Annotated in this window: 59 protein-coding genes (2 of these 59 cut by a window edge); 38 read left to right on the top strand and 21 right to left on the bottom strand. The window is 56.5% G+C overall.

The features are described 5' to 3' along the window. The 6 genes from H1D41_RS03335 to H1D41_RS03310 form a co-directional block, all read left to right on the top strand. Positions 1-847, top strand: the 3' portion of a protein-coding gene (locus H1D41_RS03335) for a hypothetical protein (protein WP_228847577.1). Its footprint begins 509 nt before the window's first position; only the last 847 of its 1,356 coding nucleotides appear in the window; the start codon falls outside the window, past its left edge; its stop codon occupies positions 845-847. Positions 848-959: 112 nt separating this feature from the next. Beyond that, positions 960-2,249, top strand: coding sequence for an ABC transporter substrate-binding protein (locus H1D41_RS03330; protein ID WP_228847576.1), 1,290 nt, complete (start codon positions 960-962; stop codon positions 2,247-2,249). A 60-nt stretch (positions 2,250-2,309) separates the two neighbouring features. Then, positions 2,310-3,236, top strand: a complete 927-nt coding sequence (locus tag H1D41_RS03325) for a branched-chain amino acid ABC transporter permease (protein WP_228847575.1) — start codon at positions 2,310-2,312, stop codon at positions 3,234-3,236. Then, entirely contained in the window at positions 3,236-4,168 is a 933-nt protein-coding gene (locus H1D41_RS03320) for a branched-chain amino acid ABC transporter permease (protein WP_394355380.1), read from the top strand. Before H1D41_RS03325 ends, H1D41_RS03320 begins: the two co-directional genes overlap by 1 nt. Beyond that, positions 4,165-4,878 (top strand): ABC transporter ATP-binding protein, encoded by a 714-nt coding sequence (locus H1D41_RS03315; RefSeq protein ID WP_228847770.1) that lies wholly within the window; start codon positions 4,165-4,167, stop codon positions 4,876-4,878. Before H1D41_RS03320 ends, H1D41_RS03315 begins: the two co-directional genes overlap by 4 nt. After that, positions 4,878-5,585 carry an ABC transporter ATP-binding protein gene (locus H1D41_RS03310; protein WP_228847574.1) on the top strand — a complete coding sequence of 236 codons (708 nt, stop codon included), beginning with the start codon at positions 4,878-4,880 and terminating at the stop codon, positions 5,583-5,585. The genes H1D41_RS03315 and H1D41_RS03310 overlap by 1 nt, the downstream gene beginning before the upstream one ends. On the opposite strand, the gene H1D41_RS03305 is transcribed toward H1D41_RS03310, so the two are convergent. Next, positions 5,586-6,320, bottom strand: a complete 735-nt coding sequence (locus H1D41_RS03305; RefSeq protein ID WP_228847573.1) for a VOC family protein — start codon at positions 6,318-6,320, stop codon at positions 5,586-5,588. A 130-nt stretch (positions 6,321-6,450) separates the two neighbouring features. Beyond that, positions 6,451-7,248, bottom strand: a complete 798-nt coding sequence (gene truA, locus H1D41_RS03300; RefSeq protein WP_228847572.1) for a tRNA pseudouridine(38-40) synthase TruA — start codon at positions 7,246-7,248, stop codon at positions 6,451-6,453. A gap of 110 nt (positions 7,249-7,358) precedes the next feature. On the opposite strand from truA, the gene H1D41_RS03295 reads away from it, so the two are divergent. Genes H1D41_RS03295 through H1D41_RS03285 form a run of 3 tightly spaced genes read left to right on the top strand, consistent with a single transcriptional unit; the run spans position 7,359 to position 10,266 of the window. Next, entirely contained in the window at positions 7,359-8,774 is a 1,416-nt protein-coding gene (locus tag H1D41_RS03295; RefSeq protein ID WP_228847571.1) for a YcjX family GTP-binding protein, read from the top strand. Next, positions 8,774-9,241, top strand: a complete 468-nt coding sequence (locus tag H1D41_RS03290) for a GNAT family N-acetyltransferase (protein ID WP_228847570.1) — start codon at positions 8,774-8,776, stop codon at positions 9,239-9,241. The genes H1D41_RS03295 and H1D41_RS03290 overlap by 1 nt, the downstream gene beginning before the upstream one ends. Then, the gene (locus H1D41_RS03285) at positions 9,238-10,266 is read left to right on the top strand and encodes a YcjF family protein (protein ID WP_228847569.1); all 1,029 of its coding nucleotides are present in this window, start codon (positions 9,238-9,240) and stop codon (positions 10,264-10,266) included. Before H1D41_RS03290 ends, H1D41_RS03285 begins: the two co-directional genes overlap by 4 nt. On the opposite strand, the gene H1D41_RS03280 is transcribed toward H1D41_RS03285, so the two are convergent. Continuing rightward, positions 10,251-10,673, bottom strand: a complete 423-nt coding sequence (locus tag H1D41_RS03280) for a group III truncated hemoglobin (protein ID WP_228847568.1) — start codon at positions 10,671-10,673, stop codon at positions 10,251-10,253. The genes H1D41_RS03285 and H1D41_RS03280 overlap by 16 nt on opposite strands. A 98-nt stretch (positions 10,674-10,771) precedes the next feature. Between H1D41_RS03280 and H1D41_RS03275 the strand changes: the two genes are divergently transcribed. After that, positions 10,772-11,083, top strand: coding sequence for a hypothetical protein (locus H1D41_RS03275; protein WP_228847567.1), 312 nt, complete (start codon positions 10,772-10,774; stop codon positions 11,081-11,083). Positions 11,084-11,175: 92 nt separating this feature from the next. On the opposite strand, the gene H1D41_RS03270 is transcribed toward H1D41_RS03275, so the two are convergent. Beyond that, positions 11,176-12,108, bottom strand: a complete 933-nt coding sequence (locus H1D41_RS03270; protein ID WP_228847566.1) for an alpha/beta hydrolase — start codon at positions 12,106-12,108, stop codon at positions 11,176-11,178. Between the two features lie 290 nt (positions 12,109-12,398). On the opposite strand from H1D41_RS03270, the gene ileS reads away from it, so the two are divergent. From ileS to H1D41_RS03245, 5 genes are all read left to right on the top strand, one after another. Next, entirely contained in the window at positions 12,399-15,368 is a 2,970-nt protein-coding gene (gene ileS / locus H1D41_RS03265) for an isoleucine--tRNA ligase (protein ID WP_228847565.1), read from the top strand. A gap of 53 nt (positions 15,369-15,421) precedes the next feature. Then, the gene (locus H1D41_RS03260) at positions 15,422-16,192 is read left to right on the top strand and encodes an AAA family ATPase (protein WP_228847564.1); all 771 of its coding nucleotides are present in this window, start codon (positions 15,422-15,424) and stop codon (positions 16,190-16,192) included. 237 nt (positions 16,193-16,429) lie between these two features. After that, positions 16,430-16,897, top strand: coding sequence for a methylated-DNA--[protein]-cysteine S-methyltransferase (locus tag H1D41_RS03255; RefSeq protein WP_228847563.1), 468 nt, complete (start codon positions 16,430-16,432; stop codon positions 16,895-16,897). Between the two features lie 9 nt (positions 16,898-16,906). Beyond that, entirely contained in the window at positions 16,907-17,500 is a 594-nt protein-coding gene (locus H1D41_RS03250) for a hypothetical protein (RefSeq protein WP_228847562.1), read from the top strand. Between the two features lie 157 nt (positions 17,501-17,657). Continuing rightward, positions 17,658-18,494: an EamA family transporter gene (locus tag H1D41_RS03245; RefSeq protein WP_228847561.1), complete on the top strand. Its 837-nt coding sequence runs from the start codon at positions 17,658-17,660 to the stop codon at positions 18,492-18,494. On the opposite strand, the gene H1D41_RS03240 is transcribed toward H1D41_RS03245, so the two are convergent. Genes H1D41_RS03240 through H1D41_RS03230 form a run of 3 tightly spaced genes read right to left on the bottom strand, consistent with a single transcriptional unit; the run spans position 18,491 to position 20,877 of the window. Continuing rightward, positions 18,491-19,186 (bottom strand): CDP-alcohol phosphatidyltransferase family protein, encoded by a 696-nt coding sequence (locus H1D41_RS03240; RefSeq protein WP_228847560.1) that lies wholly within the window; start codon positions 19,184-19,186, stop codon positions 18,491-18,493. The genes H1D41_RS03245 and H1D41_RS03240 overlap by 4 nt on opposite strands. Positions 19,187-19,240: 54 nt before the next feature. Further along, positions 19,241-20,173 (bottom strand): tyrosine recombinase XerC, encoded by a 933-nt coding sequence (locus tag H1D41_RS03235; RefSeq protein WP_228847559.1) that lies wholly within the window; start codon positions 20,171-20,173, stop codon positions 19,241-19,243. After that, positions 20,170-20,877 carry a DUF484 family protein gene (locus H1D41_RS03230; protein ID WP_228847558.1) on the bottom strand — a complete coding sequence of 236 codons (708 nt, stop codon included), beginning with the start codon at positions 20,875-20,877 and terminating at the stop codon, positions 20,170-20,172. The genes H1D41_RS03235 and H1D41_RS03230 overlap by 4 nt, the downstream gene beginning before the upstream one ends. Positions 20,878-20,994: 117 nt before the next feature. Between H1D41_RS03230 and H1D41_RS03225 the strand changes: the two genes are divergently transcribed. Further along, positions 20,995-23,196: a primosomal protein N' gene (locus H1D41_RS03225; RefSeq protein WP_228847557.1), complete on the top strand. Its 2,202-nt coding sequence runs from the start codon at positions 20,995-20,997 to the stop codon at positions 23,194-23,196. 9 nt (positions 23,197-23,205) lie between these two features. Here the strand turns inward: H1D41_RS03225 and H1D41_RS03220 are convergent, their stop codons facing one another. From H1D41_RS03220 to H1D41_RS03205, 4 genes are read right to left on the bottom strand one after another with little or no spacing between them, the layout of a single operon-like run. After that, complete coding sequence (locus H1D41_RS03220) at positions 23,206-23,844, bottom strand: CDP-alcohol phosphatidyltransferase family protein (RefSeq protein ID WP_228847556.1); 639 nt, start codon at positions 23,842-23,844, stop codon at positions 23,206-23,208. Between the two features lies 1 nt (position 23,845). Further along, positions 23,846-24,205, bottom strand: a complete 360-nt coding sequence (locus H1D41_RS03215) for a hypothetical protein (RefSeq protein ID WP_228847555.1) — start codon at positions 24,203-24,205, stop codon at positions 23,846-23,848. Then, complete coding sequence (locus H1D41_RS03210) at positions 24,202-25,140, bottom strand: phosphatidate cytidylyltransferase (protein WP_228847554.1); 939 nt, start codon at positions 25,138-25,140, stop codon at positions 24,202-24,204. Before H1D41_RS03210 ends, H1D41_RS03215 begins: the two co-directional genes overlap by 4 nt. Next, positions 25,137-25,784 carry a lysophospholipid acyltransferase family protein gene (locus tag H1D41_RS03205; RefSeq protein WP_228847553.1) on the bottom strand — a complete coding sequence of 216 codons (648 nt, stop codon included), beginning with the start codon at positions 25,782-25,784 and terminating at the stop codon, positions 25,137-25,139. The genes H1D41_RS03210 and H1D41_RS03205 overlap by 4 nt, the downstream gene beginning before the upstream one ends. A 438-nt stretch (positions 25,785-26,222) precedes the next feature. Between H1D41_RS03205 and H1D41_RS03200 the strand changes: the two genes are divergently transcribed. From H1D41_RS03200 to H1D41_RS03190, 3 genes are all read left to right on the top strand, one after another. Further along, the gene (locus H1D41_RS03200; protein ID WP_228847552.1) at positions 26,223-27,452 is read left to right on the top strand and encodes an MFS transporter; all 1,230 of its coding nucleotides are present in this window, start codon (positions 26,223-26,225) and stop codon (positions 27,450-27,452) included. 11 nt (positions 27,453-27,463) lie between these two features. Continuing rightward, the gene (locus H1D41_RS03195) at positions 27,464-28,336 is read left to right on the top strand and encodes a 50S ribosomal protein L11 methyltransferase (RefSeq protein ID WP_228847551.1); all 873 of its coding nucleotides are present in this window, start codon (positions 27,464-27,466) and stop codon (positions 28,334-28,336) included. 124 nt (positions 28,337-28,460) lie between these two features. Next, on the top strand, positions 28,461-28,853 hold the full coding sequence (locus tag H1D41_RS03190) for a hypothetical protein (protein ID WP_228847550.1): 393 nt from the start codon (positions 28,461-28,463) through the stop codon (positions 28,851-28,853). Between the two features lie 125 nt (positions 28,854-28,978). Here H1D41_RS03190 and H1D41_RS03185 read toward each other — a convergent pair whose 3' ends face one another. Beyond that, positions 28,979-29,191 carry a DUF1127 domain-containing protein gene (locus H1D41_RS03185; protein ID WP_228847549.1) on the bottom strand — a complete coding sequence of 71 codons (213 nt, stop codon included), beginning with the start codon at positions 29,189-29,191 and terminating at the stop codon, positions 28,979-28,981. Between the two features lie 334 nt (positions 29,192-29,525). On the opposite strand from H1D41_RS03185, the gene ruvC reads away from it, so the two are divergent. The 13 genes from ruvC (at position 29,526) to ftsH (ending at position 41,605) form a co-directional block, all read left to right on the top strand. Then, complete coding sequence (gene ruvC / locus H1D41_RS03180) at positions 29,526-30,032, top strand: crossover junction endodeoxyribonuclease RuvC (protein WP_228847548.1); 507 nt, start codon at positions 29,526-29,528, stop codon at positions 30,030-30,032. Then, positions 30,029-30,718, top strand: a complete 690-nt coding sequence (ruvA, locus tag H1D41_RS03175) for a Holliday junction branch migration protein RuvA (RefSeq protein ID WP_228847547.1) — start codon at positions 30,029-30,031, stop codon at positions 30,716-30,718. The genes ruvC and ruvA overlap by 4 nt, the downstream gene beginning before the upstream one ends. Positions 30,719-30,721: 3 nt before the next feature. Next, entirely contained in the window at positions 30,722-31,774 is a 1,053-nt protein-coding gene (ruvB, locus tag H1D41_RS03170; RefSeq protein WP_107496312.1) for a Holliday junction branch migration DNA helicase RuvB, read from the top strand. Positions 31,775-31,967: 193 nt separating this feature from the next. Further along, complete coding sequence (locus H1D41_RS03165) at positions 31,968-32,606, top strand: hypothetical protein (RefSeq protein WP_228847546.1); 639 nt, start codon at positions 31,968-31,970, stop codon at positions 32,604-32,606. Positions 32,607-32,608: 2 nt separating this feature from the next. Continuing rightward, positions 32,609-32,986, top strand: a complete 378-nt coding sequence (gene ybgC, locus H1D41_RS03160; protein WP_228847545.1) for a tol-pal system-associated acyl-CoA thioesterase — start codon at positions 32,609-32,611, stop codon at positions 32,984-32,986. 135 nt (positions 32,987-33,121) lie between these two features. Further along, on the top strand, positions 33,122-33,817 hold the full coding sequence (gene tolQ, locus H1D41_RS03155) for a protein TolQ (RefSeq protein WP_107496309.1): 696 nt from the start codon (positions 33,122-33,124) through the stop codon (positions 33,815-33,817). Between the two features lies 1 nt (position 33,818). Beyond that, positions 33,819-34,301, top strand: coding sequence for a protein TolR (tolR, locus tag H1D41_RS03150; RefSeq protein ID WP_228847544.1), 483 nt, complete (start codon positions 33,819-33,821; stop codon positions 34,299-34,301). A 6-nt stretch (positions 34,302-34,307) separates the two neighbouring features. Continuing rightward, a complete protein-coding gene (locus H1D41_RS03145) occupies positions 34,308-35,360 on the top strand; it encodes a hypothetical protein (protein WP_228847543.1) in 1,053 nt (350 codons plus the stop codon). 109 nt (positions 35,361-35,469) lie between these two features. Then, positions 35,470-36,804: a Tol-Pal system beta propeller repeat protein TolB gene (gene tolB, locus H1D41_RS03140; protein ID WP_394355379.1), complete on the top strand. Its 1,335-nt coding sequence runs from the start codon at positions 35,470-35,472 to the stop codon at positions 36,802-36,804. 109 nt (positions 36,805-36,913) lie between these two features. Beyond that, positions 36,914-37,432, top strand: a complete 519-nt coding sequence (pal, locus tag H1D41_RS03135; RefSeq protein ID WP_228847768.1) for a peptidoglycan-associated lipoprotein Pal — start codon at positions 36,914-36,916, stop codon at positions 37,430-37,432. 20 nt (positions 37,433-37,452) lie between these two features. Next, the gene (gene ybgF / locus H1D41_RS03130; protein WP_228847542.1) at positions 37,453-38,280 is read left to right on the top strand and encodes a tol-pal system protein YbgF; all 828 of its coding nucleotides are present in this window, start codon (positions 37,453-37,455) and stop codon (positions 38,278-38,280) included. 48 nt (positions 38,281-38,328) lie between these two features. After that, a complete protein-coding gene (gene tilS / locus H1D41_RS03125) occupies positions 38,329-39,588 on the top strand; it encodes a tRNA lysidine(34) synthetase TilS (protein ID WP_228847541.1) in 1,260 nt (419 codons plus the stop codon). A gap of 79 nt (positions 39,589-39,667) precedes the next feature. Then, positions 39,668-41,605, top strand: coding sequence for an ATP-dependent zinc metalloprotease FtsH (gene ftsH / locus H1D41_RS03120; protein WP_324250254.1), 1,938 nt, complete (start codon positions 39,668-39,670; stop codon positions 41,603-41,605). Positions 41,606-41,659: 54 nt separating this feature from the next. On the opposite strand, the gene H1D41_RS03115 is transcribed toward ftsH, so the two are convergent. Next, positions 41,660-42,013 carry a hypothetical protein gene (locus tag H1D41_RS03115; RefSeq protein WP_228847540.1) on the bottom strand — a complete coding sequence of 118 codons (354 nt, stop codon included), beginning with the start codon at positions 42,011-42,013 and terminating at the stop codon, positions 41,660-41,662. Positions 42,014-42,289: 276 nt separating this feature from the next. On the opposite strand from H1D41_RS03115, the gene H1D41_RS03110 reads away from it, so the two are divergent. Next, positions 42,290-43,096 (top strand): mechanosensitive ion channel family protein, encoded by an 807-nt coding sequence (locus H1D41_RS03110; RefSeq protein ID WP_228847539.1) that lies wholly within the window; start codon positions 42,290-42,292, stop codon positions 43,094-43,096. A 344-nt stretch (positions 43,097-43,440) separates the two neighbouring features. On the opposite strand, the gene H1D41_RS03105 is transcribed toward H1D41_RS03110, so the two are convergent. Beyond that, positions 43,441-43,662: a putative hemolysin gene (locus H1D41_RS03105; protein ID WP_228847538.1), complete on the bottom strand. Its 222-nt coding sequence runs from the start codon at positions 43,660-43,662 to the stop codon at positions 43,441-43,443. 102 nt (positions 43,663-43,764) lie between these two features. Here H1D41_RS03105 and H1D41_RS03100 point away from each other — a divergent pair, with 102 nt between their 5' ends. The 3 genes from H1D41_RS03100 to folD all read left to right on the top strand — a co-directional run bounded on the left by H1D41_RS03100 (position 43,765) and on the right by folD (position 47,107). Next, entirely contained in the window at positions 43,765-44,343 is a 579-nt protein-coding gene (locus H1D41_RS03100) for an MOSC domain-containing protein (RefSeq protein WP_228847537.1), read from the top strand. Between the two features lie 116 nt (positions 44,344-44,459). Continuing rightward, positions 44,460-46,136, top strand: a complete 1,677-nt coding sequence (locus H1D41_RS03095) for a formate--tetrahydrofolate ligase (RefSeq protein ID WP_228847536.1) — start codon at positions 44,460-44,462, stop codon at positions 46,134-46,136. A gap of 68 nt (positions 46,137-46,204) precedes the next feature. Beyond that, a complete protein-coding gene (folD, locus tag H1D41_RS03090; RefSeq protein WP_228847535.1) occupies positions 46,205-47,107 on the top strand; it encodes a bifunctional methylenetetrahydrofolate dehydrogenase/methenyltetrahydrofolate cyclohydrolase FolD in 903 nt (300 codons plus the stop codon). A gap of 244 nt (positions 47,108-47,351) precedes the next feature. Here the strand turns inward: folD and H1D41_RS03085 are convergent, their stop codons facing one another. The 3 genes from H1D41_RS03085 to H1D41_RS03075 all read right to left on the bottom strand — a co-directional run bounded on the left by H1D41_RS03085 (position 47,352) and on the right by H1D41_RS03075 (position 49,153). Beyond that, a complete protein-coding gene (locus H1D41_RS03085) occupies positions 47,352-47,663 on the bottom strand; it encodes a hypothetical protein (protein WP_228847534.1) in 312 nt (103 codons plus the stop codon). Positions 47,664-47,906: 243 nt separating this feature from the next. Beyond that, positions 47,907-48,707 (bottom strand): crotonase/enoyl-CoA hydratase family protein, encoded by an 801-nt coding sequence (locus H1D41_RS03080; RefSeq protein WP_228847533.1) that lies wholly within the window; start codon positions 48,705-48,707, stop codon positions 47,907-47,909. Continuing rightward, positions 48,707-49,153: a PaaI family thioesterase gene (locus tag H1D41_RS03075; RefSeq protein ID WP_228847532.1), complete on the bottom strand. Its 447-nt coding sequence runs from the start codon at positions 49,151-49,153 to the stop codon at positions 48,707-48,709. The genes H1D41_RS03080 and H1D41_RS03075 overlap by 1 nt, the downstream gene beginning before the upstream one ends. Positions 49,154-49,312: 159 nt before the next feature. Between H1D41_RS03075 and H1D41_RS03070 the strand changes: the two genes are divergently transcribed. Continuing rightward, entirely contained in the window at positions 49,313-50,119 is an 807-nt protein-coding gene (locus H1D41_RS03070; protein ID WP_228847531.1) for a LytTR family DNA-binding domain-containing protein, read from the top strand. Here the strand turns inward: H1D41_RS03070 and H1D41_RS03065 are convergent, their stop codons facing one another. Continuing rightward, a complete protein-coding gene (locus H1D41_RS03065; protein ID WP_228847530.1) occupies positions 50,120-50,929 on the bottom strand; it encodes an NAD(P)-dependent oxidoreductase in 810 nt (269 codons plus the stop codon). Continuing rightward, positions 50,929-52,239, bottom strand: coding sequence for an ATPase (locus H1D41_RS03060; protein WP_228847529.1), 1,311 nt, complete (start codon positions 52,237-52,239; stop codon positions 50,929-50,931). Before H1D41_RS03060 ends, H1D41_RS03065 begins: the two co-directional genes overlap by 1 nt. Before the next feature lie 173 nt (positions 52,240-52,412). Here H1D41_RS03060 and H1D41_RS03055 point away from each other — a divergent pair, with 173 nt between their 5' ends. Then, positions 52,413-54,053 (top strand): hypothetical protein, encoded by a 1,641-nt coding sequence (locus H1D41_RS03055; protein WP_228847528.1) that lies wholly within the window; start codon positions 52,413-52,415, stop codon positions 54,051-54,053. Here the strand turns inward: H1D41_RS03055 and H1D41_RS03050 are convergent, their stop codons facing one another. After that, positions 54,054-54,545: an A24 family peptidase gene (locus H1D41_RS03050; protein WP_228847527.1), complete on the bottom strand. Its 492-nt coding sequence runs from the start codon at positions 54,543-54,545 to the stop codon at positions 54,054-54,056. It lies immediately after the preceding gene. 13 nt (positions 54,546-54,558) lie between these two features. Next, positions 54,559-55,105, bottom strand: the 3' portion of a protein-coding gene (locus tag H1D41_RS03045; protein WP_228847526.1) for a tetratricopeptide repeat protein. The gene runs 311 nt beyond the window's last position; 547 of the gene's 858 nt are visible here — the last part of the coding sequence; its start codon lies off the right edge, out of view — the gene reads right to left on this strand; it ends in the stop codon at positions 54,559-54,561.

Below are 55,105 nucleotides of genomic sequence, written 5' to 3'. Positions count from 1 at the left end.
CATGGTGGATATCGCACCCGATGCGCCGGCCCGTCTGGCGATGATTGCGGCGGGATACTGGCTGTTTCATATGGCGATGATTTTCTGGAAGGGCAGTGGCTGGCTGGGGCGTGGAGAGGGCTTCTCAGTGCTTTTTACGCTTCTGGCTCACCTGTCCCCTTTCGCAGCTGGGCGCATCGGAATGCCGGGTCACCGGGTGCACAGCATGGCCTCACCGCGCTTGTCGCTGGCGATCTTTGCAATCGCGATGTTGGCGGCGGGCAGCTACGATGGGATCAATGAAACCTTCTGGTGGCTGGCGCAGATCGGGGTGAATCCTCTGGCTTTTCCGGGGCGCTCGCAGGTTGTCACGCCGATGGTCCTGGGATTTGTGGCGGCGCAATGCGCACTTCTGCTTAGTTTTTCAGCGACCTGTTATCTGGGCTGGCGACTGGCCGGGTCCGCCGGTTCATACCGTGGTTTTTTCTCACTCATGGCGCTTGCGCTTTTGCCGATTGCGGCGGGTTATCACATCGCGCATTACCTGACGGCGTTCATGGTCAACGGGCAATATCTGAAAATCGCGCTGCTTGATCTGATCCGTGAGACGGACAGCAGCCTGCAGTTTCGTCCCTTTATTACAACGGGTTTCTTTAACCGCCCCGCATCTGTGCAGGTGATTTACACGGTGCAGGCCAGCGCCATTGTCATTGGGCATATTCTTGCGATTTTACTGTCGCATAGCTTTGCCTTGCGCCTGTCAGGCACCCGCCGTCAGGCCCTGATCAGCCAGCTTCCCCTGATCGTTTTTATGATCGCTTACACCTTCCTGGGGCTCTGGCTGTTGGCCAGTCCGCGTGGGGTGTGATGGTGTTTTTTGAACAAAACTCTAGACAGATCGTTTGCATACATACAAACTGAGCCGCAACAAAAGGACGCAGAAGCCAGAGATCTAATCCAGCTTATGGGGGAATTACACGATGACTTCCACAAAGAAAACAGCGATTTCGCGTCGCAGTACATTGGGCCTGCTTGGGGGTGCCGCACTGGCACCTGCTGTATTGCCCGGCCTGTCTGGTTTCGCCCAGGCGCAGAGTTCCGCGCCGATTAAGATTGGTTTTCAGCTGCATCGCACCGGCATCGGGGCCGCTTATGGGCGTTGGTATGAACGTACATCAAACGCCGCCGTCGCCCGCATCAATGAAATGGGGGGCATCAATGGCCGTCCGGTTGAACTGGTGATTGAGGACGATGGCACCGATCCCAAACGTGGTGCCGAGGTGGTTGAGAAATTCGCAACCCAGCATGAATGTGACATCGGGTTCGGTACGTTGTTTTCCCATGTGGTCTACGGTTCTGCCCCGCGTGCGGGCGAACTGAAACTGCCTTATTTTGTGTGTTCCGAAGGCCATCACGTCGCGTCAGGCGCGCTGAACCGTTATGTTTTACAGCCCGGCATCACCGATGTGAAAAGCCAGGTTCAAGCGATGGCACCTTTTGTGGCGGATAACCTGGGCAAGAAAGTCACCATGATCTTCCCGGATTTCGCGTTCGGCCATGATCACCGCGATTTCTTCTCGGAAGCCATCGAAGCCCAAGGCGGCGAAGTCGTCGCCAAAATCGCGATCCCGCCGACAGAAACCAGTTTTACCAAATATTTCCCCCAGATCCCCCGCGAAACTGAGGTGATCTATCACGTTATGGTTGGCCCGGCAGTTCTGACCTTTGTGAAGGAAATGGGTGAATTCTTCGGTCCGTCCCGTCCGGAAATCTTCGGCTTTATCGACAGCCTTGAGGCGGTTGATCTGTCCTCCCCCGGCCTCGAATTTCTCGAAGGCACCTATTTCTGGGAAGGCAACCCGCGGTACGCCCAGGCCGATCAGTCGGACCATGACAAAGCCTACCGCGCCGCCATCGGTATTGATGATAACGGGGCCAGCCTTACCGACAGCGCCGATGTGTCGACCTACGCGCATATGTTCTCTTGCTGGGAAACGCTGAACGTCATCAAACGCGGCATGGAAACCGCCGGATATCAGGGCCCCGCAGATCGTGTGAAACTGATCGAGGCGATTGAGGATATGACAGACATGGCCCATTCCGATGACCACCCACAGGGGGCAAAGCTGTTCAACGGCAAAACCCACCAGGTCTTTGGTCATCAGTATATTTCGCAAGTCGAAGAAGGCCGCCTGAACGTAAAGCACACCACCGCGATCGAAGACGGCTTCTACGAGGATGAAGTCGACTACACCGCACAAAGCTTCTGATGTTTTTCCGCAGGCCTGGCATCTCGGGCCTGCATATTCCCCTGATAATCTGAGAACACGATGGAATTTGGTCCTCATCTGATGCTGGCCGCGCTGGAAGGTGCGATAACGGCAGCAATCCTTGCGCTGACGGCGGTGGGCCTGTCCCTGACATTCGGCGTCATGCGGGTGGTTAACGTTGCTCATGGCGAGTTCTTCATGTTGGGCGCGGTGGCGGCCTGGTTTATATCTACCACCATCGGTGGCCATCCGGCGTGGGGGTTCATCGCCGCCGTGGTGCTTGCGCCGCTGATCATTGGCTTGCTTGCGGCCAGTGCTGACTGGCTGGTGCTAAAACGCCTGGATTATGATCCGGAACGCACCATCGTGGCCACCATCGGTCTGCTATACATCATCCAGCAGGGGGCGCTCATCGGCTTTGGCCCCAATGCCCAGCCGGTCGAACCGCCTTTCAGTCACCGCATCGCTTTGCCCTGGTTTGAATGGACCGAGGCCGGGTTTGAAATGTATTACCCCTGGGGCCTGTCGACCAATTCCTACAAGCTGTTCATCATCTTTGCAGCTGCCATGTTGCTGCTGGGCCTCTGGCTGATCATGACGCGCACCAAAGTCGGCCTTGTGATGCGCGCCACCCAGCAGGATCGCGACATGGCCACAGCTTTTGGCATCCCGGTGGAACGCATTTATGCGCTGACATTTGGATTGGGCGCAGCCCTTGCCGCCCTTGGTGCTGTGCTGATCGTGCCTGTGCAACAGGCCTATTACCTGATGGGGCATGACCCGCTGCTTCTGTCGTTTATTGTCGTGATTATCGGTGGTCTTGGCAGCCTGCGCGGAACCGTGCTTGCCGCCCTTCTGATCGGGATGAGCGACGGGATTATCTCTGTCTTCTTCTCGCCAACACTGGCCAAAATCATCGCAACCCTTCTGGTCGCCATGGTGCTGGTCTTCCGCCCGCAGGGGCTGTTTGGAAAAGGGGTGCACTGATGTCCGATATTTCCCGCATCCACCTTCTGCACGCCGCCATGGTTGTGGCGCTTGTGATCTGCTGGTTCGTGCTGCCTGTCTATCACGCGGGCAACCTTGCCCGGATCATGGTCTTTGCGATCTATGCCATGGGATATAACCTGCTGTTTGGATACACTGGGCTTTTGTCCCTTGGGCATGCGCTGTTCTTTGGCGCGGGCATGTATGGGCTTGGTCTTGCGATGCATCTGGGTGGTGTATTCGCCGGGCCGGGTATTCTGGCGGGGCTGATCACAGCCCTGGTTGTCTCTGGCGTGGTCGGCTTTCTTGCCCTGCGTACAAGCGGCGTTGCCTTTATGATCGTCACCCTGATGTTTGCCCAGGCGGGCTATCTGACCGTGCTGCTGTTCGGCACATACACACGGGGGGATGAAGGTTTTGTCCTGCCCCAGGCCACACGCGCCCTGATGGGGATCGACCTGTCAGATGCGCAGAACCGCTATTTCGCCGCGCTCATCCTGTTCGGCATTGTGCTGTTCTTCATCGGCTGGCTTGTGCGCACGCCCTTTGGCCGCTGCCTTGTGGCGATCCGTGAGAATGAAGAACGCGCGCGCATGCTGGGCTATGACATCACCCGGCACAAGCTGATCGCAGTGATCCTCTCGGGCACAATCTCGGGCCTGTCCGGTGCGGCTTATTGCCTGCTGTTCGGGTCGGCCCAGGCGGCTTTCGCAGCCGTGCCTTATTCCATCTTCCCGCTGCTTTACGTGTTGCTGGGCGGCATGGGCACAACGATCGGCCCCTTCGTCGGCACCCTGTTTATGTTCTACCTGATCGACTGGTCCGGCGGAAACATGATGGTCGCGGGCGTGGTTCTGGTCGCCCTGGCCCTGTTCGCCCCCACAGGTATTCTTGGCGAAATCCGCCGGAGGTTCACCCCATGGCTGCCGTGAATATTCTGGAAACAAAAGGCCTGACCAAAACCTATGGTGGGCTGAACGCAAATTATAACATTGATTTCACACTGCCCCGGGGTGAAATCCACGCGCTGATTGGGCCGAATGGGGCGGGCAAGTCCACCTTTGTGGGCATGCTATCTGGCCGCATTCCCGCCACGCGCGGCAAGGTCTGGTTTGACGGGGCCGAAGTCACCCGCCTCCCCGCCCATAAACGCATCAGCCTGGGTATCGCCTATACGTTCCAGATCACATCGGTCTTTGGTAAGCTGCCCGTGCGCGAAAACGTGGCCCTTGCCGTGCGCCGTATTCTTGGCCGCGATCGCGAAGCGGTGCGCGCGAAAGTTGATGGCGTGATGGAACGTGTGGGTTTGACGGAACAGGCGGATCAGCTGGCGGGCGATCTGTCCTATGGTCACCAACGCGTGCTTGAAATCGCCATGGGGCTTGCGCAGAACCCCGAACTTTTCATCCTCGATGAACCGACGCAAGGCCTGGCCCTGCCAGAGGTCGAAGCCTTTATGCAGCTTGTGAAAGACCTGCGCGGCGAGACCACCATTCTGTTGATCGAACACAATATGAATGTGGTGATGGAGGTCTCTGACAGCCTGACGGTTCTGAACAATGGCGAAGTTCTGGCCCGCGGCACACCCGAGGAAATTCGCGCAAATGCCGATGTTCAGGCTGCTTATCTGGGGGGCGCGTGATGCTGGAAATCAACGCTGTTTCCGCCCATTACGGCAAGGTGCAGGTGCTGTATGACCTGTCTCTGACGGCGCAGGCGGGCGAAATCACCTGTATCCTGGGACGTAACGGTGCAGGTAAAACCACATTGATGCGCGCGATCATGGGGATTGTGCCCGCGACGGGCGGTGAAATCTCTCTCAACGGTGAAAACGTCAGTGAAAGGCCCCCACATGACACACCGCGACAGGGCATTGCGCTGGTGCCACAGGGGCGGCGGTTGTTTCCGGAACTATCGGTTTCTGAAAACATCGAAGTCGGCCTGATGGCCCGCAGTTTCAAAGGTACCAAACGCCGTGAGATGCGTGAAAAAGTGCTGGAGCTTTTCCCACGCCTGCGCGAACGCCTGAAACAGCAGGCAGGTACTTTGTCCGGCGGCGAACAGCAGATGCTTGCCACCGCCCGGGCGCTGGCGATTGACCCACAGGTTTTGCTGCTGGATGAACCGGGCGAGGGCTTGCAGCCCTCTGTCGTCGCACAAATTCAGGAGGTCATCGTGAACATGCGCGATCAGGGCCTTGCTGTGGTCCTGGTGGAACAGCGTGTGGACGCGATCCTGACACTGGCAGACAAAGCCGTGTTTGTCGAAAATGGCCGTAATCTGGAAACCCTCAGCCGTGCTGATCTACAAACGGATCCAGAGGTTATCCGGCGCAATCTTGGTGTGTGATCAGCGTTCCCGGTGGAGACTACCATCGGCGCGAGCAAACTCCATCCCAACATAGCCCGGCGCATCCGCGTTTGGCATCTGAACCCCAGGCGTATTCAGAAGATGTTGAAATTCCAGCACCGTATAAGGCCGCTGCCAAAGCCATTCGCGATTGTCTACGGCATTTACATCAGGATCCGGCTGAACTTCATCCGTGCAGGCGAGAAAATACAAATCAAACCCGATATCCGTCAGCGCCTGGCGTGAAAGATATTTCATCCCAAGCGTCTGGTAATGGGCAAGCTCCGCATCAATATCTGTCGTGCGTAGTGTAATCAGACCGATTTTTGCACCGCCACCCAGAGGCAGGTCAGGATTGCCCCGTTTACGCGGTTGCGTGTCTTCAAACTGATGTTGGATCAGCTCAATAACATGTCCTTCCGGATCGCGCAGATGGCTCATCCTGGCGATATCACGGAACTGGTGCGGATCACTGACCTCAACATTATGCTGCCGCAGCCAGGCCACGGCCAGATTCAGATCGGGCAAGGTGATGGCGATCTTCCAGTAACGATCGGTTGGCCCGGGCTGATAGGCGGATGCCCGCGCGCAAGATTTAAAACAAAGCTTCGCCCCGGCATTGGCAAAGCCAAGGCCTGAATGCATCGGATGCATGCCCATGATGTCGCGATAAAACGCTGAAAGTGTTTCCGGGGCGTTAACTTTGAGCGTGAGGGAGGAGAGTTTTTTCAGCATGTCAGGTGTTTGTTGCGTAATTTCTGTTGAACTCTAAGGCATATGAGCGATTTTTCACCGGAAAACCGGAAAACCGGAAAACCGGAAAACCGGAAAACCGGAAAACCGGAAAACCGGTATTCTCGTTCTATCAGCGCGACCGACCGGAATTACTGCCTTCGCCTTTGAATACCTCTTCCAGGTAAACCACTTTGCTCAGATACAACCCCTGCGGTGGGGCAACCGGGCCGCAAACCTGGCGATCCGCTGCGTCCAGGACTTCTTTGAAATCTTCAGGTGTCCAGCCACCGCCGCCTACACGTTCCAGCGTGCCAACGATAGAACGGATCTGATTGTGCAGAAAGCTGCGGGCGCGGAAGTGAAACTGAATTTCGCGCCCTTCAAGCGTCTCATGCACTTCAACCCGGGCTTCATCAATCGTCTTTACAGGTGATGCCGCCTGGCACATGGTGGACCGGAATGTCGTGAAATCATGCAGCCCGATCAGGTGGTTGGCTGCGTCCTGCATGGCTTCCACATCCAGCATATAAGGCACACGCCAGACCTGTCCCTTATGAAACGTCGCAGGCGCGCGGCGGTTCAGGATGCGATAGATATACTGGCGTTCAACTGCAGAAAAACGCGCACTGAAATCATCATCCACCCGGGCCACATCGACAATCGAAACAGGATCGGGTTTCAGGTGGAAATTCAGGGCTTCGCACAGGCGGAAAGGTTGCCAGGGTTTTTGCAGTTCACAATGGGCCACCTGCGCCAGGGCGTGCACGCCGGTATCTGTGCGCCCGGCTGTCACAATAGAGGGGAGATTTTTCTCAAGTTTCCCCAGAGCCTCTTCAATCGCCTGCTGAACAGAGGGCTGATCCGCCTGTCTCTGCCAGCCTTTAAAGGGCTTTCCGTCATATTCGATTTTCAATGCATATTTCGCCATGCCCCCGGATAGCGCAGGATTTCGTACCTTGCAATCAGCAGTATGGGAACGGGCGCTTTGCAATGCTCGTGGTCTGCGCCTATCTTCAGATCAACAGGCAGGAGCAGAATTTGGTACTGACGACGATTACCGAGGGCATCACCCGCGAAATTGAACGCACCGGCGACCGTGTAAACAGCATGTTCGAACCCGTGCTGCGCCTTGGTGTGACCGGCCTGTCGCGCGCCGGGAAAACCGTGTTTATCACCTCACTTGTGGCCAATCTTCTGGATCGTGGCCGGATGAACCAACTGACGGCGGCGTCCGGTGGGCGGATTCTGGCGGCCTGGCTTCAGCCCCATCCCGATGACACAGTGCCGCGTTTTGATTACGAGGCGCGTCTTGCCGCCCTGACTGGCGTCAATCCGCACTGGCCGGAAGGCACGGCATCCGTGTCCAAACTGCGGCTTTCTTTCCGTATTCAGCCGGGCGGGATCCTTGGCAGTCTCTCCGGTCCCCGTACCCTGCATCTTGATATTATGGATTACCCCGGTGAATGGCTGACCGATCTGACTCTGCTGGAACAAAGCTATTCTGAATGGTCAGGACAGACGCTGTCCGCCATGAAGACCCGGGGGCAGGGGGCAGATTTTCTGGCGCGGGCGGATGCGCTGGCCGGGGCGGAACAATTTGAGGAACCGCAGGCCAAAGAACTGGCCAGGCTTTACACGGACCACCTGCAGGAGGCCCGCGAGGCGGGCTATTCCCTTTGCACCCCGGGTCGGTTCCTGATGCCGGGTGATCTTGCCGGGGCACCGGCGCTGTCTTTTGCTCCCCTGCCAGTGCCGGACGGAAAGCGCCCGGTGCGCCGCAGTCTGTGGCGCGAGATGGAACGTCGGTTTGACGCCTATAAAAGCCAGATCGCAAAACCTTTCTTTCAGACCCATTTTTCCGGCGTCGATCGTCAGGTGGTGCTGGTGGATGCTTTGGGGGCGATCCATCGTGGCCCCGCAGCCGTGGATGATATGCGCGAAGCTATGGCGGGTATTCTTAAGGCCTTTAAACCCGGTGGAAACGGGCTTTTGTCCTGGCTCTGGCGCTCCAAAAGGGTTGAGAAAATCCTGTTTGCAGCCACCCGGGCGGATCTGTTGCATCATGCCCAACACCCACGCCTGACCGCGATCATGGAAGCGCTTGTACGCGATGCGAAGGACCGTGCGGATTTTGCCGGTGCACAGACCCAGGCGTTGGCCATCGCTGCCCTGCGCACGACGGTGGAAGAGACCCATCGTCAGAACGGTGAAGATCTGGAGTGTGTCCGGGGGCTGCGCGCCGCTGGACAGGAAGCTTTGTTCTATGCCGGCGATTTGCCTGCTGATCCGAATATCCTGTTGTCTGAGTCCCGCGATCAGAAACGCCGCTGGCTGGCGCATGAATTTGACGCGATGGAATTCCTGCCCGCGCCGGATGCGTTGCGTCCCGGATCCGGCCCGCCCCATATTCGTCTTGATAAAGCGGCGCAGTTCCTGATCGGGGATCGCCTGTAATGGGGTTTATGATTGATACCGCCCGGCCGCAGGATGCCGCAGCCTGTGCGCAAATTCTGTGCTCCTGGGGGCAGGAAAACCCCTGGATGCCCAGGCTATGGACCGCGGCGCAGACCGAAGCATTTGTTTCTGGTCTGATTGCGCGGGGCAGCGTATCGGTTTTACGTGGGGAAGGCGGCCAGCTGTCAGGGTTTCTGGACTTGAATGATGGCTGGGTGAATTGCCTGTATCTTGCACCACATGCGCGCGGGCAGGGTCAGGGAAAGATGCTGATCGCCCATGCCGCGCGCCTGCACCCGTCGGGTCTGCACCTCTGGTGTTTCGCGGATAACAGGGCGGCGGTGCGGTTTTATACCCGCGCGGGTTTCAGGGAGGTTGCCCGCACGGATGGTGACAATGACGAAGGGCTGCCGGATATTCAGCTTTACCGGCCAGCAGATGCAGACGACAGTAAGGCAGAGCAATGAGCGAGACAGAGAAACCCCATCGCGGCCCGGTCCGCCTGGATCTTGACGCATCGGAACGGGTGGCCCCGTCCGACGTACCCCCCGTGCCGGATGTTTTTCCAGAGGACCGTTCGTTGGCGGCAATGGACCGCGTTGTCAGCCTTGGCGCGCGGCGCATGTCTTTTCTGACGCGGGCCTTCTGGTGGGTGCTGACGGTGCTGATTTCCCTGACCTTAGGGCTTTGGGGCTGGGACATCGTTATGGGGCTGATCGCGCGCAATACGCTACTGTCCCAGGTGGTTCTGGGTCTCTCAGCGTTGCTGGTTCTGGTTGCCGTTCTGATTGCCCTGCGGGAGGTCACAGGTTTTTTGCGCCTGAAGCGCCTGGATCGCATTCATGAAGAAGCAGGGCAGGTTCTGGCCAGCGGCGATCTGACGGGGGCCCGTCATTTAACCGCACGTCTGACGCGCTTGTATCAGCCGCGTGATGAGCTGACCTGGGCTTTGCAGAACTTTGCCGAAAAACAGGGTGATACCCATGATGCAGATGCCCATCTGGCCCTGGCCGAAGCTGAAATCCTGACACCCATCGATGAGGCTGCAACACGTGAGGTCGAAGCCGCTGCCCGCCAGGTTGCCACGGTTACCGCCCTTCTGCCGCTGGCTTTTGCCGATGTGCTGACAGCGCTTGTGGCCAATCTGCGTATGATCCGCCGGATTGCGGAACTATACGGCGGACGCACGGGCAGTTTGGGGAACTGGCGGCTTATGCGTTCTGTCCTGACCCATCTGGCGGCGACCGGTGCCGTTGCGGTGGGCGATGATCTGATTGGTTCGGTCGCGGGGGGATCGGTTCTGTCTAAGTTTTCCCGTCGCTTTGGTGAAGGCGTGGTGAATGGTGCACTGACAGCGCGTGTTGGTATTGCTGCGATGGAGGTCTGCCGCCCGCTGCCGTTCACAGCCCGGAAACCACCGCGGGTAACCGCGGTTCTCAGTAACGCGTTGGCAGGCTTGTTCGGCCGAAATGGCAATCAGAAAGACAGCTGAGGCGGTGCGCCTTCTGGCGCGCGGTCTTCGGCCATGCGGATGCGGAAGCCACGGGCAATCCGATGCGCCATCGCGCCCCAGGCGGCTGCGGTTTCCGGTTGTAGTTCTGACGCCAGAACCTCTTCAAACAACTCCAGCCACAGTGGGAAATGTTCATCCAGAATCTGTGGTGTATCCAGATGCACCTGCATCGGATTGCCGGAATAGCTTTGTTCCCGCAAAAGTGCGTTGCGCCAGACCCCCCCGATCTTGTCTTCATGCGCGGCCCATTCGCCTTTGTCCGTGCCAATAATCCCGTTGAACACCGGACCAAGCACGGGGTGCACACGAATACGGGCGTAGAATTTAACCATTACGCGGTTGATTTCCTCAGCCGTAATGGGAAAACGCCGAACGGGATAGGACATGGGGGGCTCCTGCAGGTTTCCTGGCGAAACTATCAGGAAACAAATTGCTGTCAGTAGGGTGACTTGCCGCAGGCGTATTTCTTTGATTTATCTGTTTCATGGCCAGGAAGAAATACAGTTTTGCATACATTCGGGAACTGGCCTGCCATTGCGATGAATATTATTCCGAGAGAATGGTTTCCGGTGACCCTGTTGAGGGGGTGCCAGATGACTATTCCTGCCATGATCGCAGCCATTACGTGAAAATTATGGTGCATTATCTGGTGACTGAGAATGACCAGCTGTTTCGCGAGATGGCGCGCGGCGTCCTGGCGGAGCTGGGTGACGCGGACGTTCCGGAGGTGCAACAGCAGGTGATGCAGATGCTGGATGCGACGGGAATGGGGCTTTTATGCGAGAGAGCATTTTGAAGCAGATCTGCTGGCGCTGCGTGATGCTCTGATCGCGTTCCCCGGGGAGGGACATTACAGTTCCGTCCCGGAATGAACCAAAGCGGTCGGACCTAAGGGGACAGGATGAACGCTGCAATTGCCGGAAGAAGATCCGGATGCAGGGGCAGGGACGGATCGCGGTAGGTGGCGAAAGGGCGATCGGGGATTTGCGCTTTCAGAACATGGGTGCCGCCAGACAGAATTATGCGTCTGGACTGGGGGAGCGCGTCAGCCAGCAGATCAGCATCCTGCATCGCCACCTGAATATCCGCATCCCCCTGTAGGATCAGCGCAGGGCCATGCCAGTCACGTGCAACGTCTGCAGGATCAAAGGAAAACAGGTTGTGCAGATAGGGGTGCAGGGCAGGGCGAAAGAGCGCCTGAAGCGTGACTGGCAGGACTGACGTATCTGGTGTGGAACCCGTTACCAGTGCCGCAATGACATGGCGCACTTCGTCAATCCAGGCATCGCTGTCCGGCACTTTTCTCAGCTGTTCCAGCATCAGGGGGCCGAGAGGGCGGCCCGGAGCTGCGATCAGGATCAGGCCGCAAAGTTTTTCCGGCGGAGTTTGCGCGGCCACAAGGGCCACCAGCCCACCTTCCGAATGGCCCGCAATCCAGATGCAATCCAGATTCTGTGCCATGAAGTTCACCCAGTCGCGTGCGTCCTGGGCGTAGGCTTCAATTGTCACGTCATTTGCATCGTCAATGGCATTTGCACTGCCAAACATACCGCGCTTATCGATGCGCAGGCTGGCAATACCTGTTGCTGCAAGCCCCTCAGTCAGCAACAGGTACATATTTGTTTCTGTGCCTGTCTGCGGCAGGTTGCCATCACGGTTCACCGGGCCGGAACCGGGGATGATCAGCACACCTCTGGAAGCGGCGCCCTGAAGCAGGTATTCGCCTTCCAGAAGGCTCTGTGGTCCGGGAATTTGTACGGGTTCTGCGCACAGAGGCGCAGTACAGAATGCAGCGAACAGATAGAATAGAAAAACACGCATAGCAGGATGCTACAGCTATCGTGTCGAAATGGAAGCCGGCAACAAATTTCTTTCAAAGAAATTTATCCGGAGTTTTTGTAAAACTCCGGCGGCGCGTCAAAAATACCGATACTCCTGCTGGACGCCCGTGGTGCACAGGCCTATAAGGCCCTTATGCGACATATGATGGCGATTATTATTCGAATTATATGCCCGGCGCTCCACTGACACGAGCCGCCGGGACAAGGCGTATGCAACGCGCGCGCCGCCCTCATATCTTCCCTGGAATTCCCCGATAAGGACCACAGAACATGTGCGCCGATACGCCTGAACAAACCGTCGAATATAAAGACACCCTGAACCTGCCCAAAACCGATTTCCCCATGCGCGCAGGCCTGCCCAAACGCGAGCCAAACTGGCTGGATCGCTGGAGCAAACTCGGGGTGTATGACCGCCTGCGTGAAAAGGGCGAAGGACGTGAACCTTTCATCCTGCACGATGGTCCCCCCTATGCGAACGGCCATCTGCACATCGGTCACGCGCTGAACAAAACCATCAAAGACATGGTCGTGCGGTCTCATCAGATGATGGGTCATGATGCGCGTTATGTGCCGGGTTGGGATTGTCATGGTCTGCCGATTGAATGGAAGATCGAAGAGCAATACCGCAAAAAAGGCAAAAACAAAGACGAGGTCAATATCATTGATTTCCGTCAGGAATGCCGCAAGTTCGCCGAGGGCTGGATCGACATCCAGCGCGATGAATTCAAACGTCTGGGCATCACCGGCAACTGGGCTGATCCTTACATCACCATGGATTACCATGCTGAGGCCGTGATCGCAGATGAATTCATGAAATTCCTGATGAACGGCACGCTGTATCAGGGTTCTAAACCTGTGATGTGGTCGCCCGTTGAGAAAACTGCCCTGGCTGAGGCCGAGGTGGAATATCACGACAAAGAAAGCTTCACGATCTGGGTGAAGTTTAAAGTGTCTGGCCACGCCGCTAGCGGTGATAGTAAGGCAGAAGTTGATGCGAAAGCAGACGCTCTGGATGAACTCCTTAACGCTTATGTCGTGATCTGGACCACCACGCCCTGGACGATCCCCTCTAACAAAGCTGTGGTTTACGGCCAGGACATCGCATACGGCCTGTATGAAGTGACCGGCACACCTGAGGAAAGCTGGGTTGCTGTTGGCGATAAATATCTGCTGGCAGACAATCTTGCGGCGGATGTGTTCAAACGCGCGCGCCTTGAAGAAGGCCAGTACTCCCGTGTGCGTGATGTGCCTGCGGATGAACTTTCTGGTTTGAAGCTTAAACACCCACTCGCTGGTGCCGAAGGTTCAAATGGCGAATGGGATGACAACCGTGACTTCCGCGCTGCTGACTTCGTAACTGACACCGAAGGCACAGGTTTTGTGCACTGTGCGCCAAGCCACGGTATGGAAGAATTCGAACTTTACCGTGACCTGAATATGCTGGAACAGGTTATCACCTATAACGTCATGGATGATGGTGGCTTCCGCGCCGATCTGCCGTTCTTTGGTGGCAAATACATCCTTGATCGTAAAGGTAAGGAAGGCAACGCCAACAAAACCGTCATCGACAAGCTGGTTGAGGTCGGTGGTCTGTTGGCCCGTGGCAAGATCAAACACAGCTATCCGCATTCCTGGCGCTCCAAAGCGCCGATCATCTATCGCAACACGCCGCAGTGGTTTGCAAGCGTGGATCGTAAGCTGGATGATGGTATGGGCGAGATGGGCGACAGCATCCGGGAACGCGCGCTGAATTCTATCGATCAACTGGTGAAATGGTGGCCGCAATCTGGCCGCAACCGCCTGCATTCCATGATCGAAGCACGTCCGGACTGGGTTCTGTCCCGTCAACGTGCCTGGGGTGTGCCTCTGACATGTTTCACCAAAAAGGATGCTCTGCCAACCGATGCCGATTACATCCTGCGCAGTGCTGATCTGAACGCCCGTATCAAAGCGGCGTTTGAAGTCGATGGTGCTGACGTCTGGTACACCGATGGGTTCAAGGAAAAGATGCTGGACGGTATCGCGAACCCTGAGGAATTTGACCAGGTCTATGACGTGTTGGACGTGTGGTTTGACTCAGGTTCCACCCACGCTTTCGTGCAACGTGACCGCGAAGATGGCGCACCGGATGGCATCGCTGATGTCTATCTGGAAGGCACCGATCAACACCGTGGCTGGTTCCATTCGTCGCTGTTGCAGGCTTCCGGCACCAAGGGTCGCGCACCGTATAAAAACGTTGTGACACACGGGTTTACCCTGGATGAAAAGGGCATGAAAATGTCCAAATCCCTGGGCAACACCATCGTACCTGAAACTGTGGTTAAGCAATATGGCGCGGATATCCTGCGTCTTTGGGTGGCGCAGACCGATTACACCGCCGATCAGCGGATCGGGCCTGAAATCCTGAAAGGTGTGGCGGACAGCTATCGTCGTCTGCGCAACACCATGCGCTTTATGCTGGGTGCGCTGGATGCACATGATGCGGATAAAAACGTGGCGGCTGCGGATATGCCGGAATTGGAACGCTGGGTTCTGCATCGTCTGGCCGAACTGGATCATCAGGTGCGCCAGGGCTATCGCACCTTTGACTTCCAGGGCGTCTTCCGCGCGGTGTTTGAATTTGCGACGCAAGACCTGTCTGCCTTCTATTTCGACATCCGCAAGGATGCGCTGTACTGCGATGGCGACAGCAACACCCGTTTCGCAGCGTTGACCGTGATGGATATCCTGCACGCACGTCTGACAACCTGGCTGGCCCCGATCCTGTGTTTCACCATGGAAGAGGTCTGGCTGGAACGTCACCCGGGCGAGGACAGCTCTGTGCATCTGGTTGATATGCCAGATACCCCTGCGGACTGGCTGGATGAACCCCTGGCGGCGAAATGGGCTGAGATGCGCAAAGTGCGCCGTGTCGTGACTGCAGCGCTGGAAGTGCAGCGGACTGATAAAGTCATCGGCGCGTCGCTTGAGGCGGCCCCTGTGGTGCATATCCGCGATGAAGACGTGCTGGCCCTGGTGCAGTCCGTTGATTTCGCAGACATGTGTATCACATCCTCCATCACCCTGACTGGCGACCCAAGCCCGGCCGAGGCCTTCCGCCTGCCGGAAACCGAGGGCGTTGGCGTGGTGTTTGAGAAAGCCGATGGCGACAAATGCCAGCGCTGCTGGAAGATCCTGCCAGACGTCGGCACCCACAGCCACCCGGCAACCTGTTCGCGTTGCAATGACGCGCTGGGATAAATGAACAGAAGGGCTCGCAGTGATGCGGGCTCTTTTTACTTCGGGGGTTATCGATGGCCAGGCGCAATCCAAAAATCTCACTTCCGGCACCTTTTCTGAAGCGTATCAGGTTCAGGGAAGATGCTTTGCCGCTGCCTGAAGAATACCCGTTTGATTTGCCCTGGCTCAGTGACGACTTTGATTTTGCATTTGAGAAGCCGGTAACTATATTCTGTGGTGAGAACGGCACTGGTAAATCAACATTGATTGAAGCTCTGGCGGCGGTATGTGGTTTCAGCGATGCAGGTGGAAATCGCAGCGTTGCGGCTGCTGCGAGTGAGGGGCTCCTGGATGTAAATGGGGGCCGATTGGCAGGGATGCTCCGAGGCAGTTGGTTGCCCAAACTTACAAATGGCTGGTTCTTTCGGGCTGAAACCTTTTTTTCAATGGCCAGGACATTGGACGATCTGGGAAGCCCAGGAGCTGACTTCTTGTCATATTCTCATGGTGAAGGGTTTCTGCGTTTCTTTGAAGAGCGTTTGCAAAGACAGGGAATTTACCTCTTTGATGAACCTGAGAGTGCGCTGTCACCACGCAGTCAGATCCGGTTTCTGAAGTATTTGCAACGCGTTCAGGAAACTGCTGTTTCACAAGTGGTGATGGCGACCCATTCACCACTCTTGATGGCATTGCCTGGTGCGGATCTCTGGCGCATTACGCATCGGGGACTGGAACGATGTTCTTATCGAGACACAGAGCATTTTCGTCTTTGGCAGTCTTTTTCTCTCGATCCTGAAAGCTTTGTGCAAGCCGCGTGCAAGGAAGATCTGGATAGTTTGTTGTGAGGCCTGAACGGCAAAATCATATGCAAGAAATCATGGTGTTGAGGTAGGCCGTTTTGCCACTAGGCCATTGAATGCGATCACCGATGTGGCCGGAGGCAGGTCGGACCATGCGACTTGTCATGACGATGCAGGAAAGAATACGCCGAATCCGGTGAAGGCGCTTCGTTTGTAGTTTTGCGCAATTTCCGGAACGGGTTTTCTCTTGTGAATGCTTCCGGTTGCACCCATGTTATCCTTATGAATATCGGAACAACAGAAACCCCCATTGGTCGTCTTGGCCTTGTTGAAAAAGACGGCATGATCATGCAGCTTTTGTGGAACGCAGATCCTGTGGGTGAAGAAACCGCCGTGCTGCGCGAAGGGGCGCGGCAGTTGCAGGCTTATTTCAATCATGAGCTGACGAAATTTGATCTGCCGCTTTGGGTTGAGGGTAGCAATTTTCAACGCGCGGTCTGTGATTATATGTTCGCTATTCCTTTCGGCGAAACCGTGACATACGGGGATATCGCCAAAGCCACAGAAACCCCGGCCCAGGCTGTGGGCAATGCCTGTGGTGCCAACCCGATCCCGGTGATTATTCCCTGCCATCGCGTTTTGTCAGCGACGGGCCTTGGTGGCTTCTCCGGCGCAGGCGGCGGGCTTAACGGGATTGAAATGAAAGTCACGTTATTAAAGCATGAGGGTGCGGCCGGCCTGTTGATCTGAGACGTCTGAATGCTGAAAATCTCTTTTGTGCTTTTGTGTCTATTCTGCGGGGTGACAGCCGCTTTCGCGCAGGATTGCCCGACCTCTGATGATCTGGACTCGGGCATCAGGCTGACCCGGCATGACCCGTCTTTTGTATCGGTGTTTCGCCGCGATGCCAGTGGCCTGTCTGAACGGCGCGAAAGCCGCGGGCGTGTTATACATACCCGTGAAACCCACGGGCTGATGACGGTGGAGCGTTGGGAAGAAGGGCAGAACAACCATATGCGCCTGTCCTATGATGTCAGCCCGGCAGAACTGGATAATCTGCGGGTCGGACGCAGCCTGAAACGTAATCTGCGGTTGCGTTTTGCCGATGGCAGAGAGGTGCCGGGGGATGTGACCTGGAAGGTGATCCGCAATACCACCGTGCATATCGGCCCCTGCAGCTACCCCGCGCAGCAGGTTCATGAACGTACCGATTTCGAAGGGGTCGATCCGATGTTTATGGTGCGGTTTTACGCGCGTGACCCGGGCCTTGTTTTGCGCAGCATTGTCACGGATGGAAACTGGCAGGCGGTGCGTCAAGTGCGCTTTGACCAGATTGAACGGGTCGTGCCCTGATCTGGCGTTATCACCCCCGACAACCCCGGGATTTGTCGTGATATTTCCGCACGTTTTCCAGTGCCGCCCCGGAAATGTAACAGTTTTATGACAATTTGAGTTGCGCCGGTTATGCGGCAGGCTACTGCTCGGGGCAGGAACCACCGGAGCATCCCCCATGTCTGCCTTTATCTTCATGTCTATCCTTATGGCCGCCCTGCTGCACGCCAGTTGGAACGCGCTGATTAAGACCGGCGACAACAAGCTGGCAGGCATGATGGTCATGGCCCTGGGGCATGGGCTGATCGGGCTTGTGACGATCTTCACGCAACCCATGCCAGAGGGCGAGGTCTGGATCTGGTTGATGTGTTCTGCGACCTTCCATACGGCCTATCAGTTCTTTCTTGGCTATGCCTATCAGCAGGGGGATCTGTCGCGGGTTTATCCGATTGCCCGGGGGGGCGCACCCATGCTGGTGCTTCTGGTCAACGTGATTGTGCTGGGGGAATATATGTCGGTGCAAAGCTATATGGGCATTGCCCTGCTGGGTGTTGGGATCATCCTGATGGCACGGGGCGTGTTCACATCCGGTGAATCGCGCCGGATGTTGCCCTTTGCGATTGGGTCGGCCTTTGCGACGGCTGGCTATTCCATTGTTGATGGGATGGGCGCGCGCGCAATGGACAACGCGGTAGCCTATGTCGGCTGGCTTTTTGTGATTGCGGCGGTGACTTATCCGGCCCTTATGATCGGGGTGCATGGCACGCAGATCCTGCGTATCCCGCGTAAAACCTGGGTCCTGGGGATGTGTGGTGCTGCGGCGTCCTATGCGTCTTATATCATCGCGGTCTGGGCCATGACACAGGCGCCGATTGCCCTGGTCACAGCCATGCGTGAAACCAGCATTCTCTTTGCGGTTCTGATCGGCTGGCTGATCTTTGGCGAACATATGTCGCGCAGCAAAGCGATCTCGGCCATTCTGATTGTCGCAGGTGTTGCGATCACCCGGCTTTAAGCGGAACGCGCCGGGATCAGGCTTTGTGCAATTCCGGCAAGGGCCAGATAGATACTGGTCACGATCAGCCCCCAAAGCGCCCAGCTTTCCGGGTGGAAATCAACCCAGGCAGCCCAGCCCGCACATGCGGTCCAGAGGAAGGCAATCGGGGCTGTAACCGGACGCCAGCGTTCCGTGCGCATCGGGTGAACGAACTTCAGCGGCAGGAACATGGTCACGGAAAATGCGATCACGATGAACAGGATCACAGGCCAGCTGGGGGCAGTCGCAAAGAGAACCAGGATCACCATATTCCAGCATCCGGGGAAGCCGGAGAAGGAGTTATCCTTGGTTTTCATGCGTGCGTCCGCGAAATACAGGGCCGATGTAAACGTGATGACAATGATCGACAGCCAGCCCGCCCAGCCATCCAGCAGCCCGGATTTGAACAGGGCGAAAGCCGGCACAAAAACATAGGTCAGATAGTCAATGATCAGATCCAGCAGCACACCGTCATAGATCGGGGCGTTTTTCTTCACCTCATAGCGGCGGGCAAGCGGTCCATCGATGCCATCAACGGCAAAGGCCACCACAAGCCAGAGATACATGAGGCTCCAGTTTGCTTCGACAGCCGCCAGCATGGCCAGCATTGCGAAAACAGCACCGGTGGCGGTGAGCAGGTGAACGGCGTAAGCTTTGGTCTGTAAAGTCATGGCTTTCTCATGCCGCATCAGGACCAGGAAGGCAATCGTGGATTTTACCCGTTGTTAACCGCGTGGATGGGCTTTCTCATAGACTTCCAGCAGGCGGGCGGTGTCCACGGCTGTATAGGCCTCAGTTGAAGCAAGCGAAGCATGGCCCAGCAGTTCCTGAATAGCACGCAGATCCCCCCCGGCATTCAGCAGATGGGTGGCAAAGGAATGGCGCATGGCATGGGGTGTGACGCTGGATGGCAGGCCCAGTTGCATGCGCACATCTGCCAGGGTTTTCTGCACCTGACGTGGTGACAAAGCCCCCCCGCGCACGCCGCGAAACAGGGCGTGTTCTTTTTCACCGGGGAACGGGCAAAGCCGCAGATATTGCGCCACGGCGTCCTGCGCGGTCGGGATCACCGGCACCAGACGTTCCTTGTCGCCTTTGCCTTTGATGTACAATTTGTCGGACAGGGGCACATCCGCGAATGTCAGGCTGAGGGCCTCAGATATCCGCAGGCCACAGCCATACAGCAGGGTCAGCACCGCCACGTCGCGCGCCTGCACCCAGGGCTCCGTTGATTGCAGGGCGGCGGTTTCCAACACGGCTTTGGCCGCGTCTTTCGCCAGGGGCCGGGGCAGCTTGTTGTGGAACTTCGGCGCGCGGGTCATCATCACGGCGGTTGCGTCAAAATCGTCACGTTCTGAAAACCAGCGGTAGAAACTTTTCACCGCAGACAGTTCCCGCGCAAGCGATCGCGCAGCAATCCCGCGGCCGCGTTCATGGGCCATGAAAGACCGCATATCCGTGACAGAAATATCGCGCAGCATTTCAACGCCGCGCACATTTTCCATGTGCTGGGACAGGAATGCAAAAAATACCAATAAATCGGTCTGATAAGCTTTGCGCGTGTTTTCCGAAATCCGCCCAAGCGCACTGTCGGTGGTCAGCCAGCGTTCCAGCAGATCCGTCAGGGCAGGGGCGATAAACCCCTTATCTCCGCTCATGCCAGCCAGCGGCGCATGGAGCGTTCAAAAACCCCGCCAAAGAAGGTCAGCAGATCTGTGCCCTGGCCGGTATGAAACTGATCCGGGTCTTTTGAACCCATAAGCAGCATGCCTGGCAGATTGCCTTCGCCCAGGTCCAGGGCAATGACGGCTTCGGACTGAACGGTGTTTTCGTCTTCCAGATACAACCAGTCCGCGCCCCTATTCACGGCACGCAGGGTGACTTTGCGCTGTGCGTCATCCGCCGGTCCGCCAAGGTAATCTGAAATCACACCGGGCACCGCAGCGGTCAGAACGGATCCGACACGATCCAGCGAGGCATCGGTTTCTTCCTGATGGGTTTCCAGAATGAGACGCACAGAATCAACCCGCAGAATCGCAGCAACTTCATCGCCCAGGTTCAGAAGAAATTCTTCAAAGCTCAGCGGATCCAGCATTTTCAGCACAGCGCGGTGAATCTGATTGGTACCGGCCAGATTTTCATAGGCGGCAGCGATCACAGTCTGATGCGTGCCTTCAAGACGGTCCAGGCGGGCTTCAAGCCGGTTCATCGCGACAGACCGCAGATCAACAACATTGCTGCCGGTCTGCTGATCATTGGCCTCAATCAGGGCGCGCATGACATCCGGGTCTTCCAGGACCATTTCAGGTGTGGAAATAATTTTTTCGCGCAGTTGCGCTGCATTTGCGGCTGTGTCGCTCATACCTGTTACTGTACTCGATTGTTTGTGTTTTTCGGTTTATAGCAAGAATAACGCAAAATTTACAGATGTTTTTGTTAAATACCAACAGGCGGGAACACCCGTGAAACAGCCAGAGGCATGACTTTGACAGGGCAAAGCTTTTTTCAGGAAGGGCAGCTGATTTCGGTTCTGACCGCAGAACCGATTGACCGTTTCCTTGATTACAAAGCCCCGGAAGGCGGTTGCTTCGCCGGGGCCTATCTGGAAGTTCCGCTGGGCCCCCGTAAGGTTCTGGGGGTTGTCTGGGGGGCAGGGGAAGGCCGTTTTGATCCGGCGAAAATCCGCGCGGCATCGCGCATGATGGATGTCGCACCCATGCGCGAAGAGATGCGCGATTTCCTGATCCGTGCCGGGCAATATACGCTGACGCCGCTCTCGCAAATGCTGCGCCTGGCCACGCGCGCGCCAGGCCTGATGAATCCGCCATCCATGCGCAAAATCTACCGTCCGGGCACCGGCGAGGCGGATCGCATGACCGATGCTCGCAGACGCGTGATGCAGGTGCTGGAAGATCACGGCGGCGCGGGGTTTACCCTGAAAGAACTGGCCGAGGCTGCCGATACTGGCCCGACTGTGGTCAAAGGGCTTGTGAAACAGGGTGTCGTGCAGGAAATTGATGCGCCACGTGATGTGGCATTCCCGCCGCTTGATCCTGATCTGGGGGGCATCACCCTGTCACCGGAACAGGCCGAGGCATCCGGGGCGCTTTGTGCGGCGGTCGACAGCGGGACATATAATACGACGCTTTTGAAAGGTGTGACCGGATCAGGCAAAACCGAAACCTATATGGAAGCCATCGCCGCCTGTCTGCGTCAAGGGCGTCAGGCGCTGGTTTTACTGCCTGAAATTGCCCTGACAGCAGAATTCCTGACCCGGGTTCAGGCCCGTTTTGGCGCACGTCCCGCCGAATGGCATTCCGGCGTGACCATGACGGAACGCAGGCGCACCTGGCGGATGGTCGGCGAAGGCGGGGCGCAGCTTGTGGTTGGCGCGCGATCCGCCTTGTTTCTGCCCTTCCGTGACCTGGGCCTGATCATCGTCGATGAAGAACATGACGGGTCCTACAAACAGGACGAAGGCGTGTTGTATAACGCCCGCGACATGGCGGTTCTGCGGGCAAGCCTGTGCTCTGCTTCCGTTATCCTGGCGTCCGCCACGCCGTCCCTTGAAACCTGGAGCAATGCGCAAAGCGGCAAGTATAACCGTGTGAACCTGACAGCGCGATTTGGCGCAGCGGAAATGCCGGATATGAAGGCGATTGATATGCGCCTTGAAAAACTGCCTGCCAGTCGCTGGATTTCCCCGACGCTGGCCTCTGCGGTGGATCGCCGGCTTGAGGCCGGGGAACAGTCGCTATTGTTCATCAACCGGCGCGGCTATGCGCCCACCACAGTTTGCCGCGCCTGTGGTCAACAGATTGGCTGTGATTTCTGTGACGCGCGTATGGTGGAACATCGTTTTCAGAAACGCCTGATGTGTCACCAGTGCGGGGAAAGCAAACCCGTGCCTGAGGCCTGCCCAAACTGCGAAGTCGAAGGCAAACTTGCGCCGGTTGGCCCGGGCGTTGAACGGCTGGCGGAAGAAGTGGCGGAACGCTTCCCCGATGCACGGATCGCCATCCTGTCCTCCGATCTTTTTGGCTCTGCTCGGGCCTTAAAAGAACGCATTGAAAGCATCGCTGCGGGCGAGGCAGATATCATTGTCGGCACACAACTGGTGGCTAAGGGCCACAACTTCCCGCTGCTCACGCTTGTAGGTGTGATTGATGCAGATCTGGGCCTGCAGGGGTCCGACCTGCGGGCTGCGGAACGCACGTTTCAGCTGATGCGCCAGGTGGCTGGTCGTGCCGGGCGGTCGGAACGTCGCGGTGTGGCGCTGCTTCAGACCTTTCAGCCTGACCATCCGGTGATCCGTTCGATCCTGTCCGGGGATGAGGAAGGGTTCTGGCGCGCCGAATGCACGGAACGTCAGCAAGCCGCTGTGCCACCGTTCGGGCGTCTTGCGGGGATCATTCTGTCGGCGGAAGATGCGCAGCAGGTCTTTGAATTTGCCGGTGAAATGGCACGCCGGGACGGACCTTTGCAAGCGATTGGTGCGCAATTGTTCGGCCCGGCCCCGGCCCCGATTGCGCGGGTGCGCGGGCGGCATCGTGTGCGTATGCTGATCAAGGCCGATAAGACCGCGCCTTTGCAGCGCGCGATCAGCCAGTGGATCGCGCAATTCCGGGTGCCGAATGCAGTGCGGTTGGCGGTTGATATTGATCCGGTGAATTTTTTCTGAGGCGCCGCCTCACAGATCCAGTGGGTCGTTTCGTAGTTCTTCGATCATGCGCCAGGAACGTTTCAGCGCTGTGAAAAGTGATCCGACGGCAATGATCAGCAGAGCGATTTTCAGGGTGGCGAAACCTACAATTTGGGGCAGGAAAATCGCCAGAACGGCCGCGCCGGTCAGGGCTGCCATCCGGTGCTGTTTGGCAAATGGTCCGCTGAAATCAGGATCCAATCCCTGGGCTGTGCCAAGTTCCCGCGTATAGGCCACAAGCACTGCTGCGCAGGCGGCCGCCCAGCCAAGACCTGGTGCCGCAAGCCCATAGCCCAGCCCGACCAGCACCGCGATGTCCGCGTAGCGATCCGGGGCTTCGTTCCAGAAGGGGCCGTCAGCCTCGGCCTTGCCGCCTTCCACCGCGACCATCCCGTCCAGCAGGTTACACATCAACCGTCCCTGAATACCAAGCGCCGCAAGGATCAGAAACACCCATTGTGCGCCGCCGGACAGAAAGAACATGAGGCCTGCAAAGACGGCAAACCCGATGGAGACCTGTGAAATCTGGTTCGGGGTCACGTTGGATTTCGCCAAGCGACGGGCCAGGGTCTGAATGGGTTTTGCACTGCGCGACGCAATGGGGCGGCGGTTGTTGAGGTCACTCATATCAACTCTTTCTCAGGGAATAAGCAAAGCTCAGCGCGTAGGCTGATGCGACACTGAAGGGCAGGGCGATGGTTTGCCAGAAGGCAGGCGTTGCTGCGATCAGATGGCCGCAGATCAGGAAGCTGGCTGAGGTCGCTATGCCTGCGACCGCAGCGCAAAGCCAACAGGTGCTGGCGGCGAACACCCGGCTGATCACGCGATGCATGAGGAAGGTGATCACCCCCGTCAGCGCCCCCTGGGCCAGCCCCGCGATCAGGGGCGCGGGCATGGGGAAATCATTGTTCGACCAGGCCGCCCAGCCCCCCATCAGACACATGCCCGCAAGGCTGTGCACCAGCGGATGTTGCAGTCCTGCCCTCATGCAACAGACCAGAAATAGCGCACCACATGGAAGAAAATCGGGGCAGAGAACACCACACTGTCCAGCCGGTCGACGAACCCGCCATGACCGGCAATCAGATGGCCCCAGTCTTTCACGCCCTTGTCGCGTTTGATCGCTGACATCACAAGCCCGCCGAAGAAGCCAAGCAGGGTGCACATCAGAGCCAGAACAAAGGCCTGAAGCGGTGTAAATGGTGTCATCCACCACAGTCCTGCCCCGATCAATGATGCCGAAAGCACACCGCCCAGGAAACCTTCCCAGGTTTTGGATGGGGACAGTTTCGGGGCGATTTTATGTTTGCCCAGCAATTTCCCCCAGACGTATTGCAATACGTCTGAAATCTGCACCGTCACCACAAGGAAAGCGATCAGCAGGACGTTTTTGCCTTCAAATCCAGGGATCTCCAGCATGATCAGCGCGGGCACATGGCTGGCGGCGAAGACGCAGATCATCAATCCCCACTGGGTTTCCGCGATGCGCACCAGGAAGTTTTCCGTGTCTCCGCGCAGAACCGCCACAATCGGCAGCAGCAGGAAGACATAGACCGGGATGAAGATCGAATACATGCCGTACCAGTTGGTCCAGATCAGGATGTATTGCAGAGGCAGGACGATGAAGAAACTGACCAGCAGCGCATAGTGATCGGCACGGCGTTTGGTTGTCAGCGTCAGGAATTCACGCAGGGCGGCGAAGCTGATCAGGGCGAAGAGGATGACAACGCCGGTCTTGCCGGCAATCATTGCAATAGCCAGCAGGGCGACCATCCCCCACCAGGCGTTGATCCGGGCGATCAGATTTTCAACCAGTTCCGTTGTGCCGGTTCTGGCTTTGATCAGGCGGGCGATCACTGTGGCGGTGATCAGAATGGCAAAGACCCCGATCATCAGGGTGGAAAATTCAGCGGGCGTATTCATGACTGCACCTCCTGGCCAAGGGCACGCAAGGCGTCTTCCGCGCGTGTGATAAATTCAAGCTTCTCTTCACCCTCACGAATGCGCAGGGGTTCGCCAAAGGTGACGGAACATAATAGCGGCACCGGGATCACCTCGCCCTTGGGCATCACAGATGTCAGGTTATCAATCCAGGTCGGCACCAGATCCACATCAGGGCATTTTTGCGCCAGATGAAAGAGGCCCGGTTTAAACGGCAACAACAGATCATCGCCGGTATTACGGGTGCCTTCCGGGAAAAGGATCAGACTGTCACCCTGTTCAAGCGCCTCTGCCATTTGCCCGACGGGATCAAGCGTGCGGGTTTCGGGGTTTCGGTCAATCAGAACCGCGCGAAAGACATCGCGCCCGACAAAGGCTTTCAGTGGCGTGTTCAGCCAGTAATCCGATCCCGCAACCGGGCGGGTTTGCGCGCGCAGGGCGGGGGGCAGGACTGTCCAGACCAGGACAAAATCGCCGTTGGACCCATGGTTCGCAAAATAGACCCTTTGCCGGGCGACAGGTTCACAGCCGTCCCAGACACCACGCACAGCGGTGACCAGACGGGCAAAAAGCGTGATTGCAGAACCGGCAAGGGGGGCGAGAAGGTGTTTTTTGTAATCAAACATGAAATGCTCACTCAAACGCGGCCAAAACGGGCCGTCTACTATTGGTATTCACAGTTTGTTAAACACACAAGTCCGGGAAACATGACCACCGCGCGCTTTGCCTGGCGGATTTTAAGATTCGTACTGCAATCTTATGCCTGATCGATCGCACACCGGACCATCAATCCGGGAACCTCAAACGGAACGAGGCCCGACAAAATACCGGGCGAAATAAGCTTCCTCACCGGGTTTAACCAGCCCGGTCTCATTCTCCGTATGGGCGGCGCCGCCTCTTTATAACCGGCACAACTTCCATACCGATACAGACAGCAACCACCGGGCAGATCACATCTGTACCGGGTCTTTCTGCTGGTTCTTCGCAAATCTGCACATCTCTTTCACGCAAATACAGGCGGTCTTCCCCTTTTCGCAGGCGGAAAACGGGCGTAAGGCGAAGGGATGAAAACCATAGCCCTCTCTGATGCCCGCTCGCTCCCTTTCTGGCGCCGCCCGATCACGCTGCTGTTTCTTATGGCGGCTGCCATGCCGGTGGCTTTTTCCACCTGGTCTGCACTGCTCAATAACTTCGTGATTGAAGCTGCGGATTTCACCGGAAAAGACATTGGCCTTTTGCATTCCGTGCGCGAAATTCCGGGGTTTCTGGCGATTGGCGTGATCGCGATCCTGATGTTTATGCGCGAACAGGTGCTGGGGATTGTCTCGCTCGCCATGCTGGGCGCAGCCACGGCGGTGACGGCCTGGTTCCCAAGCCTGGGTGGCATTCTGACGATCACCATGCTCAGTTCGATCGGCTTTCATTATTACGAAACAGTCAATCAATCGCTGCAGCTGCAATGGTTGCCGAAAGAACGCGCCCCGCAGATGCTGGGGCTGATCACCGCTGCCGGGTCTGCGGCCACCGCCCTGGCCTATGTTCTGATCGTGATGACCTGGAAAAGTTTCGATCTCTCTTATAACTTCGTTTACCTGATCTCTGGTGGTTTCACGGCCCTTGTCGCGGCGTTCTGTTTCTTCGCTTATCCGCAGTTCGAAGCCCCGCATCCGCAGAAAAAACAACTGATCCTGCGCAAACGGTATTGGTTGTATTACGCGTTGCAGTTCTTTGCAGGCGCGCGCCGTCAGATCTTTGTTGTGTTCGCAGGTTTTATGATGGTCGAACTCTTTGGCTTCAAAGTGCATGAGATCACCGCACTGTACCTGATCAACCTTGGCGCCAATATGGTCTTTGCACCGCTCATGGGGCAGCTGGTTGCGAAATGGGGTGAACGCCGGGCGCTGTTGTTTGAATATGCAGGCCTGATCATTGTCTTTACCCTTTATGGCGGGATCTACTTTTTCCACTGGGGCTGGATCATTGCATCCACGTTATATGTGATTGACCATATCTTCTTTGCGCTGGCCCTGGCTCTGAAAACCTATTTCCAGAAGATCGCAGATCCGGGTGATATCGCGCCAACGGCGGCTGTGGCCTTTACCATCAACCATATCTCGGCGGTTTTCCTGCCGGTGCTTCTGGGGCTTTTGTGGGTTGTGTCGCCAGCGGCTGTGTTTATGTTCGCGGCAACCATCGCCTGCGGCAGCTTTGCACTTGCAATGCTGATCCCGCGCCACCCGTCACCGGGCCATGAAACCATCTTTGCCGCACGTCGCGCGCAGCCAGCTGAATAACGGACGTAACCATGCCAACCTTTACCGCCTTCACCACCCTGACCGACAAAACCAAAGCCGAAGCCCTGGGCGAAGCGCTGGAACGTCTGGTGCCTGAACCCTACGGCGTGGGCGTTTTTGAAGTGGAAGATGGCACAGGCGTCTGGGAAGTCGGCGGTTATTTCATCGAAGCACCGGATGAAGCAGGGCTGGCTCTGCTGGGGATGGCCTTTGACGCAAAGCCTTTTGTGGTGTCTGAGCTGCCCGAAACCGATTGGGTGGCGCATGTGCGTCGTGAACTGGCCCCGGTGGAAGCTGGCCGTTTCTTTGTTTATGGCGCGCATGATGCCGATAAAGTCCCTGCCGATTGTGAACCCCTGCTGATCGAGGCCGCCATGGCCTTTGGCACTGGCCACCATGGCACGACGCTGGGTTGCCTGAAGGCGCTGGATAAGCTGGTTGAACAGGGTTTCCACGCGAAGAACTGTATTGATGTTGGCTGTGGTACGGCGGTGCTGGCGATGGCTGCCGCCCGTATCTGGCCAGAAAATGTCCGCGCCAGCGATATTGATCAGCAGGCCGTGGATGTGGCGGAAGCCAATGTCAAAGCCAATAATCTGGAAGGGCGCGTGACCTGCCTTGAAGCCGCCGGTTTTGCCCATGACGACATTGAGGCCGCTGCGCCTTATGATCTCGTTTTCGCAAATATTCTGATGGCACCGCTGATTGGCCTGGCCCCCGATATGGCAGAATTTCTGGCCCCGAATGGCTATGCGATTCTTTCCGGAATTCTGAATGAACAGGCGGATGATGTAATTCGCGTTTATGAAGAAAACGGAATTAAACTCATTTCCCGCGACGAAATTACGGAATGGACAACGCTAATTCTGCAAAAATCCGCCTGAATTGTATAAAAGGCAATGCAGTTGATGTCTTTGCCACAATTTGGACACATTTGCCTCAGAAACTGCACAAGTTGCAAGTTTTCAGGTATCAGTAGACCGTATATTTTGTGACCGGAGATATCCAATGCCCGAAGTCCAGGCAGAACCATTTGACGAAAGACTGGGTCGTATTCAGAAGCGGCACAGAAAAATGGCCGACGGATATGTAACCAAGCTGGGAAAAGATGGGTTAATTACAGCCCGCCCGACAAGACGTATTCGTTTTCCGTGGAAATTCATGTTGTTAATCGCAGTATTGTTTATTCTGTTTAAAGGCGCAACTTTGGCGGCGCTTGGCCCGGGCTCTTATGCCGAACGGGTTGCACGCCTTGCCCAGGGGAACGGATCTGAACGGATCGGTGCCTTTCTGATGCAGCCCGAAGTTGCCACGATCTGGGCCGCACGACTGATGCAGCCATTGTTCCTGGGGGCGGCGGAAGACACAGACATTCAGTCGGCCTCTGCTTCTGACAGCTGAACACATACAATTTGGCATAAAAAACCGCCCGCCTCAGAGATGAGAGCGGGCGTTGCTGTAATTTGCGATCTGTATCACCAGGGAGGAATGGTTCAGATCGCTTAGCCTTACAGTAGCGGCTGTATTCAGCGGGACATTTTCTTTGCAACAACGTCGATGTCGCAGCGTTCAATGCCGATGTCTGCCAGTTCGTGGTCGCTCAGTGCGGACAGAGACTTGCGTGTGACGCGTACATCGTTCCAGGCCTGCACACGGGCATAGGTGGAACGGATGGTCTCAGCGAACCCACCGAAGGGTTGGGTGACGACCGCGGAGCGGGTGTGATCAATTACTGCCATCTGTTAAGTCCTTCAGATTGGGGCGCTGATCTGCGCGTTAACTTCAAGGCCCCACTTATGCCTGTGTATTCTTTCCGACAAGCGTGATTTTTGCATGTCTCTCATGCAATTTCTGCATGTCTCAGAAATCCGTTTCCCCCTTGTAAACAACGGCTAATCGCGTTTCCGTGAAATCTGTCGCCTGTGGATTTCGGCGCGTCGTTTTTGTGTCGTTTTTTGCCCTGTTACCGGTAGCAGGGCCGGGCCGGGCATTTTTAGCAATTGGCAAATGTTCGCGTTTCGTGCTACTTCAGTCTAAGCAAAAAATTGCAAAAATTTTTAACGAGGCGGCAAAATGCGTGTTTTGGGGATCGATCCGGGGCTGCGGAACCTGGGATGGGGCGTGATTTCGGTGGATGGAAGCCGACTCAGTCACGTGGCGAACGGCATTTGTCATTCCACCGGCACCGATCTGGCCGTGCGCCTGTTGTCGCTTTTTGATCAATTGTCTGAGGTTATCGAAACCTGGCAACCCGACACAGCCGCCGTTGAGAAAACATTCGTCAACAAAGATGGCGCAGGCACCCTGAAACTGGGCCAGGCGCGGGGCATTGCCATGCTGGTTCCGGCCCGTGCGGGGCTGTCTATCGGTGAATACGCCCCGAATTCGGTCAAGAAATCCGTGGTGGGCGTCGGACATGCCGATAAGAACCAGGTCGAACATATGGTAAAGATGCAATTGCCCGGCGTGAAAATCGCGGGCGCGGATGCGGCAGATGCCTTGGCCATTGCGATGTGTCACAGTTATCATATGCAATCCTCCGGCCGGATCTCGGCCGCACTTGAAAAGGCCGCCCAATGATCGGACGTATCGCAGGTATTCTGAATTACCGTTCCACAGACCATGTGCTGATTGATGTGCGCGGTGTGGGCTATCTGGTGTATGTTTCTGACCGTACCATGGCATCGCTGCCTGCGGTGGGGGAAGGCTGTGCACTCTACACTGAACTGCTGGTACGCGAAGATAACCTGCAATTGTTTGGATTCCTGTCGCTTCAGGAAAAAGAATGGCACCGCCTGCTGATTTCCGTTCAGGGCATTGGGGCAAAAGCATCCATGGCGATCCTGGGCACCCTTGGCCCCGATGGTATTGGCCGCGCGATTGCGCTTGGCGACTGGGCAAGCGTGAAGGCAGCACCTGGTGTTGGCCCGAAGATCGCACAGCGCGTGGTGAACGAGTTGAAAGACAAGGCGCATGCAGTGATGGCGCTTGGCACGGTGGATGATAATCTGTCCGCGCCTGTTGTGGATGACAGCGTGATTGAAGATACACCAGCCACACCCGCAAAGAAAGCCGCGCCAAAGAAACCAGCCAAACGCAATACCAATGCTGCTGTTCAGGCGGACGCATTGTCTGCCCTTGGCAATCTTGGTTATGCGCCTGCCGATGCGACCTCTGCCGTGGCGCGGGCTGCGGGGGATAATCCGGACGCTGGCATGTCCACATTGATCCGCGAAGCCTTGAAGCTTCTCGCGCCAAAGGATTAATCCATGGACCAGCCCGACCCGAACCTGCGCCCAGCCCCGATGGACGGCGAACAAAAGCCCGAATTTGACCGGGCCATGCGCCCACAGATGCTGGATGACTTTATTGGTCAGGCCGAAGCGCGCGCCAACCTGAAGGTGTTTATTGAGTCAGCCCGTCGTCGCGGCGAACCAATGGATCACGCCCTGTTCCACGGCCCGCCCGGCCTGGGTAAAACAACGCTTTCGCAGATCATGGCGCGGGAGTTAGGGGTGAACTTTAAGATGACTTCTGGTCCTGTTCTGGCGAAGGCCGGTGATCTGGCCGCAATCCTGACCAACCTGGAAGCACGGGATGTGTTGTTCATCGACGAAATCCATCGCATGAATCCAGTGGTCGAAGAAATTCTGTATCCGGCGCTGGAGGATTTTGAGCTGGATCTTGTGATTGGCGAAGGCCCCGCCGCGCGCACCGTACGGATCGAGCTGCAACCCTTCACGCTTGTTGGTGCCACCACCCGTCTGGGCCTGCTGACAACGCCTTTGCGGGACCGTTTTGGCATCCCGATCCGGCTGGAATTTTACAGCACAGATGAGCTGCATGAAATTGTCACCCGGGGCGCACGTAAAATGGGCGTTGAGGCCACCGATGGCGGGGCCCGTGAAATCGCCCGTCGTGCCCGTGGCACGCCGCGTATCGCCGGACGCCTGCTGCGCCGTGTCGTGGATTTCGCTGTTGTGGAAAGCGACGGACGGATCACACAGGAGGTCGCCGATGGGGCGCTGTCACGCCTGGGTGTCGATCATCTGGGTCTTGATGGGGCGGACCGTCGCTATCTGCGGATGATCGCTGAGAACTATCAGGGCGGCCCCGTAGGGATTGAGACCATGTGCGCGGCCCTGTCGGAAAGCCGCGATGCGCTGGAAGATGTGATTGAGCCTTATCTTTTGCAGCAAGGCCTGATCCAGCGCACACCACGTGGACGGATGCTGGCACAAAAGGCCTGGATCCATCTGGGTATGGCTGCGCCCGAGGTGAAGGTCGAGCGAAAACAAACGCCGGACTTGTTTGAAGACTAAGGTTTGTGCCTCAGCCGGGTCTTTTTCCATATGTGACAGATTGCGCTTGAAGCTGCGGCCTCTGCCTGTTCTGGTTTTCGTTCTGTGGTCAGATCAACAGCTGCCGTGACGCTGTTCAGCAAAACGCCAATCAACAATTGCACCTGTCTTCGACAGCATTTAGGTCTGTCATCAGTGAAAAGGGGATGCGCGCATGACGGCTGATGAAATCGAACAACTTTTTACCCGCAGCAATGGCGAGTATGTCTTTGCCCGCTGGGGCCGTCCGATTGTGCCTGTGGTATTTGGTGTTGATGACGCGACGGTTTCGGTTCTGAAGGGCGCGATTGAGGCGGTCGTGACCGTCGCAGGCCATCAGATGGCGGAAACCGATGCCGAACTTGGCTCTAACCTGATGATTTTCTTTATTCAGGACTGGGCTGAACTGACAGACACCCCGAACATGGATCAGCTGATCCCGGATCTGGAAAACACGGTTGCCCGGCTTCAGGCCGCCAATGCCAGCCAGTATCGCGCGTTCCGCTTTGATGATGACAACGCCATTCAGGCCTGCTTTGCGTTTGTGCGCATGGATGATAGCCTTGCAGATCTGCTTGCGGAAACCATTGCGCTGTCTGTGGTGGCGCAGGCGATTGTGCTCTGGTCGGATACAGCGTTCCAGGATGCGTCGCCGCTGGCGAACTTGCCGGAAGGGCAGACGATCCTGAAGCCGGAAATCTCTGGCATTATCACAGCGGCCTATGATGAAAACATGCCTGTTGCAGCGCGCGAAACCAGCCATGCGCTGCGTCTGGCGGCCCGTCTGGGCGTGCCGATTGGCAAGGCCCATTAACCATGGCGCATGAATTCACCCTGCGAGTCTATTATGAGGACACGGATTTGGCGGGGCTGGTCTATTACGCCAATTACCTGAAGTTCATCGAACGGGCCCGGTCTGAATATGTGCGGGAACTTGGCATTGATCAGGCGGCCATGAAAGATGGAGGTCTGGTCTTTGCCGTGTCGCGGGTGGAAGCGGACTATATCCAGCCCGCAAAATACGATGATCTGCTGACAGTGCGCACAACGATCACCCGCAAAACCGCCGCCCGCCTGACCCTGACGCAGGAAATCAGGCGCGGTGATACCCGGCTATTTGAAGCCGTGGTCACCATTGTCTGCCTGGATGAAACTGGCCGTCCACAGCGGCTTCCGGCAGGTTTTCGCGCATAAATACGGGCAAATCAGCGCTTTCACCCAAAGGTGACACAGGGTTTCTGCCTTTCCCCTGTCTTTTTTCTTAATGCTGTATTAGGGTTTTCCCCAACCAGAGCCGTCAAAAGATGGCCACAACAAAAGAGCAGGCATATGGAACAGGAACTTCTTTCTGCAGCGCAGGAGATTGATTTCTCTGTGTGGGCGCTGTTTGCGCGAGCGACACTGACGGTTAAACTGGTGATGATCATGCTGATCGCCGCTTCTTTCTGGAGCTGGGCAATCATCGTGCAAAAGATCATGGCCTATCGCAAAAGCCGGGCAGAGGCGGCGGTTTTTGATCGCGCCTTCTGGTCAGGTGAACCGCTGGACGAACTTTTCAACAAAATCGGGCCAAACCCTGCAGGCGCCTCGCAAAAGGTCTTTGTGGCCGGCATGACGGAATGGCGTCGCAGCCTGCGTCAGGATGGCGGCTTTATCGCCGGGGCTCAGGCGCGGATTGACCGTTCAATGAATGTAGCGATTGCGAAAGAGGATGAAAAGCTGACTTCTGGTCTGAACTTCCTCGCAACCGTCGGATCCACCGCGCCGTTCATCGGTCTTTTCGGCACGGTGATCGGTATTATGAACGCGTTCGTGGAAATTGCGGCACAGCAAAACACAAACCTTGCCGTTGTAGCCCCTGGCATTGCAGAGGCGCTTCTGGCCACTGGTCTTGGCCTGCTGGCTGCGATCCCGGCGGTTGTGTTCTATAACAAACTGTCCAGTGACAGTGATCGCATCATTGGTGGCTATGAAGCTTTTGCCGATGAATTCGCCACTATCCTGTCCCGCGAGCTCGATAGTTAAAATGGGTGCAGGTGTCATCAAATCAGGCGGAGGGGGCGGCGGACGCCGTCGTCGTCGTTCAGGCCGGGGCAGCAGTGCTGTGATGTCGGAAATCAATGTCACACCTTTTGTCGACGTGATGCTGGTGCTTTTGATTATCTTCATGGTGGCGGCACCTTTGCTGACGGTTGGTGTGCCGGTGGAACTGCCGGAAACCTCTGCTGCGGCCCTGCCAACGGAACAGGAAGAACCGCTGACAATCACTCTGACGGAAGACGGGCGTTTGCTGTTGCAGACCTCAGATGTGGCGCGCGACGGGCTGATCACGCAGCTGCGTGCCATTGCTGCAGAACGGGAAAGCCAGCGCGTGTTTCTGCGGGCGGACAGTGCTGTGCCTTACGGTGACGTTGCGCAGATCATGGGCGCGCTGCAGGCCGGTGGCTTCAGTGAGATCAGTTTTGTGCATGACACTGGCGGGCCTGCGCTGAATGGAACGGACGGGTAAGGGCAGGTGAAGACGGGTCTCTGGATATCCGGTCTGGGCCATGGTGGCCTGATCTTCTGGCTGCTCTTTGGCGGGTTCTTCCTGCCTGAGAATGAGCCAGAGCTTGCCATGACCGAAGTGGGCTTTATCTCAGAGGCTGACTTTCAGGCCCTGATGGATCAGGCGCAGACTCCCGATACAACCCCAGAGATCAGCCCCGTACCAGAACCAACACCTGAACCAACACCGGAACCTCAGCCAGAACCCGAACCCGCACCAGAGCCGGAACCAGAACCCGTTCCGGAACAGAACCCTGTGCCGTCAGGCCCGGATCAGCCGGTTGAAACGCCGCAGGAGGCCGAGCCTGCCGAACGCGTCGTTGAGGAAGCCAATGAAATCATCGCGCCCGATGCGGTGGCAGAGCCAGAACCCGAAGTGGAAGTCGCGGAAGAGGTGACGCCGGAAGTGACAGAAACGCCCGAGGTGACAACTGAGGTCGTGGAAGAGATCACGCCACAGGAAGAAACCACCGTGGAAGATGGCGGCGAAGACATTGTGCCTGAACAGGTCGAAGCGCCGACATTTGCGCCCGTGACTTCGAAAGTGCCACAGTTGCGCCCGGCCCGTCCGGCCCCCGCAGCTGAACCTGCGGAAGAACCGGCAACGCAAACGGCGGAGACCGATCCGCTGGCGGACGCGATCAATGATGCGGTGGCCTCGGCCAATGAAACACCTGCCGCACCCTCTGGTCCGCCTCTGTCCTTTGGCGAACGTGATGGGCTGCGTCGTCAGATCCACAGCTGCTGGAATACGGGGGCTGTCTCTTCTGCCGCTGCCGCTGTGACGATCACGGTGCATTTCTCACTGGCACGGGACGGATCCATCAACAGTGATGTAACCCTTGCCGGTTGGGAAGGTGGCGACAGCAATGCCGCCAATATCGCTTTCCGCGCCGCACGCAGCGCAATCTACCGCTGTCAGAACCACAGCGGCCGCACAGGCTATGACCTGCCCACAGAGAAATACGACCACTGGCGCGACATTGAAGCCGTCTTCAGCGGCTCGGGGATGATCAGATGAGATTTTTCCCCATGACCCGCGCCGCAAATCCGGCTGTTATCCGCCAAAGCGTGCCACAACACGCCGGCGGGATTGATAAATTCACCAACCCGAAGAAAATGGGGCTGAGATGACACACGTACTGAACATAACCACGCGATTTTTTGCATTCCTGATGATGCTGGCCTGTGCAACTGCACTGAGCGCCCAGGATCGGCTGCGGATTGAACTGGATAATCCCCGGGTGGAACCTGTTCCTCTCGCCATCCCGTCCTTCGTGGCAGAAAATGGTGCAGCCCAGGAATACGCCGCGCAAATAGCCCAGGTGGTTGCGGCTGATCTGGTTGGCACAGGGCTGTTCCGTCAGGTATCTCAGGATGCTTTCATCAGCAATATCACAAGCTTTGACGCCCCGGTGCAATATCCCGACTGGCGTGCGATCAATGTGGAAGGTCTGATTTCCGGTGCTGTGAATGTCGCCGATGATGGCCGCGTCAGTGTAAAGTTCCGGGTTTATGATATTGCCTCTGGTGCGGAACTTGGGTCCGGCCTGCAACTGGGCGGCACCACCGCGTCCTGGCGCCGTCTGGCGCATAAAGTTGCCGATACGGTCTATTCCCGCATCACCGGCGAAGGCCCGTATTTTGACAGCCGCGTGGTTTACGTGTCTGAAACCGGCCCGAAAGATAATCGCCGCAAACGCCTGGCGATTATGGATTATGACGGCGCGAACCTGCAGTTCCTGACCGACAGTTCCTCTATCGTGCTGGCCCCGCGTTTCTCACCAACAGGTGACCGTGTGCTTTATACGTCTTACGAAACCGGCCAGCCGCAGGTCTATCTGCTGGATGTGGGTTCTGTGCAGCGCCGCGCCCTGCATGACGAAAGCGGCGCGATGACCTTCGCCCCGCGCTTTGGCCCCAATGGCAGCACCGTGGTCTATTCCGCATCTTCCGGCGGCAACACCGATATCTTCACTGTGGATCTGCGCACGGGCGCACGTGCGCGCCTGACCTCGGCCCCGTCGATTGAAACTGCGCCAGGCTTTTCCCCGGATGGCACACAGATCGTGTTTGAAAGTGACCGGTCCGGCTCCCCGCAGCTTTACGTCATGTCGGCCACCGGTGGCGAAGCCCGTCGTATCAGCTTTGGCAATGGCCGTTATGGCACGCCGGTCTGGTCGCCGCGCGGTGATCTGATTGCCTTCACCAAGCAAAACGATGGCCGTTTCCACATTGGCGTGATGCGCACGGATGGGTCCGATGAACGTCTGCTGACCGTATCTTTCCTGGACGAAGGCCCGACCTGGTCCCCCAATGGCCGCGTGATCATGTTCATGCGCGAAACCTCGGGTGCGGACGGGCAGGCGGCCCTGTATTCCGTTGATATTTCCGGGCGCAATCTGCGTCGGGTGAACACCCAGGGGGCTGGGTCCGATCCGGCCTGGTCGCCCCTTCTGCCGTAACATCTGCCACAGGTTCCCGGATGGTAATTCCGGTGCTATACTGGCCAACAATAAGAAACAGAATTGATGCCGGAATAATCCGGCCACAGACACAGAGGCGAAGAGCATGATGAAAATGAAGAAAGTCGCAGCACTGCTGCTGGTGGCCGGCGCACTGTCAGCCTGTTCCAACGCAGACCGTTTTGGCAATGGCGACGGTCCGGGCGCTGGTGGCCCTGGTGCAGGCGGCATTGTGCCGGGCAGCGCGAATGACCCGCGCTCAGCCGCATATTTCCAGCAAACCATTGGCGATCGTGTGTTGTTCCCGGTCGATCAGTCTACCCTGACAGATGAGGCCCGTACTGTTCTTGCCGGTCAGGCACAGTGGCTGCTGCAGAACACAGAATATACCGCACGTATCGAAGGCCATGCAGATGAGCAGGGCACACGGGAATATAACCTCGCCTTGGGTGCGCGTCGTGCCAATGCGGTCAGCGAATATCTGGTGTCGCAGGGCGTGTCCGCTGCGCGTGTGAACCAGGTGTCCTACGGCAAAGAACGTCCGCTTGAAATCTGTTCCGCTGAAAGCTGCTACGCCCAGAACCGCCGGTCCGTGACCGTTGTGGGCGGCGGCATTCCGACCAGCTGATCGCGTAAGGGAGATCTGATATGTTCCGTTCCACATGTACCGCACTTGCGCTGGCTCTGATGGTAACTTCCCCGGCTGTGGCCCAGCAGAATGACCAGACCCTGGCGGACATCCGTCAGGAAATGTCTGTGCTTTATGTTGAGGTTCAGCGCCTGAAGCGTGAGCTGTCCACAACCGGTGCGCCAACCACCAATATCAGCGGCAATTCCCCGCTGGAACGCATTGATGCGATGGAAGCGGTGCTGCAGCGTCTGACCGCGCGTGCTGAGGAAATGGAACATAAGATCAACCAGATCGCGACCGTGGGTGGCAACCAGATCGGCGATCTGGAATTCCGTCTGTGTGAACTGGAAACAGACTGCAACCTTGCGGATCTTTCTGAAGGCACAACCCTTGGCAATGTGGATGCTTCCGCAGCCCCTGCCGTGGTCCTGACCCCAACCCGTAATGACGGGCTGGAACTGGCTGTCGGTGAAAAAGCAGACTTTGAGGCGGCTCAGGCGGCGTCTGATGGCGGCGACTATACCGGTGCTGCACAGCAGTTGGGATTGTTCGTACAGAACTATCCGGGCAGCCCGCTGTCGGCCCAGGCCTATTTCATGCAGGGCGATGCCTATGAAAAGCTGGGGGAGATCCGCCCGGCGGCCCGCGCCTATCTGGATGCGTTCAGCTCTGCACCAGACGGGGATTTTGCCCCACAGTCGCTGTATAAGGTTGGCACGTCTTTGCGTGATCTTGGTCAGCAGGATGAAGCCTGCCAGATGTTCCAGCAGGTGGGTGTACGTTTCCCGAATTCCAACGTGACAGCGGATGCGGCCACGGCCGGGCAGAATATGGGTTGCCTGTAGGCAGGCCCTGACGCTATCTCACGGGGGAATTTCCACAGGAGTTGACCCGTGAGCGCAGACAGCGATTTTCTGAAGTTTCAGTTTAACTCCGCCCTGGCGTCTGATGCGCCGGGGCGTTTTGGTGTCGCCTGTTCCGGTGGCGGGGATTCCCTTGCAACGCTTTTGCTGGCCGCCGATTATGCGCGTGACAACGGGGCAGAACTGTTCTGCATCACCGTCGATCACGGTCTGCGCGCCGGATCAGATGCCGAGGCCGCAGGCGTTGGCGAAATTTGCACCCGTCTGAATATCCCCCATGAAATCGCCCGCTGGACCAGCTGGGACGGGCAGGGGAACCTGCAGGACGAAGCCCGCCGGGCCCGTTACGGTATGATTGCCGACTGGGCGCAGCGACTGACCCTGGACCTGGTCTGCCTGGGTCATACGGCGGATGATCAGGCGGAAACGGTTCTGATGCAGATTGCACGGTCTGCCGGTGTCGATGGTCTCGCCGCGATGGCCCCAAAACGGGATCATCTTGGCGTGACCTGGCTGCGCCCCCTGCTTCAGACCCGTCGCGAAAGCCTGCGGGCCTATCTGCGGGAAGAGGGACAGGACTGGACCGATGACCCGTCGAATGAAGACGAACGCTTTGACCGTATCAAAGCCCGCAATATCATGGATGCCCTGAAACCGCTTGGCGTATCGGCAGAAAAGCTCTGCACTCTTGCCGGCAATATGGCCGATGCGCGTCATGCGCTGAACCAGCAGGTCTGGCATTTCGCCGGTGATGTGGCGCTGGTGCAGGAAGGTGATGTCCTGCTGCACCGTGAAAACCTGATGCGGGGGCATTTCGAAACCCGCCGCCGTCTGTTGCGCCATGCGCTGACATGGGTGTCAGCGTCGGATTACGGGCCGCGTCAGCGGGAATTGATGAACCTGTTTAAAGCCGTCAAAGAAGAACGCACCGCGACACTATGTGGCTGTCTGATTGCGGCCGAGGGGGAACGTGTGCGCATTTCACGTGAGTTCAGCGTTGTGGAACGCCTGACAACCGCACCTGGTGAATTGTGGGACAATCGCTGGCGCCTGATGCCGGAAGAGGGCGATGCAACCGGTGTAACCATCCGGGCGCTGGGGGAAGAGGCCCTGCAACTTTGCCCGGACTGGCGTGATACCGGGCTTTCGCGGGCCTCTCTGCTGGCGTCACCTGCGGCTTTCCGGGGCGACGCCTTGCTGGCCGCACCTTTGGCCGGTCTGGACAATGGCTGGCGGGCAGAAAATACCTGCGACGAAAAGGATTTCTTTAACTCTCTTGTATCACATTGAAGATATGGTTGGGCGCCCCTATTTTAATTGTGGGCCACGCGCGGTATGAGTGGCCCTGAACGAATCTGAGGAGATGCCCGTGGGCAACGCGAGAAATGTCGCATTCTGGGTCGTGCTGCTTGTAGTTGTCATGACCCTTTTCAATGTATTCAGCAATGGCTCCGGCGCGGGCAATTCGTCCGCCGTGCCGTATTCTGATTTTCTGAACCAGGTTGAATCCGGATCTGTCACCCGTGTTGAACTGGATGGCGAGAACGCCACCTTCAGCGGATCTGACGGAACCGAACTTGTCACCATCATTCCGACTGGTGCGGAATATAGCAGTGAACTCAGCCAGATGCTGGTTGAAAAAGGCGTAGAGGTCACCGCAAAGACCCGTGAAGAAAGTGGTTTCTTCTCATTGCTGTCTCTGCTTCTGCCGGTGCTTATTCTGATCGGTTTCTGGTTCTTTATGATGAACCGTATGCAGGGTGGCGGCAAAGGTGGCGCGATGGGCTTTGGAAAATCCCGTGCCCGTATGCTGACCGAAGCCCATGGCCGTGTCACATTTGATGACGTTGCGGGCATTGATGAAGCCAAGGAAGAACTGGAAGAAGTTGTGGAATTCCTGCGCAACCCGCAGAAATTCTCACGTCTTGGTGGTAAAATCCCGAAGGGTGCCCTGCTTGAGGGCCCTCCCGGTACTGGTAAAACCCTTCTCGCCCGTGCGATTGCCGGCGAAGCAGGTGTGCCGTTCTTCACCATTTCCGGTTCTGATTTTGTTGAAATGTTCGTTGGTGTCGGCGCATCCCGTGTGCGTGACATGTTCGAACAGGCCAAGAAAAACGCACCTTGCATCGTGTTTATCGACGAAATCGACGCGGTCGGTCGTCACCGTGGCGCAGGCCATGGCGGCGGTAATGACGAACGCGAACAGACCCTCAACCAGTTGCTGGTTGAAATGGACGGGTTTGAAGCCAATGAAGGTGTGATCATCGTTGCGGCGACCAACCGGAAAGACGTGCTGGATCCGGCACTTCTGCGTCCTGGTCGTTTTGACCGTCAGGTGACCGTGCCGCTGCCGGATATCAAAGGCCGCGAAAAGATCCTGAACGTGCATTCCCGCAAATCCCCGCTGGGTCCTGATGTGGATCTGCGCATCATCGCGCGCGGCACACCTGGCATGTCCGGTGCGGATATTGCAAACCTCGTGAACGAAGCCGCGCTGATGGCGGCGCGTGTTGGTCATCGTTTTGTCACCATGCTGGATTTCGAGAAAGCCAAAGACAAAATCATGATGGGCGCGGAACGTCGTTCCATGGTTCTGACCGATGATCAGAAAGAAAAAACGGCATATCACGAGGCCGGCCATGCGATTGTTGGCCTGAAACTGCCGAAATGTGATCCGGTCTATAAGGCGACAATCATCCCGCGTGGTGGTGCCCTTGGCATGGTGATGAGCCTGCCGGAAATGGACCGTCTGCAGTTCTTCAAAGATGAAGGTCATCAGAAAATCGCCATGACAATGGCGGGCAAAGCGGCTGAGATCATCAAATATGGTGGTGATACCGTTTCAAGTGGCCCGGTTGGCGATATTCAACAGGCATCTTCCCTGGCCCGTTCCATGGTGATGCGCTGGGGCATGTCTGACAAAGTCGGTAACATCGACTATCAGGAAGCCGCTGCCGGTTACATGAGCAATGGCGGTGCTGGCGGGTTCTCGATTTCTGCGAAGACCAAAGAACTGATCGAAGAAGAAGTGAAACGCTTTATCGATGACGGTTATGATCTTGCCTATAAAATCCTGAAGGACAACTACGACGAATTCGAAAAGCTGGCCCAGGGGCTTCTGGAATATGAAACCCTGACCGGTGAAGAAATCGAAAAGGTTATCCGCGGCGAAGATCCGTATGGGGATGACGATGATGATGGGTCTGCTGAGAAAGACACACCTTCCGTCACCGCAATCCCTAAGACACGTTCCAAAGTGAAGCCTGAAGAAGGTGACGGCGGAATGGAACCGGAACCCTCTGCATAAGCAGATCAGAAATTAAAAAAGCCCGGGGCAGATACTCCGGGCTTTTTCTTTGGATTATACCGGGTCCTGGCATTGGCCGCGATCATTCAGACTGTGCTGCCCGCGCACGGTCATATCATAGTTCAGCGTGTCGAAATCCACGACAAATGTAACCACATCCGTATCCATAATATGCAGGAAGGTAAGGGAATTCACACCCGGCAGGATCTGCGATTCACCGCGAATTTTATCCGTCACAATGAACCCTGCATCGGTCGCGCCGGAACGTGCCAGGGTCACAGCCGACCCGTCCTGATCCGAAATACAGTTCAGCACAAAATCCGCCCCATCCAGCGGGTCATCCATGGCAAGCGCCGGGCTGGCCAGGCTGGCTGTAAGAAGCAAAGGGAATGTGATCCGGGTTTTCATTTTTTATTCTCCGTCGTGGTTTTTCCTTTTGCTGATCAGAAGTTGCGGCAGAAAAAAGGCAGGTTTCAGCGGATCACAGGCAGTTGAGGCAGGGTGAACGGATCGTGCATACCTAATCCCGCAGCAGCCGTCTTCTGACGTATACAGGGGGCATGTGGGGTGATATGTGCTTTTATCCGCTCCCGGGTGTAAGGTATGGGGTTCATTGGTGTGCGAGGCTGTTCTGCTGTGGCAGGGCAAAGACCCGGGCAAGTTACCTGAACTGATGAGACCAAAATGACTGACCTCCCCGATACTCTGACTCAATTTATGCCGATGCTGTTGAACGCCGGTAAAGCGCTGCTGATCCTTGTGATCGGCTGGATCGCTGCCGGGATTATCAGCGGCCTTGTGCGCAAACGCGTGAACCGCAACCCCAACATCGACAAAACCCTTGGCAATTTCGCCGCCAGCGTTGTGCGCTGGGTGATCCTTCTGATGGTGCTGTCTGCTGTACTGGCGGTCTTTGGCATTCAGACCACCAGCATCGTCGCCATGCTAAGTGCTGCGACGCTGGCCATTGGTCTTGCGCTGCAGGGCACGCTCAGCGACCTGGCGTCCGGCTTTATGCTGATCATCTTCCGCCCCTATAAGATCGACCAATATGTCGACATCGGCGGCACTGCCGGTACTGTGGTGGACATCAACCTGTTCGTGACCGAGTTGAAGACACCGGACAATGTGCAGATCATCATCCCCAACGGCCAGGCCTGGGGTGCGGTGATTACCAATTTCTCACACCACGACACCCGTCGCGTGGATATGGTTTTTGGCATTGATTACGGTGATGATGCTGATGTGGCCATGGGCATTATCCTTGAGAAAGCCAAAGCTGATCCCCGCGTTCTGCAGGATCCGGAACCATGGGTGCGTGTGACCAACCTGGGCGACAGTTCTGTCGATCTGACAGCACGTATCTGGTGTAACGCCGCTGATTACTGGGAGCTGAAATTCCAGTTGACCAAAGAGGTCAAAGAAGCCTTCGACGCAGGCGGCATTTCCATCCCTTACCCACATTCCGTGGAAATCCAGAAGAAGGGCTGACTTTTCGGTCCCTCGCAAGAACACAGCAGCCCGCAATTTGCGGGCTGTAGAGCTTCTGAAGTTATTTTCCGTGGGCTCTTCTCATAATAGGACCGTCGATCGGCCAGAAGTCAGTTTCTCCGTTAAAAAAGCCTTCTGCACTGATATATGTGTTGTCGGGCATAACACATGCATACCAGGGACCCTGCACAGGGTAAAATATCCTGACTTCACCACCACGCGCTTCGCAGTGATGCGTAACGGGTGTTGCTTCTCCGCGATATGGGCTTCCCCGGTCTCTTGAGGTGCAGTTGATCAGAGGCAACATGAGAACGATGCAACTCGCAATTCTTCGAGCACTTCTCTTAATTGTTCGCACGATAAAACTCCCATTCCTCAATCACACGCCCGCCGGGCAAGTGGCAGTCGCCGGTCTGGCCTTCCTCTGTGTTGCGGATCACAACTTCTCCGCCTTGTTCGGAACAATAGACCGACGCCGGGTTGGCGAGGCCGACGGGTGGGTAGGTGTCGACCGGGTTGCAGGCCAGAAGTGCCAGGGGCAGGGTGAGTGGAATGAGTTTACGCATGGTTTGTCCTTAAACGGCGGATCGAAATAAATTCACTATGACGTGGCTTGTGTCTTCCGGGAAGCCCCGGCATCTTGCCCGGGTAACGCAGAGGGAACGGACATGCCGGAACATATTGACAGTGGTTATAGTGGCGAAATCACCTGGCTGGGGCTGATGCCGGACCGGGAAAAGACCTTGCGGGGGGAAGCGCGCGACAGTCTGTTTGCGGCGTTTGATGGCATCCGCGAGGACAGCCATTTTGGCGCGACGCGGGCCAGTTGTGGACGCACGCAAGGGCAGCACCCTGTCGGCACAAAGATCCGCAACACCCGCCAGTTTACAGTGCTTTGCGCGAGAGAGCTGGCCGTGGTCGCGCAGAATATGGGGCTGGAACATCTGGATCCGGCGCTGATTGGGGCGAACCTGGTTGTCTCGGGCCTGCCGGATTTCTCTCATATTCCGCCAAGCTCACGCCTGATTGCGGAAAACGGCACAACGCTGGTGGCCGATGTGATCAACCTTCCGTGTGTTTTTCCAGGAAAAACCATCGAATCTGATCACGCGGGCAAGGGAAAAACCTTTAAAGGCGCAGCAAAAGACCGTCGTGGCGTCACAGCATGGGTTCTATGCGAAGGAATGTTGCGTGTGGGCGATCAATTGCGACTACATATTCCGGCGCAAAGATCCTGGACCCCGTGAAGGCATAAGCCGACGATTCAGGCCCTGAATATGTCGCAAAAACACCCTTGCGACGCTGCGTTCAATTGTATGCAATGGAAAGAATTATCTAACCTACCTGATCCCAGGGGAGTCACATGAGCTACAAAACCGATATCGAAATTGCCCGCGAGGCAAACAAGCTTCCGATCCAGGAGATCGGCGCGAAACTGGGCATCGACAGCAAAGATCTGCTGCCATACGGCCACGACAAAGCCAAAGTCAGCCAGGAGTACATCAACTCTGTACAGGGCAATGAAAACGGCAAGCTGATCCTGGTGACAGCGATCAACCCGACACCCGCTGGTGAAGGCAAAACAACAACAACAGTTGGTCTGGGCGATGGCCTGAACCGCATTGGCAAAAAAGCCGCTGTTTGTATCCGTGAAGCATCCCTTGGGCCAAACTTCGGCATGAAGGGCGGCGCTGCTGGTGGCGGTTACGCACAAGTTGTGCCTATGGAAGAAATGAACCTGCATTTCACAGGTGACTTCCACGCGATCACTTCTGCGCACTCTCTGCTGTCCGCAATGATCGACAACCACATCTACTGGGGCAACGAGCTGGAAATCGACGTACGTCGTGTTGCATGGCGTCGTGTTGTTGACATGAACGACCGCGCACTGCGTCAGATCACGGCCTCCCTTGGTGGCGTGTCCAACGGCTTCCCACGTGAAACCGGTTTTGACATCACTGTGGCTTCCGAGGTTATGGCGATCCTCTGTCTGGCAACCAACCTGTCCGACCTGCAGAAACGTCTGGGCGACATCATTGTTGCGTACCGTCGTGACCGTTCCCCAGTGTTCTGCCGCGACATTCAGGCGGACGGCGCTATGACTGTTCTGTTGAAAGACGCAATGCAGCCAAACCTGGTTCAGACCCTGGAAAACAACCCGGCGTTTGTACACGGTGGCCCATTCGCAAACATCGCACACGGCTGTAACTCTGTTATCGCGACCACAACTGCTCTGAAAATTGCAGATTACGTTGTGACCGAAGCTGGTTTCGGTGCTGACCTTGGCGCTGAGAAGTTCATGAACATCAAATGCCGCAAAGCAGGTCTGGCACCTGATTGTGTTGTCCTGGTTGCAACCGTGCGTGCGATGAAAATGAACGGTGGCGTTGCCAAAGCTGATCTGGGCGCGGAAAACGTTGATGCTGTGAACGAAGGTTGTGCAAACCTTGGTCGTCACATCGGTAACCTGAAATCCTTCGGTGTGCCTGTTGTTGTTGCGATCAACCACTTCGTAACTGACACTGACGCTGAAGTTCAGGCTGTTAAAGACTATGTTGCAAGCCAGGGTTCCGAAGCGATCCTGTCCCAGCACTGGGAGCATGGTTCAAAAGGTTCTGAAGCTCTGGCAACTCGCGTTGCAGAGATCGCAGATTCCGGCATCAGCCAGTTCGCACCAATCTATGAAGACGACATGCCGCTCTTTGAGAAAGTGGAAACAATCGCCAAGCGTATCTACCACGCTGACGAAGTTATCGCTGACAAAAAGATCCGCGATCAGCTGAAGATCTGGGAAGAGCAAGGCTATGGCAACCTGCCGGTCTGCATGGCGAAAACCCAGTACAGCTTCTCTACTGATCCGACACAGCGCGGCGCGCCAGTGGGTCACTCTGTGCCTGTACGTGAAGTTCGCCTGTCCGCAGGTGCCGGCTTCATCGTGGTTGTCTGTGGTGACATCATGACCATGCCTGGTCTGCCACGTAACCCAGCTGCGAAAACAATCCAGCTTAACGACGACGGTCAAATCGAAGGCCTGTTCTAAACAGATCTTAAACGATATTAAGGCGGCCCTTTCGGGGCCGCCTTTCGCTATGACAGAGAGAGAAAAAGATGAGCGCACAAATCATTGATGGCAAAGCATTTGCCGGTACAGTTCGTGAAAAAGTTGCAGCACATGTGACCAAACTGAAATCTGAGAACAACATCACCCCCGGTCTTGCGGTGGTTCTGGTTGGCGAAGATCCTGCAAGCCAGGTTTACGTGCGCTCCAAAGGCAAACAGACCGTAGAAGTCGGCATGAAATCCGTTGAGCACAAGCTTGACGTTGAGACATCCGAAGCTGACCTGCTGGCCCTGATTGACCAGCTGAATAACGATGACAGCATCCACGGTATTCTGGTTCAGCTGCCGTTGCCAAAGCACCTTGATGAGGACCTTGTGATCAACTCCATCAGCCCTGCCAAAGACGTTGATGGTTTCCACATTTCTAACGTGGGTCTGCTGGGCACCGGTCAGAAATCCATGGTTCCCTGCACACCGCTGGGCTGTCTGATGATGCTGCGCGACCACCACGGTTCCCTGTCCGGTATGGATGCGGTTGTGATTGGCCGTTCTAACATCGTGGGCAAGCCAATGGCGCAATTGCTGCTGGGCGACAGCTGCACCGTAACCATCGCGCATTCCCGCACCAAAGATCTGCCGGAAGTTGTACGCCGTGCGGACATCGTTGTTGCCGCTGTGGGCCGTCCTGAGATGGTGCCAGGTGACTGGATCAAAGAAGGTGCAACCGTGATTGACGTGGGCATCAACCGTATTCCTGCGCCGGAAAAAGGCGAAGGCAAGCATCGTCTGGTCGGTGACGTTGACTACGCATCTTGTGCGGAACGTGCCGGCGCGATCACACCGGTTCCAGGTGGCGTAGGCCCAATGACCATCGCATGCCTGCTGGCCAACACGCTGACAGCCTGTTGCCGTGCAAACGGTCTGGAAGAGCCGGAAGGTCTGACCGCATAAGTTGCAGATATACCTATGAAACGCCCTCCGGAAGTCCGGGGGGCTTTTTTGTTGACGTGAACGACCTGGAACATAGTTTCACCGGAAAACCGGAAAACCGGAAAACCGGAAAACCGGAAAACCGGAAAACCGGAAAACCGGAAAACCGGAAAACTTTTTATTTTCAATACCCTTATGTCAATACAAAAAGGCCCGGAGGTTTCTCCGGGCCTTTTCGTTTCATCAAAGTTATTAACTTTTAACCTTACCGGTCAGATGCATTCTCAGATGCCAGCTGGCCTGCGAACCATGCGGCTGCTACCGGGTTCACACCACCTTTGGAGGACAGGGTAGCGCCGACAACAGGATTTGCCTGTGTTTCGATGCCTGTGCCGGCTTCAGCCGCCAGGTCTGTAAAGATTTCAACAGCTTCTGCGGTGACGGGGCTTGAGCGTTCAACAACAACGCTCTCAATACCGGTGTTGTCCTGGGCGAAATGTGCCTCAACATCTTTGGCACCCGCAAAAGCAGGAGCAGCAACAGTCAGGGCGAGGATGGATGCGATTACAGTTTTCATAGCGTTAACCTTTCGGGGTCTGGGTGTTTTGTGTTTCGGTGGAAGTCTTGTTGCTTCCGATGTTACTGATCTGGGGGTGCTTCAGATCACCTTCAAGACACAGAACCGTGAGGTCTGTTCACGCATGCACACAGGACTGTGACCGTTTGAAACAAGGGAATTCGCGTGAATATGGCATGCACAAACCATGCACTTTCTATGCTCATCTTATGCATACGCGAGGAACAGCGGGTTAAGAGGGCGTTAACCCGGATCTTTGAAATCAGCTGTGCGTTTCTGCAAACCGGCCATCACCGCTTCCATCTGATTGGGGGTGCCAATCAGGCGGCCCTGAAGTTCAGACTCGATCAACAAAGTGTCCGCTTCGCTGGTCAGTTCCGTGCGATTGAACAATTCTTTTGCAGCGCGCACAGCATCCGGGCTTTTGTCTGCAATATCGCGGGCGATCTCAGTGGCGCGGGCAAGGGGATCATCTGCAATTTCCGTCACCAGGCCCCAGGTCAGCGCATCGCAGGCGGCGAATTTTTCCGCGCTATACGTCAGCCTTCGCAACACATCTTCGCGTGCCAACCGCCGCATCAGGGCAATGCCGCCCATATCCGGGATCAGACCCCAGCGGCCTTCCATGATCGAAAACTGACAATCGGGGGCCGCAATGCGCATATCCGCGCCCAGCATAATTTGAAATGCACCGCCAAAGGCATAACCGTGCAGGGCGCAGATCACCGGTTGGGGCAGGTCACGCCAAACAGTGGTCACATGCTGAAACAGGTTCGCATCGCCATGACTGCGATGCATAATGCCGCCGTTTTGTGCCACATATTGCGCAAGCTTCGGCATTTCATTCAGATCCAGCCCGGCAGAGAAGGCCGGGCCTTCCCCATGCAGAACCACGGCGCGGATGTCGTTTCGCGCCGCAAGAGATATGCCCGCATCAGAAATGGCCTTAAGCATCGCAAGGTCCAGCGCATTGCGCTTTTCCGGGCGTGACAGGCGGACAAAGGCGATGTGTCCCTCCTGGGTGATCGTAACACGTTCAGACATCAGTGGCCTCCGTTTTCAGGCACAGCCATCATAGTGCCGACGAGTTTCGCGACAAGCTGTTCGTCATCGCCTGTCTGGGCGTAAACATTTGCTTCAGCCACGGTCAGTGTGCGGCCGGATTTCAACACGACACCGCGGGCCACAAGACTGTTGCCCCGGGCGGGTGCCAGAAGATGAATTTTCATTTCGGTTGTCAGAACATCCATCCCTTCGGACATCAGGCTTTGTGCGGCAAAACCTGCTGCACTGTCACCAATCGCAAAGGCCAGGCCGGCATGGGCAAACCCCTGTTGCTGGCTGACTTCTGGCCGGATAAGGGCGGTGATTTCACAAAACCCGGGTTTCAGAACTTCCATCTGCGCTTTCAGGGTACCCATCATACCCTGACGGGCAAACCCTTCACGGGCACGATCCACCGCACCTTTATATCGAAACTGAAACGCCATACCCGGCCTCCTGATGTGATCTGTTTTTGTCACTTTGGCAGATTTTTACGGAACATGGAAAAATGCCGTAACGTAGCTGTATTTTCCTGCTGTATTTGTAGTCAGGTTATACCACATCGAGATTAGTACATATTAACATTCGGGCAGGAGGGTATTCAGTTGAAACAGGTTGCGGATCGATTTCGTGAGATTTTTCTGAGTACTGTCAATCTGAACCTGATGGTTCTTGCCTGGATCATTTTTGTGACCGCTGATCCTTTTGACACAAGCCCAAAGCTGACGGGGCTGCGATCATTGGGATACTGGGTTGTAACGACCATCTATTCTTCCGTGCTTTTGTGTTTTTTTATCGCTGTAAATGACGTCAGGAACTTTTCTCTGCCGGCCTGGCTGCGCCGTGTGCTGGCGGCGGTGATCTATGGCGCGGTTTCTGTATCCTTTGGTCGGGTGGTGTTCATCAATTTCGCAGCAGACCCCGAAAGCTTTGGCTGGCCGCGGTTGCCTCATTATGCGTTTGGCGCGGCCATTGGCATGTTGGTTTTTGTTGTGGTGGATGTGTTTCGTTTTGCGATTGAACGTGCGGGCCGTGGCAATCAGGGCGATCCTGCATCTGCGGCCCGCAACGATGTGGTGGACGCGACCGAAACTTCAAGTGAGATCCGCCTTCTTAGCCGGGTGCCGGAAGACATGCGGGGGAAACTTATCCGTGTCAGCGCACAGGATCACTTTGTTGAAATCTATACCTGCCGTGGCAAACATCGCCTTCGGATGCGCCTGCGGGATGCGATAGCGGATCTGCCGGATGGCATGGGCGTGCTTGTGCACAGATCGCACTGGGTTGCCGTGGATCAGGTGAAAGCAACCCTACGTCAGGACGGTAAACTGTTGGTGCGTCTGAAAGACGGGAACGAAGTGCCTGTCAGCCGCAATGGCGAAGCTGCGATGAAAAAGCGGGGCTTGATCTGATCACCGGGGCCGACGGCTGAGTCCTGCAATCAGTCTCTGCACTGCGCGGGGCAGGGTGGTATCTGCTTTGTCGGGCGCGGCGTCCAGGGCGCTTTCGACGTCTTTGACCAGAATGCCAATTGTATTGTCTTCTGCGTGTCCGTCGCGGGCGAATTCAATGTCGTTGAAACCGCTGGCAAACCAGTTCTGACCGGATGAGGTGTGGATGAGATTTAAGAGCGCGTCTTCCTCAATCCCTGCGTCATCGGCCCAGTCCAGAACCATGCGTGTCATCGCGGTATTGGAGGCGGCCAGCAGGTTGTTCAGCACTTTCGCAGACATGCCCGCACCGAAATCGCCCATGTGGTGGAAATGCTTGCCCATGGCATCCAGCTGCGGCTGGATTTGCGCGATGTCACCGGGGGAGCCGCCCAGCATGAAGGACAGGCGGGCTTCCTGTGCGGCGATGGCGGCACCGGACATGGGGGCATCGATCAGGGTGATGTGGGCAGGAATACGGGCGCGCAGATCACGCACATAGCGCGGCGACAGGGTTGAAGAAATGATGATACGTTCAAGGGCATGCGCGCGGGTGACAAAGGACTGATCTGTGAACAGGACTTCTTCCGTCTGGGCGATGTCACGCACGACGGTAAGCAGGGTGGTCAGCCCCCGGGCAAACTGATCCGGGTCATCTGTCATGACATCGGATAGTTTTCCATAGCCACATGGATCTTTTACATCAAAGCCACGGGCAGAAATGCCAGCTGTGGTAAGCGCCGCCAGCATTGGTGCGCCCATCCGTCCACAGCCTGCAATTCCGGTTACCATCAGTGTACGATCGTTTCTTCTTTCACAAACATATTCGCCCAGGCCCGGTCGATAAGTTCCGGGGACATCTGGTAGGGAATGCCTTCAAATTCACAGATCGAGATCATCTGATCAATCAGGAAAACCGGCTGATAGTTTGCGTAGATATTGTCAATCGTCGGGTATTTCTTCTTCAGAAGATGCACAAGCGCGCCTTCGTCCAGCGGCATTTTCTTCTTCCGTGCCACCAGGGCAAAAATCTTCAGGAAGTCTTCCTGGTGTGGCCCGTCGATCTTGATCTTAAAGAAGATCCGGCGCAGAGCCGCTTTATCGAAGATCTCATTCGGGTGGAAGTTGGTTGAGAAGATGACCAGCGTGTCAAAGGGCACTTCGAATTTTTCACCGGATTGCAGCGCCAGAATATCTTTGCTTTCTTCCAGTGGAACAATCCAGCGGTTGACCAGGGCCTGGGGCGGTTCTTCCTGACGGCCAAGGTCGTCTACGATAAAGACGCCGCCGGTGGATTTCAGCTGCAACGGCGCCTGATAAGTCCGGGCCGTGGGGTTGTAAACCAGATCCAGCATGGACAATGAAAGTTCACCCCCCGTAATCACTGTCGGGCGTTCACACAGCACATAACGCGTGTCAAAACGGTTGCTTGTGCGGCGCAGGGAATTGGGATCATCCACCTGTTCTTCGGCTTTGGAATGCACGATTGGATCATAAACCGTGATCACCTGACCGGCGTATTCAATCGCACGCGGAATATAGATCTTATCGCCCAGGGCATCACGGATGCCGTTGGAAATCGACGATTTACCATTGCCGGGCGGGCCATACATCAGGATCGAACGCCCAGAACCGACGGCAGGCCCCAAATGATCCAGAAGCTCATCGGGCAGGATCAGATGGCCCATGGCATCGGTCAGCTGTTTGCGTGTGACCTGAATGTTACGGATCGACTGACGTTCCACCTGTTCCCGGTAGACTTCCAGCGGCACAGGCATCGCCCCGAAATACTCGGACTGGGCCAGCGCATCGGCGGCACGGGCTTTGCCAAGGTCGGTCAGCTGATAACCCATTTCATTGCCGGATGTGGCGTGCAGCGTACCGGTGGCCTCAATCAGGCGCTGATCCCGACCCATATCCACCAGTTGCTGTGTCACAGGAACGGGCAGACAGATGGCTTTGGCGATTTCAGAGGTCTGTTCGACATTTTTACGAAACATGGTTTTCAGCATGATGTCACGCATCATGACCGGTGGCAGTTTCATGGCTTCAAGGCTGCGCGGGGCGGGGGGCGCTGTGACGCCCGTTGTCTGCATGTTCATTCTGCTGCCTCCTGGGGCAATTGCCTTTTGCGGAATTCTACTTTTACGGCGGCACAATAACAACAAAACTCGTAAAGGTTTTTGCATCAAGCTGTGCATAAGGCTATCGTGTCCCGGATGAATAAACCAGTCCCGATTACAATTTCCGGGACATAAGACAGAGCAGGCAAAATATGGGCAATCTGAGTATACGACGGGTTTCCGTCATTCTTCTGGTGCTGGTTCTTGTGCAGAGTTTTTTCCTGCTGGCCAAAGGTGGATTGTTGATCCATCAACACGAAGTCGACACGTTACATCTGATTGATATTCTTGTCAGAATGGAAAGCGGGTCGATCCCGCATCTTGATTTCATGACACCGATTGGTGTGCTTGCCTTTGCCCCGGTGGTGATCTTTATGAAGGCTGGCCTGTCCGTTGGTATGGCCCTGATGGCGGCCCAGGTTCTGATTGCTATGCTGCTGTTTCCGGCTGTGATCTATATCATCCGCAGTCGGATGCAGGGCTGGATTGCGCTGGGGTTTGGTGTGGCCGTATTCACCCTGATCCTGAGTCTGATCCATGGGGGCACAGGCGATGTTACATCGGTGTCCATGCATTACAATCGCTGGGCCTGGGCCGTGGCGTTCCTTGTGATCACGGTGGGCTTTTTGCCGGTGCAGAGGAATGGTTCGGATTTGGCGGATGGTGTGATTACCGGGCTGGGCTTTGCCATTCTCGCCCTGATCAAAGTGACTTATTTTGCAGCTTTTGCTTTGCCCGTTGCCCTGGGGTTTCTGCTGCGTCGCCAATATAAAGCCCTGGTGGTTTCTGTGATCAGCGGGCTTTTGGTTGCGCTGATCGTGACCTTGCTGGCCGGGCTGTCCTTCTGGCAGGCTTACCTCGATGATCTGTTAACCGTTGCGCGTTCTGATTTGCGGCCTTTCCCCGGTGTGTCTTTCGGCGAAACGATTTCAAGCCCTGCTTATCTGGCAGGTTCCGCCTGTCTGATGCTGGCGGTGATGTTGCTGCGCAAAGCGGGCCAGGCCCAGGCGGGGCTGTTGTTGCTGGCACTTGCCCCGGGCTTTTTCTATGTCACCTGGCAGAATTATGGTAATGATCCGCAATGGCTGCTTTTGCTGCCGCTTCTGATCGCAATGCGTCTGCGGCAGGTGCCGGAAGATGCGGTTTTGTGGCAGTGGAAGCTGCGGGATATGTTGCGTATAACAGCGATCTTTGCGATCGCACTGATGGTACCGGGATTTGTGAATCTTGCGAACAGCCCGCTGCGTCATCTTTTGGCTGACCGGGCTGATTTCGGCCCGCTTGCAGCAGGGGATGCGCGCTATGATGATGTGCTTCTGGCCACGGCGCGGCTTGAGAATGTTGAGTATTTCGGGGATCTCTACCTGGGCGAAGCCTTCCCGGTGAACGAGAGCGACGATGACGAAGGGGCAATTGATCTGAACGGCGAAGTGCTGGAGGCCTGCAATCTGTCGGTGGGTGTACCGGCCTGGCAGGGGGCGATGGCTGCGGCGCTGACCGATGGGGGGATTGGCGAAGATGCGCGGATCCTTGTCGCGGATCTGTCGTCCAGCATCTGGCTTTATGGGCCGTTTGGGCCTGTTCCGGGGGCGGCGCCATGGCAATATGGCGATCTCGCCGGGCTTGAAAACGCGACCCACCTGATGGTGCCACTGTGCCCGACGCTTTTGCGGGCCCGGAAGTTTACCCTGGAAGGGATCGCCGCGCGGGGCGTAGCCCTGAATGAGGTTCAGCGGAACAACTTGTTCATATTGTTTGAAATGCAGCACCCCGTCGGCGGCGCAGCAGGGTAATCAACCCTGCTGGAAAGCCATACCCAGGTACATGATCAGGGACAGACCAAGGGCCAGGCCGGCAGGAAACTGGTGATCCTGCCAGCTGCGCCAGTCCGGCGTCATCAGCTGTACCTGTGGGATCATGCGCAACAGGCGATGTCCGAAGAAAGCCGCCAGAAGAGAGGCGGCCAGAAGACCGGCGAAAAGCTTCATATCGTCATAAGCGATAAAAGGGGCCATGGCGGCTGCGAATTTGGCGTCACCTGCGCCGACCCGTCCGATCACGCTGAGGATAAAGCCCGCAACCAGCACCACTGCGAAATGCAGTAAGCGCCAGAGAAAGGTTTCAAGACCCAGTGCAAAAGGACCCAGAACAAGGAAACTGACCAACAGGGCAAGGGTGACGAAATTCGGGATTTTCATATCCTTCATATCGTTCCAGGCTGCAAAAAGGCAGATGGGAAGGGCCGCTGGCAGGAACCAGGCCGCCTGAATATAAGTCGTTTCCATAAGTTCTTCGCCGTCAGTTGGTTACGTTGTTGTCCAGCGCCCGCAGACTGCGCACAGCGGCTTCAAAATGCTGCGGATGGGTCTGAATAGCTTCTTCCAGCATGGCGCGTCCAATGGACAGGTCACCCTGTTTGATCGCAGACAGGGCAATGGTATGCAAAAGCATCGCGCGTTCCGTCTGGGTCATAGGAACAACCGGCAATTCATAGTTGCGTTGCGATGCACGGGCCAGAACCAGGTTGTTTTTGGTTGTAAACAGGTTGCGATCAAAGGTCAGGGCGCGCTGGAACAGACGTTCGGCGTCACGGGGATTGCCACGGGTCAGCTGGGAATAGCCCCAGTTGTTGTAGACTGCGCCGGGGGATGTCGTCAGACCTGCTGCTGTCTCATAGAATGTATCGGCGCGATCCCAGTCCTGGTTGCTGTCGGCAACCATGGCCTCAAGGCGGTAGCGCAGGTAGGTTTCATGGGTTGGGGGAACCTGGTTCAGGGTTTCTTCGGCCTCGTCCCAGTGATTGGTCCGGATCTGGGCCTGCGCCAGATAGACCTGATCTTCTGAG

Source organism: Halocynthiibacter styelae (assembly GCF_016123485.1).
Classification (GTDB): domain Bacteria; phylum Pseudomonadota; class Alphaproteobacteria; order Rhodobacterales; family Rhodobacteraceae; genus Halocynthiibacter; species Halocynthiibacter styelae.
This window is presented reverse-complemented; position numbering and strand designations above follow the sequence as displayed.

What these genes read in the sequence shown, in the direction of transcription:
- ruvA (WP_228847547.1), top strand. Translation starts at nt 30,029, where the DNA reads ATGATCGGACGTATCGCAGGTATTCTGAATTACCGTTCCACAGACCAT.
- H1D41_RS03285 (WP_228847569.1), top strand. Translation starts at nt 9,238, where the DNA reads ATGAGCGAGACAGAGAAACCCCATCGCGGCCCGGTCCGCCTGGATCTT.
- tolB (WP_394355379.1), top strand. Translation starts at nt 35,470, where the DNA reads ATGACACACGTACTGAACATAACCACGCGATTTTTTGCATTCCTGATG.
- pal (WP_228847768.1), top strand. Translation starts at nt 36,914, where the DNA reads ATGAAAATGAAGAAAGTCGCAGCACTGCTGCTGGTGGCCGGCGCACTG.
- H1D41_RS03165 (WP_228847546.1), top strand. Translation starts at nt 31,968, where the DNA reads ATGACGGCTGATGAAATCGAACAACTTTTTACCCGCAGCAATGGCGAG.
- ruvC (WP_228847548.1), top strand. Translation starts at nt 29,526, where the DNA reads ATGCGTGTTTTGGGGATCGATCCGGGGCTGCGGAACCTGGGATGGGGC.
- H1D41_RS03115 (WP_228847540.1), bottom strand. Translation starts at nt 42,013, where the DNA reads ATGAAAACCCGGATCACATTCCCTTTGCTTCTTACAGCCAGCCTGGCC.
- H1D41_RS03185 (WP_228847549.1), bottom strand. Translation starts at nt 29,191, where the DNA reads ATGGCAGTAATTGATCACACCCGCTCCGCGGTCGTCACCCAACCCTTC.
- H1D41_RS03210 (WP_228847554.1), bottom strand. Translation starts at nt 25,140, where the DNA reads ATGAATACGCCCGCTGAATTTTCCACCCTGATGATCGGGGTCTTTGCC.
- H1D41_RS03320 (WP_394355380.1), top strand. Translation starts at nt 3,236, where the DNA reads ATGTCCGATATTTCCCGCATCCACCTTCTGCACGCCGCCATGGTTGTG.
- H1D41_RS03105 (WP_228847538.1), bottom strand. Translation starts at nt 43,662, where the DNA reads ATGCGTAAACTCATTCCACTCACCCTGCCCCTGGCACTTCTGGCCTGC.
- H1D41_RS03095 (WP_228847536.1), top strand. Translation starts at nt 44,460, where the DNA reads ATGAGCTACAAAACCGATATCGAAATTGCCCGCGAGGCAAACAAGCTT.
- H1D41_RS03235 (WP_228847559.1), bottom strand. Translation starts at nt 20,173, where the DNA reads ATGAGCGGAGATAAGGGGTTTATCGCCCCTGCCCTGACGGATCTGCTG.
- tolR (WP_228847544.1), top strand. Translation starts at nt 33,819, where the DNA reads ATGGGTGCAGGTGTCATCAAATCAGGCGGAGGGGGCGGCGGACGCCGT.
- ruvB (WP_107496312.1), top strand. Translation starts at nt 30,722, where the DNA reads ATGGACCAGCCCGACCCGAACCTGCGCCCAGCCCCGATGGACGGCGAA.
- H1D41_RS03225 (WP_228847557.1), top strand. Translation starts at nt 20,995, where the DNA reads ATGACTTTGACAGGGCAAAGCTTTTTTCAGGAAGGGCAGCTGATTTCG.
- H1D41_RS03215 (WP_228847555.1), bottom strand. Translation starts at nt 24,205, where the DNA reads ATGAGGGCAGGACTGCAACATCCGCTGGTGCACAGCCTTGCGGGCATG.
- H1D41_RS03290 (WP_228847570.1), top strand. Translation starts at nt 8,774, where the DNA reads ATGGGGTTTATGATTGATACCGCCCGGCCGCAGGATGCCGCAGCCTGT.
- H1D41_RS03220 (WP_228847556.1), bottom strand. Translation starts at nt 23,844, where the DNA reads ATGAGTGACCTCAACAACCGCCGCCCCATTGCGTCGCGCAGTGCAAAA.
- ileS (WP_228847565.1), top strand. Translation starts at nt 12,399, where the DNA reads ATGTGCGCCGATACGCCTGAACAAACCGTCGAATATAAAGACACCCTG.
- H1D41_RS03245 (WP_228847561.1), top strand. Translation starts at nt 17,658, where the DNA reads ATGTCTGCCTTTATCTTCATGTCTATCCTTATGGCCGCCCTGCTGCAC.
- H1D41_RS03330 (WP_228847576.1), top strand. Translation starts at nt 960, where the DNA reads ATGACTTCCACAAAGAAAACAGCGATTTCGCGTCGCAGTACATTGGGC.
- H1D41_RS03110 (WP_228847539.1), top strand. Translation starts at nt 42,290, where the DNA reads ATGACTGACCTCCCCGATACTCTGACTCAATTTATGCCGATGCTGTTG.
- H1D41_RS03305 (WP_228847573.1), bottom strand. Translation starts at nt 6,320, where the DNA reads ATGCTGAAAAAACTCTCCTCCCTCACGCTCAAAGTTAACGCCCCGGAA.
- H1D41_RS03270 (WP_228847566.1), bottom strand. Translation starts at nt 12,108, where the DNA reads ATGCGTGTTTTTCTATTCTATCTGTTCGCTGCATTCTGTACTGCGCCT.
- folD (WP_228847535.1), top strand. Translation starts at nt 46,205, where the DNA reads ATGAGCGCACAAATCATTGATGGCAAAGCATTTGCCGGTACAGTTCGT.
- tolQ (WP_107496309.1), top strand. Translation starts at nt 33,122, where the DNA reads ATGGAACAGGAACTTCTTTCTGCAGCGCAGGAGATTGATTTCTCTGTG.
- H1D41_RS03250 (WP_228847562.1), top strand. Translation starts at nt 16,907, where the DNA reads ATGCTGAAAATCTCTTTTGTGCTTTTGTGTCTATTCTGCGGGGTGACA.
- H1D41_RS03260 (WP_228847564.1), top strand. Translation starts at nt 15,422, where the DNA reads ATGGCCAGGCGCAATCCAAAAATCTCACTTCCGGCACCTTTTCTGAAG.
- H1D41_RS03200 (WP_228847552.1), top strand. Translation starts at nt 26,223, where the DNA reads ATGAAAACCATAGCCCTCTCTGATGCCCGCTCGCTCCCTTTCTGGCGC.
- H1D41_RS03065 (WP_228847530.1), bottom strand. Translation starts at nt 50,929, where the DNA reads ATGGTAACCGGAATTGCAGGCTGTGGACGGATGGGCGCACCAATGCTG.
- H1D41_RS03280 (WP_228847568.1), bottom strand. Translation starts at nt 10,673, where the DNA reads ATGTCCTATCCCGTTCGGCGTTTTCCCATTACGGCTGAGGAAATCAAC.
- H1D41_RS03190 (WP_228847550.1), top strand. Translation starts at nt 28,461, where the DNA reads ATGCCCGAAGTCCAGGCAGAACCATTTGACGAAAGACTGGGTCGTATT.
- ybgC (WP_228847545.1), top strand. Translation starts at nt 32,609, where the DNA reads ATGGCGCATGAATTCACCCTGCGAGTCTATTATGAGGACACGGATTTG.
- H1D41_RS03240 (WP_228847560.1), bottom strand. Translation starts at nt 19,186, where the DNA reads ATGACTTTACAGACCAAAGCTTACGCCGTTCACCTGCTCACCGCCACC.
- H1D41_RS03085 (WP_228847534.1), bottom strand. Translation starts at nt 47,663, where the DNA reads ATGAAAACTGTAATCGCATCCATCCTCGCCCTGACTGTTGCTGCTCCT.
- truA (WP_228847572.1), bottom strand. Translation starts at nt 7,248, where the DNA reads ATGGCGAAATATGCATTGAAAATCGAATATGACGGAAAGCCCTTTAAA.
- H1D41_RS03055 (WP_228847528.1), top strand. Translation starts at nt 52,413, where the DNA reads ATGGGCAATCTGAGTATACGACGGGTTTCCGTCATTCTTCTGGTGCTG.
- H1D41_RS03060 (WP_228847529.1), bottom strand. Translation starts at nt 52,239, where the DNA reads ATGAACATGCAGACAACGGGCGTCACAGCGCCCCCCGCCCCGCGCAGC.
- ybgF (WP_228847542.1), top strand. Translation starts at nt 37,453, where the DNA reads ATGTTCCGTTCCACATGTACCGCACTTGCGCTGGCTCTGATGGTAACT.
- H1D41_RS03100 (WP_228847537.1), top strand. Translation starts at nt 43,765, where the DNA reads ATGCCGGAACATATTGACAGTGGTTATAGTGGCGAAATCACCTGGCTG.
- H1D41_RS03325 (WP_228847575.1), top strand. Translation starts at nt 2,310, where the DNA reads ATGGAATTTGGTCCTCATCTGATGCTGGCCGCGCTGGAAGGTGCGATA.
- H1D41_RS03195 (WP_228847551.1), top strand. Translation starts at nt 27,464, where the DNA reads ATGCCAACCTTTACCGCCTTCACCACCCTGACCGACAAAACCAAAGCC.
- H1D41_RS03230 (WP_228847558.1), bottom strand. Translation starts at nt 20,877, where the DNA reads ATGAGCGACACAGCCGCAAATGCAGCGCAACTGCGCGAAAAAATTATT.
- H1D41_RS03050 (WP_228847527.1), bottom strand. Translation starts at nt 54,545, where the DNA reads ATGGAAACGACTTATATTCAGGCGGCCTGGTTCCTGCCAGCGGCCCTT.
- H1D41_RS03205 (WP_228847553.1), bottom strand. Translation starts at nt 25,784, where the DNA reads ATGTTTGATTACAAAAAACACCTTCTCGCCCCCCTTGCCGGTTCTGCA.
- H1D41_RS03255 (WP_228847563.1), top strand. Translation starts at nt 16,430, where the DNA reads ATGAATATCGGAACAACAGAAACCCCCATTGGTCGTCTTGGCCTTGTT.
- H1D41_RS03310 (WP_228847574.1), top strand. Translation starts at nt 4,878, where the DNA reads ATGCTGGAAATCAACGCTGTTTCCGCCCATTACGGCAAGGTGCAGGTG.
- H1D41_RS03075 (WP_228847532.1), bottom strand. Translation starts at nt 49,153, where the DNA reads ATGGCGTTTCAGTTTCGATATAAAGGTGCGGTGGATCGTGCCCGTGAA.
- H1D41_RS03275 (WP_228847567.1), top strand. Translation starts at nt 10,772, where the DNA reads ATGGCCAGGAAGAAATACAGTTTTGCATACATTCGGGAACTGGCCTGC.
- H1D41_RS03080 (WP_228847533.1), bottom strand. Translation starts at nt 48,707, where the DNA reads ATGTCTGAACGTGTTACGATCACCCAGGAGGGACACATCGCCTTTGTC.